We start from the raw sequence: 51130 nt of genomic DNA on the forward strand, positions 1-51130 counted from the left end.
AGGAGAGACTTGAACTCTCACACCTTGCGGCGCCAGAACCTAAATCTGGTGCGTCTACCAATTCCGCCACTTCCGCATAATTACTGAGTAAACTCAATAATCAAAATAATGGCAGGTCTACCTGGATTCGAACCAGGGAATGGCGGCATCAAAAGCCGCTGCCTTACCGCTTGGCGATAGACCTGCAGGCGATAGTCAAAAGACTATTCAATATATGGTGCGGAAAGAGAGACTTGAACTCTCACACCTTGCGGCGCCAGAACCTAAATCTGGTGCGTCTACCAATTCCGCCATTTCCGCATATATTGTTTAGAGTATTTCAAGATGGTGCGGAAGGAGAGACTTGAACTCTCACACCTTGCGGCGCCAGAACCTAAATCTGGTGCGTCTACCAATTCCGCCACTTCCGCATCTTGAACTCTATAAACTATCAGTTAATTGGTAAAAACTAACGGTTATAACTGCTCTTTCATAAAGAAAGAATGGTGGCTACGACGGGATTCGAACCTGTGACCCCATCATTATGAGTGATGTGCTCTAACCAGCTGAGCTACGTAGCCATCTTTTTGAGCGAGACAATATAAACCTTCACGCTCTAAGTGACAACCCTTTTCTTAAAGGAATCTCACTTTGGAATAATGGCAGGTCTACCTGGATTCGAACCAGGGAATGGCGGCATCAAAAGCCGCTGCCTTACCGCTTGGCGATAGACCTGCAGGCGATAGTCATAAAAGACATATCAAATAATGGTGCGGAAGGAGAGACTTGAACTCTCACACCTTGCGGCGCCAGAACCTAAATCTGGTGCGTCTACCAATTCCGCCACTTCCGCATCTTTTCCTAAAGGCTTTTATTAAAAGCACTTAGGAATGGTGGCTACGACGGGATTCGAACCTGTGACCCCATCATTATGAGTGATGTGCTCTAACCAGCTGAGCTACGTAGCCATACCATGTTTTCTTCCTTTCAAAACCATATCAGTCTCGTCGGGAACGGGGCGCATTATGCGGATCTGTGTGAGAACCGTCAACAGTTTTTTTGAATAAATCCCGACAAATGAATCGTTCGGTTTCTTTTTGAGCAAAGAGGCGCGTTAATGATCGAAAAGTGCAAATAATTTGGCATCAGTTTATGGATTTTATTTCTACGGAGTATAAAAAAAGCCAGTGATAGCACTGGCTTTTATATGCACTCTAAGAGAGTAAAATCATCGAGTTACTTAAACGTTGAAGCGGAAATGAACAACATCACCATCTTTAACGATGTATTCTTTACCTTCTAGACGCCATTTTCCTGCTTCTTTCGCGCCATTTTCACCGTTAAATTGAATAAAGTCGTCGTAACCAACGACTTCTGCACGGATGAACCCTTTTTCAAAGTCGGTGTGGATCTTACCCGCTGCTTTTGGTGCCGTTGCTCCAACAGGGATTGTCCATGCGCGAACTTCTTTCACACCAGCCGTAAAGTAAGTGTGAAGTTCCAATAGTTCGTAACCAGCACGAATCACTCGGTTTAACCCCGGCTCTTCGATGCCCATGTCTGCAAGAAACTCTTCACGATCTTCATCTTCTAGCTCTGAAAGCTCAGATTCGATTGCTGCGCAAACAGGAACAACAACGTTGTTTTCTTTTTCTGCAAATTCGCGTACGGCATCTAGATATGGGTTGTTTTCAAAACCATCTTCATTTACGTTCGCGATGTACATAGTTGGTTTTAATGTTAGGAAGTTCAGGTAACCAATCGCTGCCAACTCTTCCTTTGCCAACTCAACTGTACGAGCCATACCACCTTCAGTTAATACTGGAAGCAGTTTTTCTAGTACGGTCAGCTCAAACTTAGCATCTTTGTCGCCGCCTTTTGCTTTCTTAGCGTTACGTTGGATCGCACGCTCACAAGAGTCAAGGTCAGCCATAGCAAGTTCAAGGTTAATCACTTCGATATCTTCGATAGGTGATACTTTACCTGCAACGTGAACAATGTTTTCGTTTTCAAAACAGCGAACAACGTGACCGATAGCATCAGTTTCACGGATGTTTGCCAAGAATTTGTTACCTAAACCTTCACCTTTTGATGCGCCTGCTACTAGGCCTGCGATATCCACGAATTCCATAGTGGTTGGTAAGGTTTTCTGCGGGTTAACGATTTTCGCTAGCGCATCCAGACGAAGATCTGGCACCGGAACCACACCAGTGTTTGGTTCGATTGTACAAAACGGGAAGTTAGCGGCTTCAATACCCGCTTTAGTGAGTGCGTTAAACAGAGTTGATTTACCAACGTTTGGTAGACCAACGATGCCACATTTAAAACCCATGATAGTAACCTTATTCAGCTTTGAACGTGTGTAAGCGGTTTTGTGCTTTGGTTAAGCCGTCTTTTAGCAAGATATCTAAGCAACGGACAGATTCATCGACTGCTGCGTCTAAAAGCTCTTGCTCTTTTGCAGGCGCTTTTCCTAATACAAAACCAGCAACTTTGTCTTTGTGTCCCGGATGGCCAATGCCGATTCGAAGACGGTAGAAATCTTTGTTATTAGCCAGTTTGCTGATGGTGTCGCGTAAGCCATTGTGCCCACCGTGCCCACCGCCTTTTTTAAACTTAGCTACCCCTGGCGGCAAGTCGAGCTCGTCGTGTGCCACCATGATTTCTTCGGGTTTGATTTGATAGAACTTCGCCAGTGCAGCGATCGACTTTCCTGACAAGTTCATAAATGTTGTTGGGATAAGCAAACGGAGGTCTTGACCATTCATCATAATGCGCCCGGTGTAACCGAAAAACTTCGATTCCTCTTTGAGCGTTGTGTTATGAACGCGAGCTAACTCTTCTACTACCCATGCGCCCGCATTGTGGCGTGTTTTTTTATATTCAGGGCCTGGATTGGCTAATCCGACAAGAAGTTTGATTTGTTGACTCAAGGTTGGGATCTCTCTGCAATCTCAAAAAGCGCAGTATGATAGCACAGAAAACTGGCCTGATGACAGGTGATTGGTTTTGCCTCAAATAAAAAGCGCTTCCATCGGGAAGCGCTTTAAAAATTCAGTGTTTATAACAATCGTAAGATTAGTTAAACATTGCTGAGATAGACTCTTCGTTGCTGATGCGGCGAATTGCTTCTGCCAGCATGCGAGATAGGCTAAGTGTGGTGACTTTGCCTGTCGCAGCCATCTCTTTAGAAAGAGAGATAGAGTCAGTGACAATCACTTGGTCAAGAACAGAGCTCTTGATGTTTTGCGCAGCGTTGCCAGAGAAAACAGCGTGTGTCGCATAAGCGAAAACGCGTTTAGCTCCACGCTCTTTTAGCGCTTCAGCCGCTTTACATAGTGTGCCACCTGTATCGATCATGTCATCAACGATAACGCAATCGCGTCCTTCAACATCACCGATGAGGTTCATCACTTCAGAAACGTTAGCGCGTGGGCGACGTTTGTCGACGATAGCGATGTCGATATCACCTAATGCTTTTGCTGTTGCACGAGCGCGTACAACACCACCAAGATCAGGAGAAACAACAACAGGGTTTTCAAGACCACGGTTTTCCATGTCTTCTAGAAGAACAGGCGTACCGAAAATGTTGTCTACAGGAACATCAAAGAAACCTTGAATCTGTTCAGCGTGTAGGTCAATAGTCAGAACGCGGTCAACCCCAACGTTAGAAAGGAAGTCAGCAACAACTTTTGCAGTGATTGGCACACGCGCAGAACGTACACGACGGTCTTGGCGAGCGTAACCAAAGTAAGGGATAACTGCTGTAATACGGCCCGCTGAAGCACGGCGCATTGCATCAATCATTACAACCAATTCCATTAGGTTGTCGTTGGTTGGTGCGCATGTTGATTGGATAATGAAAACATCACTACCACGTACGTTTTCGTTAATTTGAACAGCGACTTCGCCATCAGAAAAACGAGAAACAGTAGCGTCACCAAGGGAGATGTATAGACGATCAGCAATACGTTGGGCTAGTTCAGGTGTTGCGTTACCAGCAAATAGCTTCATATCAGGCACGGTGGAAACCTCAGGGTTGCGTCCAGTTTTAGATAATTGAATTGTGGGCTGAGCGATGCTTAGCCAATGTCTCATGTAGAGGCGAAATATTACGCCCTTTAGCTACAAAAGCAGAGACAGTGTCAGGTAGTTTTTCCAAAACCGAACGAGCGTCGTCTTCACTGGAAAACTCAGCAAACACGCACGATCCAGTCCCGGTCAATCTCGACGGCGCGTATTGTAGCAGCCATGAAAGTTGCTTATCAACCTCTGGGTACAGCATTCGAACAATTTTTTCGCAATCGTTTTCGTGAGGAGTGGAAAGAAGTGTTGCCAGCGCTCGCTTCGGCGTATCTCGTGTTAATTGTGGGTGAGTAAAAATATCTGCCGTTGCGATAGCCACATTTGGACGAACGACTAAATACCATTGTTCTTTAGGTTCGGCTTGACTGAGTTTTTCACCAACACCTTCTGCAAATGCGGCGAAACCTCGGACAAATACTGGGACATCGGCTCCTAAGTGCAGGCCAATCTGAGCAAGTTCGTCATCTGATAGCGCTAACTGCCACAAATAATTGAGCGCAACCAATACGGTTGCCGCATTGGAAGAACCACCGCCAATACCCCCACCCATAGGCAATATTTTATTTAGCTCAATATGAGCCCCAAGTTCACAACTTGCGTATTTTTGCAGCGCAGTCGCGGCTTTCCAAATAAGGTTGTCTTGTAGTGGAACGCCGGGTATTTCAGGGGTGAGTGTAATGTCACCGCTGGAATTCGCGGTGATGATCAATGTGTCACCATGATCGACAAACTGAAATAAGGTTTGAAGTTCATGGTACCCATTTTCACGTTGGCCAGTGATATACAAAAATAAATTGAGTTTTGCGGGAGAAGGCCATTGAGTTGTGCTGGTGATCATTGGGTTAAAGTCCACTTAGATACGATGATGTTAATTTTGGTGCTGGCTTGTTGAAGCTTTAATTTTTGTGGAAGCGGGAGAGGAAGGCCATTAAAAGGCTCATCTCGATAATTAAGGTAATCAAGTTGCCACGTTCGTGATTCAAGCGTTTTGCTTAATGAGGCTAAGGTGTTGTGGGCGTTGGTCGTAAAATGTTCAACATTGCCAGGTTCACCGAGCAACCAATGATTGAGATCTTTAAATGGAATAGCTAAACCAGTTAATTGGTAGATCAACGTATCAGCATCAGCGGCAGTCAGGGTTTGATCATCGTAGGTTTCAACGACGGCACCTTTTGGTGTGACTGATAAATTGAGGACGGTTTGTCCTAAGAATGTAGAAAGGCGCAGCTCACTATTTTGCGGAGAATGTTTCCATTGGAAGTTAAGGGATTGGCGTTGGTCTGGGGAAATATAGCCAATTTTACCAACCGCTTGATAATGAGAAATGCTCGCAAGGCGCTGTTGGTGAGTTTGCCATTCGACGTTGGTGGTGCTGTTTTGTACGGCGGCACAACCCGATAAGAACAAAAGAGTTAAAGTCCAGATTAACGGCAAACGAAATCGTATTTTCATCGTTGGATAACTGCTCAATCAATACCTTTGAATGGCGCTACTATATCATTGATATCACGAAGTCACGAAAACATATCCTCGTTACCCTTTCAATAACCGAGGCCATCAAGTAAAATTCCGCCCTGTTTGCTTTTTATCTGACCCAGAGAATCATCCATACATGTCATTGCTTGCCATTGGTATTAATCACAATACGGCATCGGTAGAACTGCGAGAGAAAGTCGCGTTTGGCCCTGAAAAATTGCCAGTTGCACTGACGCAGCTTGGCGATAACCCAAACGTCAACGGCTGCGTTATCGTCTCTACCTGTAACCGGACCGAAATTTATTGTGATGTAAAACCATCTGGCAAAAGTAAGTTGATTGACTGGATTTCTCAGTTCCATCAAGTGAGTCCTGAAGAATTAAAACCAAGCCTTTATATTCATGAAGAGCAGGCGGCTATTCGCCATCTGATGCGCGTTTCCTGCGGTTTGGATTCTTTGGTGCTGGGTGAGCCTCAAATTTTAGGGCAGGTTAAACAATCCTATTCGGATGCCCGTGAGCACAAAGCCGTTGATACATCAATCGAGAAGCTGTTTCAGAAAACATTTTCTGTCGCTAAGCGTGTTCGCACTGAAACGGACATTGGTGGTAATGCTGTCTCCGTTGCGTACGCAGCATGCACGTTAGCGAAACACATTTTTGAATCTCTGGAAACGTCAACGGTCTTATTAGTTGGCGCTGGTGAAACGATTGAATTAGTTGCGAAGCATTTATCTGCCAATGGATGCCAGAAAATGATTGTAGCCAACCGAACGCGAGAGAGGGCGTTACCACTTGCGGAAGAGTTTGGTGCGGAAGTGATCAGTTTAGAAGAAATTCCCACTCACTTACCGCGTGCAGATATTGTGATCAGCTCAACAGCAAGCCCTTTGCCTATTATTGGTAAAGGCATGGTCGAAACTGCGTTGAAAGCCCGTCGTTGTCAGCCTGTTTTATTAGTTGATATTGCAGTTCCTCGGGACATTGAAGCACAAGTCGGTGAGCTCAATGATGCTTATCTCTACACAGTAGATGATCTGCAATCAATCGTTGATAACAATATCGAGCAACGGAAAGTTGAAGCCATTCAAGCTGAAGCGATCGTCAGTGAAGAAAGTGCCGCATTTATGACATGGATGCGCTCATTGCAAGCGGTTGATAGCATCCGAGAGTTTCGGAAATCGGCCAATGACATTCGCGAAGATCTGTTGAGTAAGAGTCTCCAGTCATTGGCGTCGGGTGCCGATCCAGAAAAAGTGTTATTAGAGCTGAGTAACAAGCTCACCAACAAATTGATCCATGCTCCTACCCGAGCGCTACAAAGTGCAGCGGAGCAAGGAGAGCCAGCTAAACTGGCCGTAATTAGACAGAGTTTGGGTCTTGAAGACTCATAATCAAAATAACCCCTGAGTTTAAGAAAACTATGAAAGCCTCCATTCTTATCAAGCTAGAAACGCTTGTAGAACGTTATGAAGAAGTTCAGCACCTACTTGGTGATCCTGATGTTATTGGTGATCAGGATAAATTCCGTGCATTGTCGAAAGAGTACTCTCAACTAGAGGAAGTGACGAAGTGTTTTCAAGCCTATCAGCAAGCACAAGAAGATCTTGTTGCTGCCGAAGAAATGGCAAAAGAAGACGATGAAGAAATGCGCGAGATGGCTCAGGAAGAAATCAAAGACGCAAAAGAAGCGATTGAGCGTTTAAATGACGAACTGCAAATTCTTTTATTGCCAAAAGATCCAAATGACGACCGCAACTGTTTCTTAGAAATTCGTGCAGGTGCTGGTGGTGATGAAGCAGGCATTTTTGCGGGTGACTTGTTCCGCATGTACAGCAGATTCGCTGAGAAAAAAGGCTGGCGTATTGAAGTTATGTCTTCCAATGAAGCGGAGCATGGCGGCTATAAAGAGATGATTGCTAAGGTCACTGGCGATGGTGCATATGGTGTGCTGAAGTTTGAATCTGGTGGTCACCGCGTACAACGTGTACCAGCGACAGAATCGCAAGGTCGTGTACATACTTCGGCATGTACGGTTGCGGTGATGGCAGAGATCCCAGAAGCTGAAATTCCTGAGATTAAAGCCGCTGATCTGAAAATCGACACCTTCCGTGCATCAGGCGCGGGTGGTCAGCACGTTAACACCACAGACTCAGCTATCCGTATTACTCACTTACCAACAGGTACCGTTGTAGAGTGTCAGGACGAGCGTTCACAGCATAAGAACAAAGCGAAAGCGATGGCAGTACTTGCTGCACGTATTATTCAGGCAGAAGAAGCCAAACGTGCTGCTGAAGTATCAGACACACGTCGTAACCTGCTTGGTTCAGGTGACCGTAGTGACCGTATTCGTACCTATAACTACCCTCAAGGACGTGTTTCGGATCACCGTATTAACCTGACGGTTTACCGCCTAAATGAAGTCATGGAAGGTGACTTGGCTAGCTTGGTGGAACCTGTGATTCAAGAACACCAAGCAGATCAGCTAGCTGCTCTGGCGGAAAACAACTAATTCAATGTCTGCACAATGTCGTGTTGAAAACACATTAAAGCAGGCAATCGCCCAGCTTCAGGAGAGTGGCAGTGAATCGCCTTCTCTTGATGCTGCGGTATTACTTTGCCACACCCTTAAAAAACCACGCTCCTTCCTACTGACTTGGCCTGACAAAGAACTGTCACAACAAGAGTTAAATGCCTTCTCTTTATTGCTAGAACGTCGTCTTTCCGGTGAGCCTGTTGCCTATATTGTTGGGGAGCGCGAGTTTTGGTCATTACCACTTAAGGTATCGCCATCAACGCTGATCCCAAGACCGGATACGGAAAGGTTGGTGGAAATCGCGTTGGATAAAGCGGAAGAGAATGACGGCAATCTCCTTGATTTAGGAACCGGTACGGGTGCTATTGCACTTGCGCTTGCTTCAGAGCTACCTAAGCGACATGTGATAGGGATCGATTTGAAAGTTGAGGCGCAGCAACTCGCAACAGAAAATGCAGCGAACCTTAACCTTACGAATGCCGCTTTTTATGCAGGAAGTTGGTTCGAACCTTTGGAAACAGGTACGAAGTTTGCTTTGATTGTGTCAAATCCTCCTTATATTGATGAGCTCGATCCACACTTGGTGCAAGGCGACGTGCGGTTTGAGCCTCGTAGCGCCTTGGTCGCTGCTGAAAATGGTTTGGCTGATATTCGTCATATCATTGACAAGGCGAGGGAATACCTGTGCGAAAATGGTTGGCTGCTTTTTGAGCATGGATATCAGCAAGGGGAAGCGGTAAGGAAGCTATTTACGGAGTTTGGCTACGGCCAAATTTCTACAGAAAAGGACTATGGTGGAAATGATCGAGTAACATTGGGTCAATGGAACACCAAAAAATAAGAGAGAATGTCGATGTACGAAGGTTTAAAGCACTTTCACCTGTTTACGATTGTATTGAGCGCAACGTTATTATCCGTTCGTTATGCTTTGATGATGGCGAATTCAAAGCTGCAAGAGAATAAGTTTTTAAAAGTCTTTCCTCATATCAATGACACCTGTTTGTTGCTGTCAGGGATCGGCTTGATTCTTATCACTGGATTTATTCCTTTTACTGCGGCAGCGCCGTGGCTGACAGAGAAAATTACCTGTATTTTGGCGTACATTGCGCTAGGTTTATTCGCGCTTAAACTGGGCAAGAACAAATTGCTACGTACATTCTCATTCTTTGGTGCATTAGGTTGGTTAGCCATGGCGGGAAAAGTTGCCGTGACTAAAGTTCCAATGTTCTTAGGTTAAAATTTTCGAGTAATTTGAGGTAGGTCATCAATCATGCTTGAGCTATTTGATGAAGACTTTGATGCAATGGAACTTGCTGAAGGGGCGCTGGTATTAAATAAGGCCATCAACCCAGAGACAGAAGTTCATTGGGCTGAGTTAGAGCTGGCGCGTTTATTGTCAGCAGCAGAGCTTGAATTGGTACATGAACCCAATGAGAAGCAGCGGTTTGAGCGTTTTATTCGTCTCTTCTATACCGAGTGGGGTTTCTCTGGCGATCAAGAAGCGTATTACGATTCGGCCAATGCTTTTATGGATAAAGTACTGCAACGCCGAAAAGGTATTCCCGTCAGCCTTGGTGCACTATTGCTCTATTTTGGTAAGAAACTCGGGTTTCCACTGACCGGTGTGACATTCCCAAGCCAGTTTTTATTGCGCATTGAATGGTATGGTGAGAAACCTCAATATATCAATCCTTTTAATGGCGAATATGTTTCTGAGCATACACTAAGTGCATGGCTTGTTGGACACAGTGGTCCATTTTCTACGCTGAAAGAAGAACATCTAAAAGAAGCGGATAATCCAACGGTTATTGGACGCTGGCTGGCGTTGATCAAAAGCGCGTTGCTGCGCGAAGAGCGTTATACTCTTGCACTACGTTGTACTGATCTGGCGTTAACCTTTGTGCCTGATGACCCGTATGAGATTCGTGATCGAGGGTTTATCTATCAACAATTGGATTGCCATCAAATCGCGATGACAGATTACCAGTACTTTATTGATCAGTGTCCAGATGATCCGGCGGCTGAGCTACTAAAGAATCAAGTTAATGCAATGGGTAACCCGCAAGTTATTTTGCATTAACTCAATAAATAAAGAGAGAAGATGATGGAACAAAAAATCGTTCATGTTGGTGATATTCCAGTAGCTAACGATAAACCTTTTACCTTGTTTGCTGGAATGAACGTTCTGGAATCCCGCGATCTGGCAATGCAGATTTGTGAACACTACGTAAAAGTGACTGAGAAACTGGGTATCCCTTATGTATTTAAGGCGTCGTTTGATAAAGCGAACCGCAGTTCAGTGCATTCATACCGTGGTCCGGGTCTTGAAGAAGGGATGAAGATCTTCCAAGAGCTTAAAGACACATTTGGTGTGAAAATCATCACCGACGTACATACTGAAGCTCAAGCTCAGCCTGTGGCTGATGTGGTTGATGTTATCCAGTTGCCAGCATTCCTAGCCCGTCAAACTGATCTTGTCGAAGCGATGGCAAAAACAGGCGCAGTGATTAACGTCAAGAAACCCCAGTTTATGAGTCCTGGTCAAGTGGGCAATATCGTTGAGAAGTTCGCAGAATGTGGCAACGAGAACGTGATCCTATGTGAACGTGGTTCATGCCATGGCTATGATAATTTGGTTGTGGATATGCTGGGCTTTGGTGTTATGAAGAAAGCCTCAAACGGCAGCCCAATTATTTTTGATGTGACTCACTCTCTACAAATGCGCGATCCGTCTGGTGCGGCTTCAGGTGGCCGTCGTGAGCAAACGGTTGAATTGGCAAAAGCCGGCTTAGCAACAGGTATTGCAGGTCTATTTATTGAAGCGCATCCAAACCCAGAGCAAGCACGCTGTGATGGCCCATCAGCATTGCCACTAGACAAGCTCGAGCCGTTCTTAGCGCAAATGAAAGCGCTAGATGATCTCATTAAAGGTTTTGATCATATCGATATTCGATAGACATATTTAGAAACAAAAAGGCTGCCTAATAGGCAGCCTTTTTTGTGCAAAAATCAATGATATTTTCGATATTTGTTGTAAATGCGACCACTTTATCATCAACCAGTGAATCGGCGTATTTCACAGTAAAACGTTTGCTTGTGATCGTTTCTCTTCTCAGGTGTAAGCTGTGAGCGTTGTTGCAAGTTATTGACAATAATATCGTGATCAAATCGTCATAAATATGAAAACGAACTGTCTGACGTTTTCAGTTAATTTAAACTATATCAAGTTTTATAGGTTCCATGGGCTTAGTTTTCTTTGTGCAAGAAGCAATAGTTATTAATTCTCTGTGTAGAGCCTATATTCAAAAGCAGTGGAAATCCCCAAAAGTTCAAAAGGTATGACAATGAAGCAACGCCTGATCGTAAAAAGCGCAATTAGCGCGGCAATTTTGGCTACTCTAGCGGGTTGTGCAACAGCACCTCAGCATGAGTGGGAAGCTGATACAACCTATAAGCTGACAGTTCTTCACACTAATGACCACCACGGTCGTTTCTGGCAAAACAAATACGGCGAATACGGCATGGCTGCACGTAAGACGCTGATTGATGAACTGCGCGCTGAAATTGCAGCAGAAGGTGGCAGTTCGCTACTGCTTTCTGGTGGTGATATCAACACAGGTGTACCAGAGTCAGACCTTCAAGATGCTGAACCAGATTTTAAAGGCATGAGTAAGATTGGTTACGATGCGATGGCGCTGGGTAACCACGAGTTTGATAACCCGTTAGAAGTTCTATTTAAGCAGAAAGAGTGGGCCAACTTCCCAATGCTTTCAGCAAACATCTACGACAAAGCAACTGGTGAGCGCATGTTCCAAGCGTACCAGATGTTTGACAAGCAAGGCATCAAGATTGCTGTTATTGGTCTAACGACTGAAGATACAGCGAAAATCGGCAACCCAGAGTTTATCGGTGGCATCGATTTCCGCGACCCTAAAGAAGAAGCGAAAAAGCTAATCGCTGAACTTGAGAAAACTGAAAAACCAGACCTAATTTTCGCTGTGACACACATGGGTCACTACGAAGATGGCAACCGTGGTATCAACGCTCCGGGTGACGTAGCATTGGCTCGCTACCTAGACGAAGGTTCTCTAGATATGATCGTTGGTGGTCACTCTCAAGAACCTGTATGTATGGAAGCGCCAAACGTTGTTAAGAAAAACTTTAAGCCTTCTGATGAGTGTAAGCCAGACATGCAAAACGGTACTTACATCGTTCAGGCTCACGAGTGGGGTAAATATGTTGGTCGTGCTGATTACGAGTTCCGTAACGGCGAGCTAACCATGGTAAGCTACGATCTGATCCCAGTTAACCTGAAGAAGAAGGTTAAAATTAACGGTGAGAAGAAGCGCGTTCTGATTGAAGATGAAATCAAACAAGACGCAGCACTACTTGAGTTCTTACGCCCATACCAAGAGCAAGGCCAAGCACAGTTAAACGAGAAAATCTCTGAAACTAACGGCAAGCTTGAAGGTGATCGTAACGTTGTACGTTTCCAACAGACTAACCTAGGCCGTTTAATCGCGACTGCTCACATGGAGCGTGCAAAAGCTGACTTTGCTGTGATGAACTCTGGTGGTGTCCGTGACTCTATTGAAGCGGGTAACGTTACATACAAAGACGTACTGACAGTTCAACCATTTGCAAATATACTGACATACACAGACATGTCTGGTCAGGAAGTGCTTGATTACCTAAACGTTGTAGCAACGAAGCCAGTTGACTCTGGTGCTTACGCGCAATTTGCAGGTATTTCAATGACTGTTGCTGACGGTAAAGTGTCTAATGTCTTCATCAGTGGCAAGCAATTACGCCTAGATGAAACTTACCGTTTCACAGTACCAAGCTACAATGCGGCTGGTGGTGATGGTTATCCGAAACTCACGGATCACCCAGGTCACGTAAACACTGGTTTTGTGGATGCTGAAGTATTGAAAGAATACCTAGAAGCCAATAGCCCAGTTGATGTGAACAAATACGCACCTTCAGGTGAAATCGTATATAAATAAGCATTAAAACGTTTGACTCAATCAGCGTGATATTTTTAACTAAAAGCGCCGCAATTGCGGCGCTTTTTTGTGTTTAGAAACCAATAAAAAGTTTCGTAAAGTTTAACTATATAAATACCAATATAACCATTTGAGTTACGATTCACAGCGCAGGTGGTTATGTTGGTGGGTATAAGGACAACGTCGTATGACCCCAGCAATTAATTTGGCTAAAAAAAAGAAAATTACCCACAAAGTTCACCAATATGAGCACGACCCACGCGCGCAGAGTTATGGCTTAGAAGCAGCACAAGTGTTGGGGCAAGATCCGGCAAAGGTCTTTAAAACGCTGCTATTTTGTTTAAATGGTGAAGCAAAAAATCTCGCAGTAGCCGTCATCCCAGTTGCTGAAAAGCTAAACCTTAAACTTGCTGCTAAAGCGGCAAAAGGAAAGAAAGCAGAAATGGCAGATCCCGATATCGCACAAAAAACAACAGGGTATGTAGTGGGGGGGATCAGTCCGCTAGGTCAGAAGAAAGCCTTGCCGACATTCATTCACCAAAGTGCATTAGAGCAGGGCAGTATATGTGTCAGTGCAGGCAAAAGAGGGTTAGAGATAGAGCTCGCGGCGCAAGATTTAGCGACATTGACGCGGGGACAGTTTGTGGAGCTGTGCTTATAAGCGGTTGAGTTTTTGTATAATGGTTATGATACGAAGGGTTGGCTGATATATGCCAACCCTTTTTCTTTTAGTTCACTATTTTGCTTCTTCTTCCATTTGAGCATTGTCCACAACGTGGTTCTCGCCTAAATCTTTTGGCAAAACTAGGTTTAGAAGAATTGCTACGATACCGCAAAGGCTAACGCCTTGAAGGCTGAATTCGCCAATACCAAATGCCATACCACCGATACCAAATACGAGCGTGATAGCCACAATCACTAAGTTGCGAGATTTATGTAGGTCGACATTGTTCTTAATCAGAGTGTTTAAACCAACGGTGGCGATGGAGCCAAACAGAAGAATCATGATACCGCCCATTACTGGCATTGGGATGGTTTGTAGTACAGCTCCAAGCTTGCCAACTAGAGCAAGTACAATGGCTGTTACCGCAGCCCAAGTCATGATCACAGGGTTAAACGCTTTGGTTAGCATTACGGCACCAGTAACTTCGGAATAAGTGGTGTTTGGTGGCGCGCCTACCATGGAAGCGGCGATAGTCGCGACGCCGTCACCAGTAATGGTGCGATGTAGCCCTGGTTTTTTGATGTAGTTTTTACCAGTCACATTAGAGATGGCTAACATGTCGCCCACGTGCTCGACCGCAGGTGCAATGGCCACAGGAATCATAAATAGAATTGCGTTGATATTGAATTCAGGCATGGTGAAGTTCGGTAAGGCGAACCATGCAGCTTCTTTTACAGGAGTAAAATCCACAATGCCATATCCTAGGCTTAAGCTGTAACCAACGACGATACCGCCCAGAATTGGCGTCAGTTTCAAAAAGCCTTTCGCAAAGACGCTGAGGATTATGGTGGTCAGTAGTGATGCAACCGAAATAACCAGTGATGCGTCAGCATCGATCACTTGAGCGCCATCCACTTTACCTAAAGCCATGCTGACAGCAACAGGCGCTAAGCCGAGACCAATCACCATGATCACAGGACCAACCACAACAGGTGGCAGTAATTTATGAATAATTTCTACCCCACGTACTTTGATCAATGCACCCATCGCGACGTAGACAAAACCCGCTGCCATCAAACCACCCATAGTGGCAGGAATACCCCAAGTCTGAACCCCGTATAGGATAGGTGCGATAAAAGCAAAAGAAGAAGCAAGGAAAATTGGCACGGTACGGCGAGTGACAAATTGGAAAAGAAGGGTTCCGATACCTGCGCCGAATAGAGCAACGCTTGGGTCTAGGCCTGTCAATAACGGCACTAACACGAGGGCCCCAAATGCGACAAAAAGCATTTGTGCGCCTTGGATGGCATTTTTCATATTGTTCTTCCTTTAGGTGGCGGTAAGTAGTAATTACTCTACAAAAATAAAATTCGCGGGATTCTATCACTGTTGCAATCGATTACAATCTGAATCAGATCAAATATTGATGATTAATTAGTAAATTATGATCTTATTCTGAGGGGCAGATAAGACTTTGTAACCGTATTGATTAGTCCTTTAGTTGCTCTGCCTGAAATTGTTGCTTATCATCGGTGTTCGCTGACATGAATGTAGGAAAAGTATGCGTAACTTAGCGTTAATGATTTTGGGGCTTGTTGGATTACCCGCTTATGCACTGACGAATGTCGATCTGTATCGAGCAGAAATTGTATTGGATCAAACTGAAGAGAATGCAGATAGCGAAGCTCGTGTTCAGGGCATGACAGAAGTGTTAGTTCGCGCTTCCGGTGATCAAACTGTCGCGAACAACCCAGTGGTAAAAAAAGCGCTAAAGCAAAGCTCTCAATACCTAGCACAGCTAAGTTATGGGCAGTTGCAAGGTGAGCAAACGATGCGAATGAGCTTTAGTGCACCACATATTCGCTCATTATTAACGCAAGCCCAACTCCCTTTCTGGCCATCCGCTCGAGCAAATATTCTGGTTTGGCTGGTGGAAGAAACGAGCCAAGATCGAAATATTGTTTGGGAACATGCTAATTCCAAAGTACTAAACGATATTATGAGCCAAGCCAAACAACGTGGTTTGCCAATGACGGTCCCTGTTGGTGATTTCGATGATATTACTGGAATCGCTGTATCTGATTTGTGGGGAGGTTTCGCTCAAGCCGTGGGGCAGGCCAGTCAACGCTATCCTGTTGATGCTGTGTTAGTGATCCGCGCGCAGGGAGATAATGTTCGTTGGACTTTATATGATCAAAAACCCGCAACAATAGGCATTACGCGTCAAGCTCCGTTATCAGGCTCAAATAGTGGTTCATCTGCTAGTGAAAAGATGGTGAACCAAATCAGTGATTACTACGCAAAACGTGCTGCGGTTGTGGTGGCGAGTGAGTCTTCTGAAGCTATAAAAGTACGCTTCATTGAACTTGGTGATGCTGTTGACTTCTTCACTCTTGAAAACAAGCTTAAAAAGCTAAGTTCAGTTGCATCGCTTGATATCTTGAAAATCCAAGGCCATGAAGTGACCTTCAACGTGCATTTATTAGCGTCTAAAACGCAGTTTGAACAAGAAGTAGCTCGAATGGGACAAGTGACACCGCTTGAACCGATTGTTGAAACTCCAACGCAACCAGAGTTACCAGTTTCTGAACCCGTGATAGATGGAAATACAACAGAGGGTGTTCAACAAGGCGATGATGTGCGCCAACAAGAAGTATCGATCGCTCCGTTACTACCTGCTGAAACCATTTTGATGTATAAATGGCAGCACATCGAACGCCGTGAGGCTGTGCCTGAGCAAGAGCAAACGGTCTCTGATGAAACGCCGGTGTCAGAACAAATCTCACAATAACAAAAAAGAGCCTTTCGGCTCTTTTTTACTTTTCAAACTTTGCTTTTTCTTGCTTCTCGACTTCGGACAAGCGCTTGAGTTTGAGTCCCAGCTCTTTTCCTCTTGCACGAGCATAGAGAATATTGCCCGCAAATCCAGCGGCTGTGAGTAGCAATTCAACCGCAGCTAACCATCGCTCACCTCCGTCGACATACAGAATCGTTAATGCATGAAGGAAATAGAGCATCAAGATAAAGTTTGCCCAAGCGTGAGTATAAGGTTTGCCTGCCAAAATGCCGGGAAGAGGGAGTAATAAGGGAATAACCCACGCAATGGCGAGTGTCGTACTGCTAATGTGAGGATGTGGTGACAATGACAATTGCCATATCGCGACCCAAGCCAGTAGCGCTAAATTGCCACACAAGGCCAGTAAACGATATAGCTTGGTTCTTGGTTGCATCTCATCCATGGCAATTTATCCTTTTAACTTTGTTGCTGTGGTGGCCAGTCTTTTCCCGAGCTGTTGAGCGAGTTCGATTTCTTCTTGAGTTAATGATCCCGCTTGCTTACTCACTGACGATGCACCATAGGGAGTACCGCCACTTTTTGTGGTGTGTAGTTTTGGTTCTGAGTAGGGAAGCCCCATAACCAACATACCATGATGAAGCAGAGGCAACATCATGGTTTGTTGCGTGGTTTCCTGTCCGCCATGTAAGGTAGAAGAAGAGGTGAAGACACAAGCAGGTTTGTCAATTAAGTCTCCTGCCACCCAAAGCGCACTGGTTTGATCCCAGAAATGCTTTAAAGGGGCGGCCATGTTACCGAACCAGACTGGGCTACCCATCGCCAAACCATCACACTGCTTCAGCTCATTGAGAGACAGAACGGGGTCTTGTGAAGGGCCATCGCGATCACCAATACTGTCGACCGTGCGCAGCAAGGCTTCACAATGAGGGACTGATTCAATCCCTCTTGCGATGTGTCTGGCGAGGCTTCGGGTGCTACCGTGACGGCTATAATACAGCACCACTATTTGACAGGTCATAAAATCTCAAGCACTTGCTCTGGTGGGCGGCCATGTTTGGCTTTGCCATTTGCCACAACAATAGGACGTTCGATGAGTTTTGGGTTGGCTGTCATGGCTGTAAACAGTGCTTCGTCAGTTGCGTCTGCTAATTTGAGTTCCTTATAGAGATCATCTTTTGTGCGCATCATGGCTCGCACACCATCAACCTCAAGTTGGCTATAGAGCGTTTTTAGCTGTTCAACCGTTGGCGGCGTATCAAGATACGTAATGATTTCTGGTTGAATGTTGTTTTCCTCTAGCAGTGCTAATGTTTGACGGCTTTTAGAACAACGAGGGTTGTGATAAATCACGACTGACATAAATTTCTCCTTCATTTTTATGATTATTGCAGTGCCATAAAGCGTTCACGATCAACCATGAGCTGGTCGATACGAGCATCGAAGCGAGCCTGCTTTAAACTTCCTAATTCGGCCAGTTGGCTGGCCTGAGTGTAATATTGGATTGCTTTGTTCCAATTGGCTTTCAAGGCCAATATCTCAGCACGTGCAGCGAGCTCTTCATCACTGTGACCCAGATGTGTTTGTGCTTCTGACAATAGGTGCCAGCCGTTAACATCATCGGGGTGATCATGAGTGTAGCGTTGTAGTGCACGCACGGCATCTTCGTTCTTATCTTGTTTTACCAGTGAGTTTGCAAGATTGATGGCTAAAACCGGATTGTTGGGGTTGGTTTTCAGCGCTTTCTTCAGCATGTTTTCCGCTTTATCTGCTTGATTCTGAGCGATGTAGAGATCCGACATCGCATCGAGATAAAAATTATTGGCAGGATCCTGTTTGAGCAGGGCTTTCAACAGCGGCTCTGCTTTATCGAAATGACGATTATCCAGATGAACAAGGGCACGCCCGTATTGGAATGAAGGGGCAAGCGAAGGTGATGCTTTTTTCTCGGTACGTGCAAACCAGTCTAAGGCCGCATTTTCATTGATCCCTGCATAACGAGCAACAATTCGGGCGCGAGCGAGATGGTAACTAAGTGATGGCGAGACACGTTTCGCGGGATACTCGCGGGCACGTGTTCGGCTATCTGTAATTCGGTCTTCTGGTAACGGGTGAGTCAGCAACATTGGTGGTGGTTTGCTGGCATAGCGGTATTGGTCTGCAAGGCGGCCAAAAAATCGAGGCATTGCGCTCACTTCAAATCCAGCTTTTGCTAAGGTCGCGATACCAAAGCGGTCGGCCTCTTTTTCATTACTGCGAGTGTAGTTGATTTGGCTTTGCATATTACCCGCGGTCGTAGCGGTAATGGCAGCAATCCCAGCTTCAGGTGCGGCGATAGCAAGTAATAATGAACCCGCTAACGCAGCAATGGTTGCTGGAGAACGTCGAGCCTGATCTTCCATTCTTCGCGCAAGATGACGTTGTGTCACGTGTGCAATTTCGTGTGCAACAACCGAGGCAAGCTCACTTTCACTTTGTGCGTGTAAGAACAGCCCGGAATGAAGGGCAACATAGCCACCAAAAAATGCAAATGCGTTAATGTTGCGGTCTCGGATCATGAAGAAGGTGAATGGCGTTTTGACATCATCCGCATTCGCAACTAATCGATGACCTAATGAGTCAATGTACTCATTTAAAACAGGGTCATTAACGATAGGTTTGCTCGCACGCAGCATGCGCATGTAGGCATCACCGTATTGCAGTTCTTGATCGATGGTTAATGTCCCGCTGGCAGCCGTACCAATGTCTGGGAGATCTAATGAATTGGCTTGAGCAATAGGGGCTGAAGCGAGAGCCGTTGCAACACATAGGCAAACAAGCGAACGGGTACGTCTAAACATAGTACAGGGGGTTACTCCATGATTTTATACGCTTTGGACACGGTCAGGCAGAATTGGTTTCACATTCATTGCCATTAATTGAACAGTATTCATAATATTGGTTAATGTCTGTGCATAAACCTGCTTTCATTGGCATCCTTTTCACTGACGCTGCGAAAAAAACACTATACAATGTCAGCTCTATAATATTCATCGGGACGAAGAATGAAACCCAATATTTTAGATTTGCGTGAAGAGCGATGTCCTATGGCTCTTTTGCTTGCCAAACGTCACACAAAATTGCTGGCGTTGGGTGAGGTGATGCAAATCTGGGTGGTGGAGACACATTCGATGAAGGATATTAAACGCTACCTCCGTAAGTATGGCTATACTGTGGCGTGCGAAGCGCAGGATGATTACTACTGTTTGCAAGTGACTAAAGGAACCTTGTTGAATGTTTGAAATGGTGAGTCGTTGGTATAAACGACGTTTTTCTGATCCCCATGCGGTGAGTTTAGTCGCGATATTACTGTTTGGTTTTATCACGATATACTTCTTTGGTAATTTAATTGCCCCTTTGCTGGTTGCGATAGTTCTTGCTTATCTTCTTGAATGGCCAGTAACTCAGTTAAGCCGTATCGGCATTCCCAGAACACTTTCTGTAATACTGGTCATTGTGACTTTTACATCATTGATGATTTTAGCTGTATTTGGCCTAGTTCCTACGATTTGGCAGCAAGTTGGCAACTTAATCAACGATATTCCAAACATGTACACTGGGCTTCAGGCATTTATTGCGGAGATCCCTCAACGTTACCCTGAGCTGGCACATTTTGAAATCGTTGAGTCAGTGGTTACCAATGCGAAAAACCAAGTGATCGTGATGGGTGAAACGGTGGTGAAAGGTTCATTGGCGTCTCTAGTCAGCATTGCGACTTTGGGGGTGTATCTGATCTTAGTTCCATTGTTGGTATTTTTCTTATTAAAAGATAAGCAAGAAATGCTCTCGATGGCGAGCGGAATTCTACCGAGAAACCGAAAGCTCGCGACAAAAGTTTGGATTGAGATGAATGATCAAATCTCAAACTACATCCGCGGTAAAGTCATGGAAATCCTCATTGTCGGTGGTGTGAGTTACGTGACATTTGCCATTTTAGACTTACGCTATTCCGTGTTATTAGCTGTCGCGGTCGGCTTTTCAGTCTTGATCCCTTATATCGGGGCTGCCGCTGTAACCGTGCCTGTTGCTATTGTTGGTTTGTTCCAATGGGGATTGGCGCCGCAGTTTTATTGGTTACTTGTCGCCTACGGCATTATCCAAGCCCTTGATGGCAACGTATTAGTTCCGGTGTTGTTTTCTGAAGCCGTGAATCTACACCCTGTAGCAATTATTGTTGCCGTATTAGTGTTTGGGGGCTTATGGGGTTTTTGGGGCGTTTTCTTCGCGATTCCTTTAGCCACGCTAGTTAAAGCGGTTTGGAATGCACTGCCAAGTACAGAAGAAGAACAACCGTCAGCTGATTCTTAACAACCCTCAATTTGAATGACTAAGGCTTCATCTCCTCTGGAGGTGGAGCCTTTTTTTATCGTTAAAACAAAAGGTTTTACCTAGCGATATTAGCGTGCCTATACATATAATTAATAAAATGTGTTAATAATATTTTTATTACTTATGTAAATAAAAAACTTAAGTAACCATTGGCTGGGGCGATAAAGGGAAATAACGATAAAAAAAGCACCGATTTCAGATTGAGGAAGAGTATGAAGTTTAGCCAAAAAATAGTCGCAGCATCGTCTGCGTTACTGCTTGTCACCGTTAGCTTGCTATCCGTTCAGCAGCTAAGTACCGTAAAATCCGAAGTAGAGGCATTGGTTGACAACAGCCTCACTGAAATGGTGAAGGGGGTGCAAAATACTGTTACGTCAGATATGAACAGTAAAAAATCTCTAGCTCAGTCGATCACTGAAGTTATTGAACTTCACCCACAAGATCATGATTACATCAAGAACGTGTTAGAGAGCCCTGAACTAAAAGGGAGCTTTCTCGCTGTTGGGTTGGGATATGAATCTAACGGTTTTGTACTAGAAAATGATGACGGTTGGGATGTCGGCCCTGATTATGACCCACGTAAACGTCCTTGGTATCAGGATGCAAAAAGCAAAGGTCAACTGGTCGTTACCGCGCCATATATTGATGTCTCGACTAAGAATGTCATTATTTCAATCGGGACACCGGTCAAAGACAATGGGCAGTTTACTGCTGCAATGTTCTACGATATGGAACTGAGTGGCTTAGCGACACTAGTCAATAGCATTAACCTATTGGATGCGGGTTATCTGTTTATTGTCACTGAAGATGGGACAACCATTGCTCACCCTGATGTCAAAAATAATGGTGAGAAGCTAGAAAAATACCTACCGGGCGTCAAAATATCGCAAGGTAGTCAGCGCGTTGAGCTTGATGGGGTTTCTTATCTCATTGATTTCGAATTAGTCCCTTCAGAAGGTTGGTATATCGGGGCGATTGTTGATGAGTCGATTGCGTTTGCTGCTATAGATAAGATGCGTAATAGCTCTATTCTGTATGTCATCATTGGTGCGGTTTTGAGTATTGTTGTTCTGACATTCTTGATTAAGGCATTAATGAAACCGCTAGGTGTGCTTAACGAAGCAATTGAAGATGTGGCTTCTGGCCAAGGTGATTTAACTAAACGTTTAGATACCAACACAGACAAAGAGTTTGCTACCTTAGCCGAAGGTTTTAATACCTTCACACAAACCTTACAACACCAGATTACTCAATCGAAAGCGATCGGGGCTGAAATTCTACGTGGTACAGAAATGACCGTTGTTGGCGCGCAAGAATCTGCAGAAGCGATGCGCAGTCAATTGCATGAGTTAGAGCAATTAGCAACCGCTATGAACGAAATGGCCGTTACAGCGACAGAAGTGGCGAATAACGCACAAGGAGCGGCATCAGCTGCGAAAGAAGCCGATGATGCAACACGTGATGGTTCTGGCATCGTGGGTGAAACAACTGCATCAATTGATGCGTTGGCAGCTCGTATTGATCAAGCGGTTGAAGAAGTGCAAGGGTTAGAGTCTGCTACCGCAAATATTGAGACCATTTTGAAGGTGATTAACGATATTGCCGATCAAACCAACTTGCTTGCACTGAACGCAGCGATAGAGGCAGCTCGAGCAGGGGAGTCAGGGCGTGGTTTTGCTGTTGTGGCTGATGAAGTTCGTACTCTTGCGCAGCGGACACAAGAATCAACCACTGAAATTCGTAGCATGATTGAGCAACTTCAAGCAGGTGCAAGCTCGGTTTCTGCTGCTATGAATGAAAGTAAGAACACTACAGTTGATGCGGTAGACAAAGCTCAAGCCGCGAATGAGGCGCTAAAACGTATCAGTGAGTCAATTCAGGTGATCACGGATATGAATATGCAGATAGCCTCGGCTGCAGAAGAACAAAGTTTAGTCGCCGAAGAGATCAACAGTAATACTGTGAAGATTAAAGATCTGTCGACACAGGTGGCGGATGCGGCTGAAAGCTCAAGCGTTGCAATGCAAGTTCAAACAGAAAATGTGCGTGAACAAGATGCAATTTTGAATAAGTTTATTGTGTAATGATAAATAAAAAGCGCCAGTTACTAACTGGCGCTTTTTTGTAGGAGGTTACCAAGTGTATTTATGCTTGGTTCAGGTAATTTAAAACCACTTCATGATGATCTTTGGTTTTGAACTTGTTGAACACGTGTTCAATCACACCTTCTTCGTTGATCAGGAAGCTGATGCGGTGCAGGCCGTCGTACACCTTACCCATAAACTTCTTCTCGCCCCACACACCGAACTGCTCCGCAACGGCATGGTCTTCATCAGACAGTAGAGTAAAGTTTAAGTTATCGCGCTCAATAAATTTACCTAAGCGTTTTACTGGGTCGATACTGACACCCAATACCACAACATTGTGCGCATCTAATTCAGCTTTCGTGTCACGCAGACCTTGAGCTTGCACAGTACAGCCGGGCGTCATTGCTTTAGGATAGAAGTAAAAAAGAACTTTTTTACCTGCAAAATCTGAAAGAGTGACGGTATTGCCGTCTTGATCAAGGAGTGAAAAAGCAGGTGCTTTTGCACCCGCAGTAAGCGTATTCATTCTTCTTCCTTTATTTTATTGACTGCTTTGAAAAAAGTTTAAAGAACCATGCACACCAAGGGTGTGGCAAAGCTCATCAAATTCTTCTTGAAGTTGGACGAGGTTGATCTCTGAATCGACAAACGCGGTAATTGCAATATGGAATTGGTCTTGTTGAGACTGAACTTTTTGTTTGTCGATGGTTTGAGCGCTGAGCGACGATAAGCCGATGTTTCTGTCAGCAAAAAACTGCGTGAATTTCTCGGTTAAACCGGGTTTGTCGTCAGACTCTACAAACACCTCAAGTGTATAAGCATTGTTGAGTGGTGCATGTTTCGCTGTACGCTTCATCATAGTGATCAAATCGTGTTCCTGCCCGAGCAGAGGCAGTGTTGTTTCAACACGAGTGATCGCGGCATTATTTCCTGAAAGTAGCATGAGCAGTGTGAACTCGTTACCGAATAGAGCAATTCGGCTATCCACAATGTTGCAACCCGATTGAGTTACAAGATGGACTACTTGGTTACATACACCCGGGCGGTCTGAACCTACCGCAGTGAGCACCAGATGCTGAATCATAATATCACTTTGGTCTTTGTTATCATTATTAATGCTAGCTTAGCATAGTTGGTGAAGATAAAAACAATCTATCGTGTCGCTTTCTAGAGTGAAAAACGCTATTTTGGTTAGTTTCCCAACGCATTTCCCATAATCCTCGTCAGCGTCGTGGAAACCTTACTTCAACATGACAAATTTTGATGAAAAAGGCGTAATTTGCCGGATCTCTAACATCTGATAAATATTCACTCAATTAGGTGGTTTAAGCGGGTTTAATAGCTTGTCTTTTTCAATCGCCTTACAGTACCATGCAAAAAGAAACGAAATGAGGGAGAGAGACATGTTTTCAGGAAGTATAGTAGCGTTAATTACACCGTTTAATCACGATGGCGAAGTTGACTACGTAAGCCTTAAGAAATTGGTTGAGTATCATGTCGCTGCGGGTACAGACGGTATTGTTGCCGTTGGTACGACTGGTGAATCATCTACGCTGACTGTAGAAGAGCATGTCAAGGTTGTCTTAAAAACGGTTGAATTTGCCGAAGGTCGTATTCCTGTGATCGCAGGAACTGGTGCAAATGCAACGCATGAGTCGGTCACCTTCAGCCGCTTATTAAACAACTCTGGCATTTCTGGTTGCCTGAGTGTGACACCGTACTATAACAAACCAACCCAAGAAGGTTTGTTCCAGCACTATAAAGCGATTGCAGAAGAGAGCGATGTGCCGCAAATTTTGTACAATGTACCAGGCCGTACAGCGGTAGACTTACAACCAGAGACGGTTGCTCGCCTTGCTGAGATCGACAGCATTGTTGCGCTGAAAGATGCAACTGGCGATCTAGAAAGAATTGCAATTCACCGTGAACTTTGTGGCGAAGATTTTATCTTACTAAGTGGCGATGATTCGACAGGCTTGGAATTTGTAAAACGTGGCGGCCAAGGTGTTATCTCGGTAACGAATAATATTGCGGCAGAAGATATGGCGAAAATGATGCATTTGGCATTGGAAGGCAAGTTTGAAGAAGCAGAAATCATTAATCAGAGATTAATGGCGCTGCACAAGAACTTATTCGTCGAATCAAGCCCAATTCCAGCTAAGTGGGCAGCCCATAAAATGGGATTAATTGCACATGGTGGCCTACGTCTGCCTCTTACTGAATTGTCTGAAGGCGCTCGACCACTTGTCGCTCAAGCGATGACGGAAGCTTGTATCTACTAAATTATATGGATTGCCGAGGCTAAGCTTCGGCATTTAATTGTCCGGGAGTATCAATGAAATATTCACACCAGCTAGTTTTGAGTTCACTAGCTGTTTTTGTTTTAACGGCTTGTTCTGGTGGTGCATCTCAGCGTCGTCAGGCGAAAGATGACTTTGAATACTTAGACACACCATCACTATCTGAGTGGCAGGTTCCTGCTGGCTCTAAGCGCCAGTACTACACCAACTATCAGATCCCTAAAGGGGATTTTGCTGGTGGCATCGGTAAAGAAGTCGATATTCGACCACCGCAGCAAGTTCTGGAGTTGATCCCGGGTGCTCGTGCTGAACACCGAGATGGTGAAGTGACACTTTGGCTGCTACGTGAAGATGAAGCACAAAAAGTGTGGCAAACGGCTGAGAAAATGCTCGCGGAGCAAAACATCGCGATTCGTTCCCAAACTGATAAACGCATTGAAACCGAATGGGTGAGTTGGCAGTCTGAAGACGAAGACATGGAAGTGGGTAGCCGTTATGAAATTACACGTGTTGAAGCGAATAATCGTCACGGGTTCAAAATTTCTCTGATTGACTGGCGTGAAGGCGGTAAGCAAATGCCTGTTTCTGCCACCAATAAAGAACGTTACAACGCACTAATGACGAACTTAGTGACCGCTCGTTACGATCGTGATTTACGCGAAGAAGCGGCGCGTCGAGCACAAGAATTAGTGAAGCAAATTCCAATATCACTGGGTACTGACCGTAGTGGCTTCCCAGTTATTATTGCACGCACACCATACAACGTTTTGTGGCAACGTGCGCCATCGTTGCTGCCAGCAATGGGCTTTACATTGGAAGAGCGCAACCAATCTCAAGGAACCATCAAGGCTAAGTATGCTGAGCCGGATGATGCGTTTTGGCAAGAAGTTGGTCTGAAACCGATTGGTCTTAAGTCAGGCACGTACACATTCTTGCTGGGTGATTTGGGTAACCGAACCTCTATCAACGTGACAGACTCTGCTGGTAAGCCAGTGGAAGAAGCATTACTGAAAGATATGGTGCCAGTGCTATCAGCGGTTGCAGATAAGCAAGCGAAATAATTTCAGCGCTCGATATAAAATCCAACGCCCGATGAACATCATCGGGCGTTTTGCTTTTAATTCGGTTTGAATGGTAGAGCTAGACAGCAAGCTTCCTGTTATTGCTATCGGCCAGAAGCGAGAAAGAAAAAGAGCGCCATGTAGGCGCTCTTTTTGTATCCGTTAAGATCAAGCGGTTTGTTTTTGAAGTTCTTGCTCTTCAACTTCTTCATTGACCACTGCTTGTGGCTCGCACTTGTCGACAAACCAGCCCATATACGACGTTAAGATTGTGACAATGATACAGACAAAGCTTAACCACATGAATGGAGCATAAGAGAGGGTAGCGACCCCTAAAATGCTCGCCATATAAATACCATTATCACTCCATGGCACCATACCGGAAGTCAGTGTGCCACCAAATTCCGCATTACGTGATAGGTTTTTGCGTTTATAGCCTAAACGGTCATAGTTCTTCGCGCAGATTTTCGGGGTAAGAATAAGAGAAACGTACATTGCAGAACCAAAGACATTACCCATGAAGGCTGTTGCAATGGTGCTGGTTGCTAATGAGCCTGAGCTATTGACGCGTTTTTCAAACAGTTTGGCGATAGTTTCTAATACGCCCACTTTATCTAATAAGCCACCAAAACCAAGGCCAAAGACAATTACAGCAACCGAACCGAGCATGGATGACATACCCCCACGGTTAAGGATTGAATCAATAAATGGCACACCAGATTCGATATGGTATGGCGCCCAAGCCGTGTTGAAAGCTTGTAGGAAGTCGACATCTTGGATCATCACTGCCCAGACGATACCAAGCAACGAACCAAAGCTGATCACAGGGAATGATGGCATACGCATAGCCAATAAACCCAGAACGATGAGGACTGGCACAAAAGAGTATGGGGTAATATAGAACTGCTGTTCCATGGCCTTGATGACAGACTGCACCTGAGACATGTCGACATTACCAGCGTAGTGGAAGCCAAATGCGGTAAACATAACGCCAGTGATGATGTAGCTAATGAGTGCGATTGGCAGCATGCCCTTGATGTGTTCCATGACTTCGACATTCGACATGGAAGATGCAAGGATCACCGAATCAGATAAAGGAGACATCTTATCGCCAAAATAACAGCCAGACAGGATTGCCCCTGCGGTCACTGGTGCTGGAACACCTAAGCCTTGTCCAATCCCCATCATTGCGATTCCGGCGGTACCTGCCGCACCCCAAGAGGTACCGGTTGCCAGTGCGGTTAATGAACAAATGATCATAGTGGCAAGCAGGAAGATAGAAGGGTGGATCGCTTTCAAGCCGTAATAAATAATCGTGGGTACAATGCCGCCTGAAATCCATGTTCCAACCAATGCCCCAACAGCTAATAGGATCAGCACAGCTCCTAGGCCATTTGAAATACCATTGAGCGCCGCTTTTTCCAATGCTTTGTACTTGTGGCCTAGGCGAACACCCAGCGCAATGATCACAAACCATCCAATATACAAAGCTAACTGAATCGGCAAGTTAAGTTTTGCGGTAAAAGAAAATGCTAACAGCAGGAAAAATCCTAGCGAAAGGGTTACCTGCAATAAGCTAGGTAAACGAGGAGAGTTCTGCATCATTAAGAGCCTCTGTCTGATTTAAGAGCTAATAAATGGTTAACTCGTTTTTATAATGACGCGTACTTTACAATGAACGGAGTTATATTTCGAATTAATGTCGTATTGATGTGATATAAATCTGTGATGGTTAAATTGTATAGTTATAAATGCTAAAAATGGTTAATTTTAATGATCTGAAATGTTTTGTAATGTGAGATTGTTGTGTTACATCATGTAATCGATATATGAAATCTGAATGCTTTTTGTTCATGTGTGGGAATTGGAGAATGAAAAGGTGCCAAAATTCACTTTCCACAGAAAAATTTAGCCAAGTGAAAGAAAAGTTACGTAAAGAGGCATTTTTTTCTTGAGATTTTTATTCGAAAATTGAACTATTGAGACATCACCTTTTTAGATTTGATTACATGGAGAGTACATGATGAGAGTAGGTTTAGTTGGTTGGCGTGGCATGGTGGGGTCGGTATTAATGCAGCGCATGGTTGAAGAGAAGGATTTTGACCTTATTGAGCCCGTTTTTTACAGTACTTCTCAAGTGGGTATTCCTGCCCCTAACTTAGGTAAAGATGCAGGTATGCTTCAGGACGCTTTTGATATTGAAAGCCTAAAGCAGCTAGACGCTGTTATTACCTGTCAGGGTGGTAGTTACACAGAAAAAGTTTACCCAGCACTACGTCAATCGGGGTGGAAAGGTTACTGGATTGATGCAGCCTCAACATTGCGTATGGCAGAAGATTCAATCATCACTCTGGATCCGGTGAACTTATCACAGATTCAGCAAGGCATTCATGGTGGTACCAATACGTTCGTTGGTGGTAACTGTACAGTTAGCCTTATGCTAATGGGTTTAGGTGGCCTATTTGAGAAAGGGTTAGTGGAGTGGACCAGTGCTATGACGTATCAAGCGGCATCTGGCGCAGGGGCGAAAAACATGCGCGAATTGATTTCACAAATGGGTGTTATCAACGATGCAGTCAGCTCTGAGCTGGCAAACCCAGCAAGCTCTATTTTAGATATTGATAAGAAAGTTGCGGACACCATGCGTAGCGACTCATTCCCTGCGGATCAGTTTGGCGTACCTCTGGCTGGTTCATTGATCCCTTGGATTGACGTTAAACGTGACAACGGCCAAAGCAAGGAAGAGTGGAAAGCGGGTGTTGAAGCAAACAAGATCTTAGGTTTCCAAGATGCACCAGTACCAATCGACGGTACTTGTGTACGGATCGGGGCAATGCGTTGTCACTCTCAGGCTCTAACAATCAAGCTTAAGCAGAATGTGCCAATGGACGAGATTGAAGAGATGATCGCGACACACAATGATTGGGTGAAAGTGATTCCAAACGATCGTGACATAACAGCGCAAGAGCTAACGCCAGCAAAAGTGACAGGTACATTATCGATTCCTGTTGGACGCCTGCGTAAGATGGCAATGGGAGACGATTTCCTGAACGCCTTTACTGTTGGTGATCAGCTGTTATGGGGTGCAGCAGAACCGCTACGTCGTACGCTGCGAATCATCCTTGCTGAAAAATAATAGAGAAACTGAACGAAAAAAGCGCCAATTGGCGCTTTTTTTATGTTTCCAGTTGTGGTGCCGTTAATTGTTTTGGTTTTCTTGGCTGACAACGCGCTTATCGGGATCCGCGAGCTCGCTGCCGCAGTGCTTACAGTGCATGGCATCTGAATCATGGCCGGAGCGATTGCAATTTGGGCACTTCACCAATTGTTTGTGCGCACTCATTTCATTACTGAGTTCAGCCGTGATGATCCCGGTCGGAACCGCGAGAATCGAGTAACCGAGTAACATCGTCAGCGATGCAATTGCTTTACCTAAGTGAGTTTGTGGCACCATATCACCGTAGCCGACGGTTGTGATGGTCACAATGGCCCAATAAATACTTTTTGGAATACTAGTAAAGCCATTGTGTGGGCCTTCAATGACAAAAATCAGTGCCCCAAAAATGGTGACAAGGATGCCCACTGTGCTGAAGAAAATGATGATCTTCCTACGAGCCATTAATAATGAGCGGAGCAAGATGTTTGAATCTTGCAGGTAACGGACGAGTTTAAGTATGCGGAAAATTCGCATGACCCGTAGCAAACGTACAACCCCCATAAACGAAGCGCCGGGGAAGAAAATAGCAAGATAGGTTGGCAAGATAGCTAACAGATCCACCACGCCATAAAAGCTAGTAGCGTAAGATTTCGGTTTTGGTGAACAGTAGAGCCGTAGCAGGTACTCAACTGTAAATAATGCAGTAAATGTGTACTCGATATAGCGTAGCTCTTGTGACCACTCAGTCATCACCGTTGGTAAGGACTCAAGGATGAGCACCAAGAGTGACGTGATAATCGCGATGATCAGCGCGATATCAAATGCACGGCCTGCCGGGGTGTGGGTCCCGAAAATGATAACGTAAAGGTGATGTTTGAGAGAGTGTCGAGGCATGATACTTAATGGCTTCCTGTGGTTAGCCATATCATACCTCTATTTATATAGTCAGGTAAGTTTTAGATAAACCTAGAGTATAGAAGAGCTCTTAGCCGTCGCTAGGCAAGGCCGGGGAACAGATTGCGTAATCCGTTTGCGATAAACTCGATCCCTAGTGCGCCAAGGATCAGGCCCATAATACGCGTAATAACGTTGATACCCGTTTGACCAAGGAAGCGGACAATCAAAGGCGCAGAGCGAAATAAAAGCCACGAACACAAGCAGAAAACAGCAACTGTAATACTGATCCCCACAGTGTCCAGAGCACTAGGGTAGCGGGCTCCGTAAACAATGGTCGAGCTGATAGCCCCCGGACCTGCCATTAAAGGCATTGCGAGTGGCACGACACCAATTTGCTCTCGGCTTACGTATTCTGATTTTTCTTGTTTGTTTTGTTTATCTTCACCCAGCTTACCGCTCATCATCGAAAAGGCGATGCTTAATAGCAATAGGCCACCAGCAACACGGAAAGAATCCAACGAGATGCTGAACATATCCAGCAGCATCTGACCTGCAAATAAAGAAACAATCAAAATAATGGCAACGGCAAAATTTGCGGTCGCCGCTGTTTTGTGCTTTTCCTCTAAGGTCATGTGGCCAGTCAAGGAAACAAAAACGGGCATAATGCCGACTGGGTTAACAGCTGCAACTAAACCAAGAAAAAACTGTAAAAAAATCGCTATCTCAAAAGTTTGCATAGAGACATCTCACACAAGGTCCCGAAGGAGAATAGAACGGAATGAATATCTAACAGTGACGCACGAGGTAAATGAGAGAGTGCAGGCGTGATTCGCGAGACTTCTTGCGTACACCTTAAAGGGTAACTGACAGATATTGTTGAGTAATGTAAGCGAAAAAGCTCCATGGAGCGAATGAAAAAAACTAACGTGTAATCCTTTTCATAACTGAGAAATACTAATTTTTGAACAATAGGTGAAAACAAATAGCACAATTTGTTACATACAATATGGACCTGAAGGCATAGAATTTTGTGCAACTGTTAACATTCGCACATTTTTAATAAAAAACTGTCCGAATGCTAGTGTGTATAACGAGCTCGGATATACTCCTAGTAGCACGTAAAAGCTCGTACACAAGTGCCTTTTTTGTCTAAAAATGAAACTTTTTTACAGGTTGATGTAGTTTTTTTTATTTTTACTACTTCAATTGAAGTTTTTTTGAACATTGCTCGGGTTGAGGGTAAGTTGTTATTTATCAGTGTGTTATGGTTTGTTTTTGATGTTAATTACCACTAACGGGGTAATTAATTTTTCAGAACTGATCTGAGTCAATTTTTTTCACACACTGAAATATTATACTCAGACCTGAAAGCAATTTACTAAGAATGTTGTAAGTTAAGTCACTGAAGAAATGTGAGAACAAGCAGTCAGCAACCTTACTAAAAAGTTTTTAATATTTATTAATTTAGGAGATTCACTATGCCTGTTACTAATTTGGCTGAACTAGATGCAATGGTTGCACGCGTTAAGAAAGCGCAAGAAGAGTTTGCAACTTTCTCTCAAGAGAAAGTAGACGCAATCTTCCGTGCAGCATCTTTAGCAGCTAACCACGCTCGTATCCCGCTAGCACAACAAGCGGTTGAAGAGTCTGGTATGGGTATTGTTGAAGACAAAGTTATCAAAAACCACTTTGCTTCAGAATTCATCTACAACAAATACAAAGATGAAAAAACGTGTGGCATCCTTGAAGAGGATGACAACCTAGGCACGATGACTATCGCAGAACCTGTAGGTATCATCTGTGGTATCGTACCAACAACTAACCCTACTTCTACTGCAATCTTCAAATCTCTAATCTCTTTGAAGACTCGTAACGGTATCATCTTCTCGCCACACCCACGTGCGAAGAACTCTACTAACGACGCAGCGAAACTTGTTCTAGATGCAGCAGTAGCAGCGGGTGCTCCAAAAGACATCATCGGTTGGATCGACCAACCATCTGTAGAGCTTTCTAACGCTCTTATGAAGCACGAAGGCATCGCACTTATCCTTGCAACTGGTGGTCCAGGCATGGTTAAAGCAGCTTACTCTTCTGGTAAGCCAGCAATCGGTGTAGGTGCAGGTAACGTTCCTGTAGTTATCGATGAAACAGCTGACATCAAACGTGCTGTTGCTTCTATCCTAATGTCTAAAACTTTCGATAACGGCGTAGTATGTGCTTCTGAGCAGGCTGCAATCGTAGTTAGCGAAGTATACGACGAAGTAAAAGAGCGTTTCGCTTCTCACAAAGCTCACGTTCTATCTAAAGCTGACGCTGATAAAGTACGTAAAGTACTTCTTATCGACGGTGCGCTAAACGCGAAAATCGTAGGTCAACCTGCTCCAGCAATCGCTGAAATGGCTGGCGTTAAAGTTCCTGCTGACACTAAAGTTCTTGTAGGTGAAGGTCTAGGTAAAGTTTCTTACGATGATGAGTTCGCTCACGAGAAACTATCTCCAACTCTAGGTCTGTTCCGTGCTGACAACTTCGAAGACGCAGTTGCTCAAGCGGTAACAATGGTTGAAATCGGTGGTATCGGTCACACATCTGGTCTTTACACTAACCAAGACGTTAACGCAGACCGCATCCGTTACTTCGGTGACAAGATGAAGACTGCACGTATCCTTGTAAACATCCCAACTACTCACGGTGGTATCGGTGACCTTTACAACTTCAACGTAGCACCTTCTCTAACTCTAGGTTGTGGTTCATGGGGTGGTAACTCTATCTCTGAAAACGTTGGTCCTAAGCACCTTATCAACAAGAAAACTGTAGCTAAGCGAGCTGAAAACATGTTGTGGCACAAACTACCTAAGTCTATCTACTTCCGTCGTGGTAGCCTTCCAATCGCAATGAGCGACCTAGAAGGTAAGAAACGCGCATTCCTAGTAACTGACCGTTTCCTATTTAACAACGGTTACGCTGATGAAGTAGTTAAACTGCTTAAAGAGCAAGGTATCGAAGTTCAAACATTCTTCGACGTAGAAGCGGATCCAACACTATCTGTTGTTGAGAAAGGTGCAGAAGCAATGAAGAGCTTCCAACCTGACGTAATCCTAGCTCTAGGTGGTGGTTCTCCAATGGACGCTGCTAAGATCATGTGGGTAATGTACGAGCACCCAGAAACTCACTTCGAAGAACTAGCAATGCGCTTTATGGACATCCGTAAACGTATCTACAAGTTCCCTAAAATGGGTAAGAAAGCTGAGCTTGTATGTATCACTACAACTTCAGGTACGGGTTCAGAAGTTACGCCATTCGCGGTTGTTACAGACGACAAGACTGGTGCTAAGTACCCACTAGCTGACTACGAAATCACGCCAAACATGGCTATCGTTGATGCTAACCTAGTTATGAACATGCCTAAGTCTCTAACAGCATTCGGTGGTTACGATGCAGTAACTCACGCTCTAGAAGCTTACGTATCTGTTCTTGCTAACGAATACTCAGATGGTCAAGCTCTACAAGCACTTAAGATGCTTAAAGAGTACCTACCTTCAAGCTACGCGAACGGTGCAAACGACCCAATCGCTCGTGAGAAAGTACACAACGCAGCAACTATCGCTGGTGTAGCATTCGCGAACGCATTCCTAGGTGTTTGTCACTCTATGGCGCACAAGATTGGTGCTGAGTTCCACCTACCACACGGTCTGGCGAACGCACTACTAATCTCGAACGTTGTACGTTACAACGCGAACGACAACCCAACTAAACAAACTGCGTTCTCTCAATACGACCGTCCACAAGCACGTCGTCGTTACGCTGAAGTTGCTGACCACCTAGGCCTAAGCCAAGCTGGTGACCGCACTGCTCAGAAGATTGAACGTCTACTAGGTTGGTTGGAAGAACTTAAACTGAACCTAGACATCCCAGCTTCTATCCAAGCTGCAGGTGTTGCTGAAGCAGACTTCACAGCAAAACTAGAAGAGCTAGCAGTTGAAGCGTTCGATGACCAATGTACTGGTGCGAACCCACGCTACCCTCTAATCAGCGAGCTAAAAGAAGTTCTACTAGCGTCTTACTACGGTAAAGCATTCGTTGAAGGTGAAACTTTCGAAGGCACAACTGTAATCAAGAAGAAAGCTGACCAAGAAGCACCAGCGGCTCCTAAAGCTAAGAAAGAAAAAGCTAAAGCTTAAGTAAGCATTTAGTTTTGAGAAAGGTTTTCGCTAGCACGAAACCTTAAATCGGGAAAAGGTTAAAGCCCCAGTCGAAAGACTGGGGCTTTTTTTATCTAATTCAAACTAAGATCCGCTTGTTGATGTGAAGAGCAGATTGAATGCCGTGAGCTGGTATTATTTTGCGCTACAGAGAAGAAAACAGAAAGAGAAGAGGCTGGAGAGTGGATACAAAAAAGCCGATGCATTTGCATCGGCTTTTGCTGGATTGCGAGTTTTATTTCTCTTCGTCTGGTAGCTTAACATTAAGCTCTAGCACTGAAATATCGTCGCCTTTGTGCTCTAAAGAAAGATCAACCATTGCTGGATCAATCGCAACGTATTTGCTAATCACTTTAAGAATGTCTTCTTTCAGTTGTGGCAAATAAGATGGCGCAGGATCATTTTGGCTGCGGCGTTCTGCAACAATGATTTGCAGGCGCTCTTTCGCCATACTGGCTGAGCTTTTTTTGCTTGGGCGGAAAAATTCTAGTAATGACATGCCAACGATCAGCCTCCGAATAGTCGTTTAAAGATTCCTTTCTTCTGCTCGGTTAGGAAGCGGAAGTCTACTTGCTGGCCAAGAAGGCGTTCAACAGTATCGTTGTAAGCCATACCAGCGTCAGTTTGTTCATCAAAAATGACTGGTACACCTTTGTTTGATGCATTCAGTACGGCTTGGCTTTCAGGGATAACACCCAGAAGTGAAATATGAAGAATATCTTCTACATCTTGAACACTTAGCATTTCGCCTTGTGTCACACGTGCTGGGTTATAACGTGTGAGTAGCAAATGTTGCTTCACTGGCTCTCGGCCCTCTTCAGAGCGGCGAGACTTAGAATCCAAAATTCCAAGGATACGGTCAGAGTCACGGACGGAAGATACTTCTGGGTTCGTTGTCACAATGGCCTCATCTGCAAAGTATAGCGCCATTAGCGCACCTTGCTCGATCCCTGCTGGGGAATCACAGATGATAAAGTCAAAGCCCATCTCATCCATTTCATCAAGTACACGTCTAACACCTTCACGTGTTAGCGCGTCTTTGTCGCGAGTTTGTGAAGCTGGCAAAACGAAAAGGTTGTCTGTACGTTTGTCTTTGATAAGGGCTTGGTTTAGCGTTGCCTCACCGTTGATGACATTAACAAAATCGTAAACAACACGGCGTTCACAGCCCATGATCAAATCTAGGTTACGTAGACCGATATCAAAATCGATTACTGCGGTTTTTTTGCCTTTAAGAGCAAGGCCAGATGCAATTGCTGCGCTAGATGTAGTTTTACCTACGCCGCCTTTACCTGACGTGACAACTATAATGCGTGCCATGACGTATATTCCTTATTTTTTAAATCGTGAGCAACTCAAGTTCAAGCGAGTCACTTTTTAAACTCATCATTACTTTTTGATCCCAGAGTGCTGGGTCGAATTGATCGGTTAACCAATAGTGTCCGGCAATTGACATCAACTCAGCGTTGAGTTTCTGACAAATAATGACAGCATCGGTGTTTCCGTTAGCTCCTGCAATGGCTTTGCCACGCAAAGTGCCATAAATGTGAATTGAGCCATCTGCGATGACTTCTGCCCCCTCGCTAACGTGATTGAGGATCACCAAATCGCCGTCTTTCGCGTAAATCTGCTGACCCGAACGTACAGGGGTACGAACCACTTTAGTCGGAACCATCTTTGTCGGCGCTTGAGAAGAAGAGCGACTGGCCGACATGATGGCAAACCCTGCTTCTGTTGCTAGCGATTGTGCGCGTTTATTTTTGCAGCCGGCGATACCAACAGGGATCAGCCCCGCGTCTAAAATGCCCTGTTTTAACTGACCAAAGTCAATCTCGTTTTCAACCTTTGCTATGTTTATTACAACAGGTGCAGATGCAAAAAATGCACGGGCTTGTTTCACTCTTTCATTGAGGAAATGCATCGTTTTTTCGATATCATTGTCAGAAAGGTGTAAAACTGACAAAGTAAAACTACTACCTTTTAAATCTGGGGTACGTGACATCGTTTACTTTGGACCTCGATAACTCGTTGCCATTACTGAAATGGCGTTGCCTGAGACTAGGGGTGTCATGTTATATTCCCTGTTTAGGCACAGCAAGTTATCTTGCGCTCAATTATGCGTTTTGCTGATAATTTTAGCGAAACGTTGACGAAACTGAATTGAATTACCAAAAGGCTTTATATGCTTTGTGCGATATACAAAAGTTCCAAAAAGGAAGGAGCTTATCTTTATATTCAGAAGAAGGACGATTTTTCACAGGTTCCTGACACTCTGATGCAGATGTTTGGCAAACCTATCATGGTGATGATGGTGAACTTGGATGGTCGTCAACTTGCACAGGTTGATATTGAAAAAGTGAAACAATCTTTAAATGAAGATGGCTTTTTCTTGCAATTACCTCCGCCACCGAAGAATCTATTAGAAGAATATAAAGAACAAAAAGCTCGTCAAGCATCTGAGTGATCGGCTGTTAAAGAGCGGAAATTGCACAGGGGAAGCAATTTGAAAAAGTTATTGTCAGTATTATTAGGATTAAGTCTTTCTGCTCCGGGGTTAGCGGCAGAAGTCAGCTTTGAACGCTATGTTGAAGGGCTCAAAGAAGAAGCGCGTGAAAATGGCATCTCTGAAACGATTATCGATCAGGCCTTTCAAAATGTAACGCACAAGCCACGAGCGGTAAAAGCCGATCGCAACCAACCAGAGAAAAAGCTCACTCTGGACGAATATATTCCACGTGCCGTCCCTGATTGGAAAGTGAAACAAGCTAGGCAACTATACAAAGAGCACTATACAGAGCTCAAACGTATCGGTGACGAGTTTGGCGTTCAGCCTCGCTTTATCGTTGCTTTGTGGGGAGTTGAAAGTAACTTCGGTAAGTTCACCGGTAATTACAGTGTGATCGATGCGCTTTCAACCATGGCTTACGACGGGCGTCGGGAAGCATTCTTCCGCAAAGAGACTATGGCTGCATTGAAGATCCTTGATGAAGGCCATATCACACCTGCAAACATGAAAGGTTCATGGGCAGGGGCGATGGGACAATGCCAATTTATGCCGAGCTCGTTTCTATCTTTCGCTGCGGATGGCGATGGTGATGGCAAAAAAGACATTTGGAATACCAAAGCAGATGTTTTTGCCTCAACAGCCAATTATCTTGGTCAATCTGGCTGGGATGACCAATACACTTGGGGACGTCAGGTAAAGCTGCCTGAAGGCTTTGATACCAGTATTCAAGGGCGCGAAGAAAGTAAAGGTAAGTATTTGCAGCAATGGAGCAAGCTGGGCATCACCAAATATGATGGCAGTCCATTGCCTACGCTGGATAAAGATATTAAAGCGTGGTTGATTGCCCCAGATGACGAAAATGGTCGCATTTATCTGGTGTACAACAACTACAATGTATTGATGAAGTGGAACCGCTCTTATTACTTTGCTTTGGCTGTGAGCCATCTCGCTGATCGGATATAGTCTTCACGATATAAGTTTTAACGATAAGGGCTCTATTGAGCCCTTTATTTTTTCGAGGAAATTGTGCTTTCAGAACGCGCTGCTCAGATGGTGGTTTTCACCACCTTAGTCAAACACCAAAGCTTTACCAGCACCGCTAAGTCATTAGGTGTTTCGGTTTCTCATGTGAGTAAACAGTTGGCCCTACTTGAAGCTTCACTTGGCATTAAGTTAGTGCAGCGTACGACCCGTACTTTTACCCTGACAGAGGCGGGTGAACGTTTCAATCGGCATTGTGAAGAAGTGGTGCAGATCGTCTCCAATGCTCAATATGAAATGGAAAACCAGCGTGATGAAATTTCAGGGCTAGTCAAAATTGGTCTTTCTCAATCGTTTGGTACGCTGCATATTATTCCTGCGATTAACGAACTGCGTCAGCAGTATCCTCAGCTTCAAGTCGAAGTTCACTTGTTTGATTACAAAGTGGATATGTTATTAGAAGGGTTGGATGTTTGGATAACCAATAATGAACAACTTCCAGAAGGGTATATTGCACAGCGATTGGCGGACTGCCAGTTTGTTGTTGTCGCCTCACCCGATTATTTACTCAGCCATGATACGCCGCGCCACCCTGATGATCTTAAGCAACATAATTGTCTAATTTATAGAAGTTGGGAGCGTGATTATCATACTTGGGCCTTTTGTCAGAAAGGAGATCAACTTGCCGTTAAAGTTTCTGGTAATTACTCTGTCGATCTGGCGGAAGCCGTGAGAGATGCGGCGATCGCAGGGTGGGGGATTGGTTACCTAGCGACTTACTTACTGGATGATGAATTTCGAAATGGCAAGCTTATTCAATTGTTACCCGAGTGGCGAGCGTGTCAAAAAATGCCTTTTTATGCTGTTTACCCAAGCCGAAAACACATGCCTAAAAAAGTGTCTGCAGTGATCGAGTTCATTCGCGATAAAATTGGTTCTCCATGTCACTGGGATCAAAAACTTGCACCATACATTTCAATGCCTGATTAGTTGTAATATTAACGATTGATTATTTCCTGCCTCATAAACATCTTTTCTCAATGGAAATAGTAAAGTGAAGCAAACGTTTAAATGCATTGATTTCAATTAGTTAGTTTAATGGTGAAACTTTAATCACTAGCAATGCTCACCCTGTTAACATTTGAAAGTTGCAACAATTTGTTGCGTCTATACAATCCGACGCCTTTCCTGTTTCCCCATTTTTCGGATTGTTTTTATGAACTCATTGTTAGGTGTTATCGCGATATTTGTTGTCGCGTGGCTGCTTTCTGCCAATAGAAAGAGCATTAACTATCGAACCGTTTCATTGGCCTTTGCTCTGCAAGTCTCTTTTGCATTGTTGGTGTTATATGTTCCTGCGGGCAAAGAAGCACTTAACAGTGTTACTGGCGCCGTATCGAATATGATCAACTACGGCCAAGAAGGGATCACTTTCTTATTTGGTGGTTTGGCGACAGGTGGCTTTACCTTTGCCATCAACGTACTGGGTATCATCATCTTTTTCTCTGCTCTGATTTCAGGTCTTTACCATATCGGACTGATGCCTAAAGTAATCAACTTGATTGGCGGTGCATTGCAACGTTTATTAGGTACTGGCCGCGCTGAGTCACTTTCGGCAACTGCGAATATCTTTGTCGGTATGATTGAAGCGCCTCTTGTGGTGAAACCTTACCTGAAACACATGAGCGACTCTCAGTTTTTTGCGGTCATGACTTGTGGTTTGGCTTCCGTTGCTGGTGGCACACTCGTTGGTTATGCATCATTAGGTGTGGACTTGAACTACTTGATCGCCGCTGCTTTTATGTCTGCGCCTGCTGGTTTATTAATGGCGAAAATTTTGATGCCAGAAATTGAGCCTACGATTGAGCAGTCATCAATGGAAAATGTCGAGATCCCACGAGCAACCAACGTGGTTGAAGCGATGGCGGATGGTGCGATGTCTGGCCTTCGCATTGCCGTAGCTGTGGGCGCAACCTTACTGGCGTTTGTATCAGTGATTGCATTACTTAACGGCCTGTTAGGCTGGGTGGGAAGCTGGTTTGGTATTCAATTAAGCTTTGAGCTGATCTTAGGTTACTTATTTGCACCAATCGCATGGTTACTCGGTATTCCATGGAATGAGGCCGTCACAGCTGGTTCTCTGATTGGTAATAAAATTGTGGTTAACGAGTTTGTTGCTTTCATTCAACTGATGGACGTTAAATCGCAATTGAGTGCTCACTCTCAAGCGATTGTGACCTTTGCCCTTTGCGGTTTTGCGAACATTTCTACCATGGCGATGTTGATTGGTGGTCTAGGTAGTTTGGTGCCAGAAAAGCGTCCGTTCATCTCCAAATATGGCTTCAAAGCAATTTCAGCAGGTGTACTGGCGAACTTAATGAGTGCTTCAATTGCAGGTGTAATTTTAAGCCTGTAGCACGGTGTCATTCGTTAGAATTAAAAAAGGGTTGATGTTTCGCATCAACCCTTTTGTGTTTTTAAGGAATTACTTTTTGGTGTGGAATTGTTCACACGCCATCATGGTATTTTCAATTAGCGTTGCAACAGTCATTGGGCCGACACCACCAGGGACCGGGGTAATAAAGCTAGCGCGCTCTTTTGCATTGGCATAGTCAACATCACCAACAAGCTTGCCGTTTTCAAGGCGGTTAATGCCCACATCAACCACAATCGCGCCTTCTTTAATCCACTCTCCTGGAATGAAGTTGGGCTTACCAACGGCAACCACAACCACATCTGCTTGGCGCACATGGCCTTCGAGATCTTTAGTAAAGCGATGACATGTCGTGGTCGTGCAACCTGCAAGCAGCAATTCTAATGTCATTGGACGACCGACGATATTGGATGCCCCAACAATCACCGCGTGTTTGCCTCTAAGCTCGATATTGTATCGATCAAGTAAAGTGATGATGCCTTTTGGTGTACATGAACGTAGCTTAGGGATGCGTTGAGCTAAACGACCAACGTTGTATGGATGAAAGCCATCTACGTCTTTTTCAGGGATGATACGTTCAAGTACGTGTGTCGCGTCAATGCCCGCAGGTAGGGGAAGCTGAACCAGAATGCCATCAATTTCACTATCTTGGTTGAGCTCGTCAATCAGTGCCAACAATTCTTCTTCCGAAGTTGATGCAGGAAGATCAAAGGATTTAGAAACAAAGCCAACTTCATCACAAGCACGACGTTTACTACCAACGTAAACTTGAGAAGCCGGATCTTCACCGACTAAGACCACCGCAAGACCCGGTGCACGTAATCCTGCTTCGACGCGCGCTTTTACTCGCGCAGCAACTTCAGATCGAACAGTTTGAGAGATGAGAGTTCCATCAATGTTTTGAGCAGTCATGACTTTCCTTTGAAAAATAGAATAGCGGAATTTATTTGTCGCGCATTGTCGCAAAAAAATCAATGAACATCTATAAGCAAACGTTTGCTTTGAGTGTTTTTTGGACTCCTCAACGCTCCTTGCCCTTTTTTTAGGCATTCAGATCAGAATGTTAGATAAAGCGATTGATTTAACAAATTGAACTCGTATAATTCTGTCCCTGTAGCGCGCCCTTAGCTCAGCTGGATAGAGCACGTCCCTTCTAAGGATGTGGTCATAGGTTCGAATCCTATAGGGCGTGCCATTTATTTCGGGGCGTAGCAGGTTAGTACTTGCTACGCCCTTTTTCGTTTTTGCTATTTTTAGTCAAGTAACTAGTCAAGTAAGCGTGAAGCTTAATGTAATCATCTGTAATGAATACATAAGTTCGCTTTCTTCTCGCGGCTACGTATTTGAGACTAAAAATGCAAATCAGCCCCATTGTGAGGCTGATTGATCTATTTAATTAGAGTTTTTCCTATAAAACACAACCATCTCACTGATTGAATTAAATTGGCTACCAACCTCTTTCCAAACACACTCTTCACAAAGAAGCCCTCGTCCATATCTTGCTGTTTTCTCACCACAGCATAGGCAGATAGGATCATTGGTCTTTATACTGTTTTCTGCAACCTCTGTATCTTCACATGGTTGTTCTATGGTTGACTGAGGCCAACGAAGCATTTCGACAAGTTCTTCCCAGTGCTTTAAAAGGTAGCTAAAAACACCTTCAGAGTTAAGAAGCCTGATAGGACTTTTAGTTGGGTAAAGATCGTTAGCTAACTTATGCGTATTTACTCTCAGGATAATGTCGATATCGTGAGGTACTGCTTCTGGTAATAAATGGGGACTGCTCTCGAAAGGGATATCCATTACTACCGATATGTTAGAGGTTAAGTCTTTAGTGTATGCATCAACTTGAACTCCAGATTTGGTACATTCAACCTCCCATTGCACATCATTAAAATCCCACTCATCTAAATCAAAGTTAACTAGAGTTGGGAGCTGTTGCCTTATAATCAGTGCCAACGCAGTAACGGGGGAGAACTCACACTCAGAACTTGTTGTGTTTTTATCAGTGCGGTGTGCGAAGTGCCATTGATTGATACTTCCTAACCTCGCAGTAACTGGGGTTCCACATGACAAACAATGGCAGTTGCAATCATCGCCACGCTCCACTTGCTCAATCCCCACTATTCGGTTTGAACTGTTGCTGCGAGCGAAAGGCATAAGGACTTGAAATGAAGACATATAAAGACCTCTTATACGGCTTTCTCTAAGTCATCATTAAACTCGGTTAGTCTAATAGATGGCTCTGCGTGAGGTAAGTTAGTAATTGATACCCCCCAAGGGTAAGGGGTTTTGTTGTCTTTTTCGTATTGGTAAATCGTAATGTGAGGAAGGTTCCGTCTGTCGTACGCTTGACCAAATTTGAATGCTACGCTGTTTTGAGAAGCTAATACGAGGTGTATATCGTTATAGCCTTCTTCCATGAGATTTTTAACTTCTTCGATCAAATCATAAGCTAAACGACTTTGCTTTTTACTTGACCAGTGATTATCAAAACGCTTTTCCCTCAGTTTCAAATGTATCTGTGGCATCTTTGGAAAACAGAGGTCAATAGCTTTCTCATCAACAGGGTAAGAGAAAGATACAGCAAGAACGATAGATTCTTTGCTATAAGCATGCTTTATTGTCTTTTCAAACTTCTCATTGTCGTCACTAATAGGATCGAGTTCTTTCCAGCTTGATAGTTGTCGATCCCAGTCGAGCACTTCAATATGAGACTCATCATCCAACAAATATCCTGATAGGAAAGCAAAAGGAACAGGAACTAAACCACCATAAACAATGTGAAAATCTTCAGCAGCAACACTATTTCTTCGCTCTTCTATAGAGTGCTCTAGATTGAGGAATTTCTTAAGTGCTAATTTGGGTTGGCTTACTGTGCCATTAGCAAGACTGTCTCGGATATCTATTACTGTATTGGAAATATTTCGGCCTTTGTATTTTTTCTGAACATGCTCTGATAGTGGGGAGTCAGATGTGTTTACGAGTCCTCTTTGCTCAATAGCGAATACAATTTGTTTAGCCAATTGTCGGTGTTCTATAACTGAGCGGACTATCTCCCAAGCTAGCCCAATTGCCATTAGGAGTATACTGAAATAAAAACCGATAGAAACGAGTAGAGCAGGGACATCAGAACCAGCAACGTCAAGGCTAATGAGTTGGCTAGCTGTTACGTATTGAACATTGAATGCTACGCCTCCCATCAATGTTATCGGGAAGAAATAGGCTCCTGTCCTGAAAATTAACAAGGCAGGAGAGCGCTTTCTGAATAGCCAGTTGATGGTCTGAACAACGATGTAAGTCAAAAGGTTCATTACTTTCCCTTGTTTGCTGGTTGATGGTGAGAGTTGTTGATTTGATCCATATATTGCTCAATAGTTAGTTCACCAGGGTGAACACCACCACCACGCCATTCTCCATCTGATAACCAAAGCTCCCAGTACCACAGCCATTCTTGCGTCCATGGGATGATTGATTCAGCGATTAACATACTAGGAACCCAGTCTTTGGAGCTACCGCTGTTAAACATTAGGCAGGGTTTAGTATTCTCTTTGGAGAAGAACTCATGAGGTGAGCGCTTCCCTCCTGCTAGATCTCTTAGATTCGGGGACAACACCTCGACCTCAGGAATACAACCTAACCCAGCCCATTTAACAAGAACTAGGTATTCTCGGCTAAGTCGAGAAGGTTGTAGTACTTGTCTCCATTCCAGTTTTAGACCTGTTTTACCTTTGAGAATTCTACCTTTGCCACCATGGTAACGTTTTTGTAGCGCGTTAAGCTGCCTTTGAAGGTGATGGCACATCTATACATCACCGTAGAAGTTGTGTTTAGGAACGGGGGTGGCAGTGGCTGCATTGGATACTCCTAAGCCAATAGAAGAAACTACCGCACGATTTTTAGCTCGTCGTTCAGTCAGAGTGTTCGCAAGTTTGGCTTGGATGCCTCTTGTTGCTTGAGAACCAAACATTTCTCTTGAGCGCTCAATGGTTTTATCAAGCCCTTGATCTAATTCAAGTAGTTTTGCTAGGTCTTCAGTAACCTGCGTATACCACGCTTTAAATGCTTGGGGTAACATCGGTTTCTCATGCCATTTATCTGCAAAATTCTCCGTAGGAAGTGCTGGGTTGCGAATAGTGTACTTTACAGTACCGTTAGACTGATATTGATGGGAAATGAAGTTTGGCATTTCTTCAAGTACATCTAACATCAGATCAAATGGGTTTTGGTACTCCTTGTTAGAGTTTGAGCACTTTTCATAAGCTAGACCTGCTAGAGTCGTAATAATTATGCTTATTGGAGCGCAATCGCCATAAACGTTCTGCTTATTTTGTTTCCACATATCTCTATGTCGCTTGAGAAGCTGAACTACAATCTGAAGTACAGTCTTTCGACCCTGACCAGGTAACGGTTCTACTGTCCCCGCATATATATCATTATTAGATCTGTAGTTGCTTTTTCTATTCCAGCGAATCTCTTTACTACACGCGCTTCGGAACCACTTCCTATATCCGTATGGATGAGAAGGACTATTGGCATCCTTGATGTCTGCAACTCTTACTTTGCTCTTATGGTTTGGCGAGTCCATATCTTCAGGCATGCTAGGGGTTATGTCCATGTGGAACCCCTGTCCTTCGATACCTCCATATTGCAGAGTGACACATCTGCGTTTTGGCATATTCTCTATTTTGTCGCCGTATCGTTGAGAGTCTTTCAGCACTCGTATCAAATTGAAGAGTAGCTCGTTAGCTTCATCAGTAGTTGTTGGATAGTGCTGACTTGGTAAGTGGAGCACCAGATCTATATCCATGTCTGAGTCTTCATCAATCGGTTTTACGGATGTGCCAATACCAACACTACCTTGAGCATAAATGTGGCATTCCGCTAGCTCGCCCCCTTGGTTTGCCAAGTAGGATCCGATTGCTCGGTAAGCCGTCTTCAATTGAGACAACTGTGTCTCGGTCAAGTCTAGGTTCGATGTGATATGAGAGATCATCTCGAAACAAAATTCTTTATCGCTTGCACTTAGTTGTCTTAGTGATTTGAAACCTTGATCTTGCACAGCTATCTCCTAGTGGTTTTGGTTGGTTAATAACCTATTATACCGATTGAGATTATTATGATAGATCGAAATGATACGTGTCAATGATCTTTTTGTGTATTTGTTGTGTATTGTAATTACACGTAATAATTTTTTTGCTACGATTTGGCTAGATTGAACAATGGATACGCATCATGGAAAACAGTTCTCAAGCAGACATCACATCAGAGACAACCTCTATTAACGCTCGTTTAGCTTATATTGACTTTAAGTTGTTTTTTACAGGTCGTGTTAGTCGGGCTGATCTTAAAGATGCGTTTGGAATTGCAGAAGCAGCCGCTTCCCGAGTTCTTACTGAATACTCCAAACGTAGGCCAAACAACAAAACTCAAAAAACGAATACGATTATCAGGAAATCCTTCGAACCATTGACAGATATAGATGGTGAATTGGCGCTTGGCATGCTTGCCAATGGATTTAATAGCAACAAGATCTTCGGTGTGACTGAGCTTGCCTATGAAAAGATTGGCAAGTTTCCCAACCAAATGAATACCAATGAAGTCGCTATGATTACTAGGGCGATATCGGGTAAGTATGCGATTTCCTGCAACTATCTTTCTGAAAACAGCTCTAATCATCAAACTAGAACCTTGGTTCCGTTGGCAATTATGTATGATGGAACCAGTTGGATGTTCAGAGCATTTGATCGTTCAGACAAAAAGAATAAATTTAAAAACTTCCATTTTGCTCGTGTTAGGAATGTGGTTGAAGAACATGAATCTAAGGAGTCTAGGCAGCATGATCATGAGGCTTTAGCTCAAGATAAGTTGTGGAACTTAAGGTTACCTTTGATCTTAAAACTCCACCCCTCGTTGTCAGAGGTGGACAAGCAAAAAGTAAGAACTGACTTTGGTATACCTGAAGATAAAGATGAGGTTTATGTTACAGAGAGAGCTGCATTTAGATGGATTGTTGAGAAAAAGTGGTATATCGATGCTCGGTCAAATGAAGAAAAGCGGGAGGATAAGCAAAGTCGTTTTTATAAGTTCGAGCTAAGCAACTTGGAAATGATAAAACAAATGGAACAGGCCTAAACCACACTAATAAATTTGAATCCGATAACTTGAGATTGTTCGGTTAAAAACAACTTTTCGACCTGTTGATTGAATTTATTTTTACTTCAATGGTTTTGGACTGGTTTGAATCTGTAAAAGCGTGATGCTGACTACTTTGTATCGGGGAATAGAGACGGTGGTATTGTTGCTAGATAGAAGTCTCTTGCAGCCGAGGGCTGCAAGAGGAGAGTTGTCGATGTTAGCGTGAGAGGTTTTTATTGGCGATATTGTAAAGACTCAACTCATGGTTATACCGCTTGTTCGACAATAGTATCTGTAAGGTGGAGTTGGCTCTGATATTTTTTTCTTATACCTTGTTTTAGTTGTTCACAGATATCCATTATTTGCTCAAGCATCATATTGATCTTTTTTTGCTCATTCAGAGGCGGGATCGCTAAGGTGACGTTCCAGAGTTTCTCTGAGATAAGTTTACAAGTACCGTGCGAGCTTCTATCTACCAAGTCGGTAAACGTTGTTTTCGTTGCTTTCATAACCGTGAGAAGGTAATGAGGGTCAATATTGCTAAAAACTAAAGCTTTCATATCTTGATTAATCACGACATCTTTATTAGTTAATGCAACAGGGAAAGAGTGCGCAAGAATCATCCCTCGAACAACCATTAGCAAACTGTTTTTAGGGATTAATTTTATAGTAGTTTCTTTGATTGCTTTTTCTGTCACGGTATCGATAGCAGACTCAATGAAATCCACTTTCATATCTTTAGGAGAAACCCAAGGTATTTCACCATCCCAATATTTGCTGTTAGATTTTGATGGTGTGCCTCCACCTAAATCGTAGCCTATTTGTCCCAAGCGACACCACTCCCACCCACTAGGCAGTTCAAACGGCTTTTCATCTTCAGCAATCGGCGGTAGTGCTTTTTGCTTTTTGATTTTCTTCTCTTTGACTAACTGTGCCTTTTCTTCCGCAATTCTTTTCAGTAACTCAGCCGCAGGTTCATCATTTGGAACTTGTGGAACCAACTTACCCATCACCGCCAGTTGTAGAATGGTTTGCTTGAGCTGGTCGATACTCTCTTCAGTGGTGAATAAGGTATCGAAATGCTCGCTGATTCGCGCCCAGTTTTGCATTAACTCGTCAGCATCGGCAGAGTTGGTGAGTGTGTCCAACAGAGTTGTTACCAGTACTTGGTGAGCTTCGATACTGGCTTCGGTTTGTTGCTCTAGCTGGTCGCAGAGCGCCATTAGCTCATCGACTTTGGCGACGATACGGTGTTGCTCTTGCTTTGGGGGTAATGCTATAACTGTGTTAATGATCTTTTCTCTTGAGATGTTTGGCTGTGCTCCGCCAGCTCCCATGCCAATCAATCTAGCTTTATAAGCTTTAAGAAGAGTTAAAAGATATGTGTTACTTAAGCCAGTAAATGGTGTACAAGCACACACTGCTTGGTTTGTAGTAGCTCGAACGGAGAGTATCGCAGTCTTGCCAATTGTTGCTCCATACATTGCTACTAGAACGTCACCAACATTGTTATATCTAACAGAAGTTTCCGACAAAGCCAGTTCGGTGATAGTTTCCTCTGATTCCGAAATATAATCCGCTTTTAACTCTCCAGATTTAAACCAAGGTATCCCTCCATCATAGTAACCACTATTGCTTCTTTTAGGTGTGGAGCCTGAACCCCATTCGCCATATTCATTTAAGCGGATCCACGACCATCCATTTGGTAAGTCAAAAGGCTTTTCTTCATCGCTTATATTAGGGAGTTTCTTTGGCTTTTTAAGCTTCTTTTCTTTTACCAATTGAGCCTTTTCTTGCGCAATACGCTCAAGCAACACTGAAGCAGGCTCATCATTAGGATCTTGAGGAACAAGCTTGCCTCGCACAGCTAACTCTAAGATCAGCTCACGAAGCTTTTTAACGCCATACAGTTCTAACTTCTTACTGCTGCCTCGACCAGAGGTCGATCTGGTTTTCACTGCTGAAGTCCAAACATCAATATGTTCGGTAATTAGGTTCTCTACAGCCATTATTGCTCACCACCTTGCTTTTTATCTTGAATGGTAGAGCTAAGAGCATCACCGAGAATGCCTTTTAGTTGGTCACGCAGTGCTTTAATGTCTTGTTGCTGCTGCTGATAGTTCGCCAGTAACTCTTCAGGGTCATGGCTGACGACTTCGTCCTGATACGGGTTTTTAATATCAAGGTTAAAGTTGCGCTCGATAATATCTTCAATCGACACTTTCCAAGCTTGCTTGGTCTCGATGCGACTAGCGAATCCATCTGCCTCGTTACCCCACCAATCGATCTCTTGTTGGAACTCTTCAAACTTCATTGGTTTGGTTTTGCTGTAGTTCTTCACGCCTTCTGGGTAAGGGTGCTCATAGAACCACACTTCTTTGGTCGGCTGGCCTTTGGTAAAGAACAGTATGTTGGTCTTAATGCCCGTGTATGGGTTGAATACGCCATTAGGTAAGCGAACAATCGTGTGCAGGTTACACTCTTCCGTCAGCATCTTTTTGATTTTTGTTTTTACACCTTCACCAAACAAGGTGCCATCAGGTAACACCACACCAGCGCGACCATCTTTATCCAATACTTCGACAATAAGTTGCAAGAAGAGGTCAGCCGTTTCACGAGTCTGCATTTCGGCTGGGAAGTTCTTTTCAATCCCGTCTTCTTCTGTGCCGCCAAACGGTGGGTTAGTTGCAATCACATTGATATTGCTATCCCAACTTGAAAGGGGCTTGTTAAGCGTGTTGCCGTGCTTAATCTGCACAGGGACTTCGATGCCGTGGAGCATCATATTGGTGATACACAGCAAATGTGGCAGTTGTTTCTTCTCTACACCATGGATTTGCTTTTGCAGCGTTTGGTGGTCGGCTGCGCTTGTCACATAGTTCTCTTTGACGTGATCGAACGAGCAAGCTAGGAATCCGCCCGTACCGCAGGCGGGATCCATAATCTGCTCACCTAGTTTAGGGTCAAGACGATTGACGATAAAACGAGTCACCGCGCGAGGGGTGTAGAACTCACCTGCATTACCTGCACTTTGTAGGTCGCGTAGGATTTGCTCGTAGATATCACCAAACAGGTGACGTTCTTTAGAGTCAGTAAAGTCGATTTCGTTGAGCTTGTTAATCACTTGGCGAAGCAGTGTGCCATTTTTCATGTAGTTGAAGGCATCACTAAAGGCTTCTTTCACTACAAAACCGCGTGGGTTGGTGTCTTTCGGCGCAGTAAGGTTTTTTAACGTCGGGAATAGGTCATCATTGATGAATTCCAGCAGCTCATCACCCGTAATGCCTTGGTTATCTGCCGCCCAGTTACGCCATAGGTACTTGGCTGGGATGGGTTCGCGGTAATCGTCTAACTCGAACTCTAGCTCTTCCTCTTGAGCATCAAACACTTTAAGGAATAAAAGCCACGACATTTGGCCTAGACGCTGCGCGTCACCATCAACACCTGCATCTTTACGCATGATGTCTTGAATTGACTTGATAACTGAACTGATTGACATGGAGTTCTACTACTAACTGACTGAAAAAATTGGGGGAGATTATAGCAGAATTGGATCGAAGAAAATGAACTTATCGCTATGAAACTATGTTTATGATTGTGGTTTAATAATGAATCAGTGATATAAATGAAACAATAAAAAATATAACCAGGTTGTCTAGAAAATGAAGGTTGAGTGTCCCCATTGTCACACTGACAATGTCATTGAATATGCAGAGCATATCTCGTGTGAGAAGTGTGAAAAAAGCTTCAAAGGCTTTAAATTTAGTAAACGGAAACTGGTGTCTGCCAGTACGGCATTGGTCGTGGGCGTGGTTGGTGGTTATAAGGTGAATGGTGCTTTTGATGAAGAGCGTTACCCATTAGAAGTAGAGTATGCCATCGTTGATACCTGCATAAACTCGTCAAAAAATATGGTGTCGGTGAGTTGGTATGAGAGTAAGCGAGAAACGTGTTTATGCGCTCTTTCACAAACGGAAAAGTCTGTGCCGTATTCCGATTACAAATCTGATCAAAACTTGTTTTTGAGTAACTTCAAGCTGAATGCTAGAAGTTGTTCATAATAGATAAATGAGGCAGCTAGACTGCCTCATTTATATCTAATGTGCTTAGCGTTTAGGTGTGTTGCCACGACCTTTGCCTGAAGGCTTGCCAGTTGTGCTTGGGTAGTTTGGATTACCTTTCGGCGCGGTCTTTGGTGCAGAACTTGGTTTTGCCATGATGGTTACTCCCTACTTACCTTGTTTTTGGTTGTGGTCAGCAGCGCGTTGAGCGCGGCCTGTAAAGGAACCTTTTTCGACTTTTCCACCATTATTCTTCGCTTCATGTGATTGAATACGAGCAGCGGCTTCAGGGGTCATTGGTGTTTTGTTTTTAGACATAGTATTTTTTCCTTTTCGTTTATGAATGATTGTCTCCGCTGAGACCATTGCATAGTAACTAGTAGGGTAGGGACAAATGGGGA

48 protein-coding genes and 8 tRNA genes are annotated in these 51130 nt (G+C 44.2%); 23 read left to right on the plus strand and 33 right to left on the minus strand.

From position 1 onward, the window contains the following. Positions 1-109: 109 nt before the first annotated feature. The 12 genes from ACQEXU_RS19460 to lolB all read right to left on the minus strand — a co-directional run bounded on the left by ACQEXU_RS19460 (position 110) and on the right by lolB (position 5517). A tRNA-Gln gene (locus ACQEXU_RS19460) sits at positions 110-184 on the minus strand. A gap of 31 nt (positions 185-215) precedes the next feature. Further along, positions 216-300 (minus strand) — tRNA-Leu (locus tag ACQEXU_RS19465). 25 nt (positions 301-325) lie between these two features. After that, positions 326-410, minus strand: a tRNA-Leu gene (locus ACQEXU_RS19470). Positions 411-483: 73 nt separating this feature from the next. After that, positions 484-560 (minus strand) — tRNA-Met (locus ACQEXU_RS19475). A gap of 79 nt (positions 561-639) precedes the next feature. Then, positions 640-714, minus strand: a tRNA-Gln gene (locus tag ACQEXU_RS19480). A 33-nt stretch (positions 715-747) separates the two neighbouring features. Beyond that, positions 748-832 (minus strand) — tRNA-Leu (locus ACQEXU_RS19485). 38 nt (positions 833-870) lie between these two features. Continuing rightward, positions 871-947: transfer RNA gene (locus ACQEXU_RS19490), tRNA-Met, on the minus strand. Between the two features lie 272 nt (positions 948-1219). Beyond that, entirely contained in the window at positions 1220-2311 is a 1092-nt protein-coding gene (ychF, locus tag ACQEXU_RS19495) for a redox-regulated ATPase YchF (protein WP_427011990.1), read from the minus strand. 10 nt (positions 2312-2321) lie between these two features. After that, positions 2322-2912 carry an aminoacyl-tRNA hydrolase gene (pth, locus tag ACQEXU_RS19500; protein WP_367988467.1) on the minus strand — a complete coding sequence of 197 codons (591 nt, stop codon included), beginning with the start codon at positions 2910-2912 and terminating at the stop codon, positions 2322-2324. A 145-nt stretch (positions 2913-3057) separates the two neighbouring features. Further along, on the minus strand, positions 3058-4002 hold the full coding sequence (locus tag ACQEXU_RS19505; RefSeq protein ID WP_367988468.1) for a ribose-phosphate pyrophosphokinase: 945 nt from the start codon (positions 4000-4002) through the stop codon (positions 3058-3060). A 28-nt stretch (positions 4003-4030) separates the two neighbouring features. Further along, complete coding sequence (gene ispE / locus ACQEXU_RS19510; protein ID WP_427011991.1) at positions 4031-4903, minus strand: 4-(cytidine 5'-diphospho)-2-C-methyl-D-erythritol kinase; 873 nt, start codon at positions 4901-4903, stop codon at positions 4031-4033. Further along, positions 4900-5517: a lipoprotein insertase outer membrane protein LolB gene (gene lolB / locus ACQEXU_RS19515; protein WP_367988470.1), complete on the minus strand. Its 618-nt coding sequence runs from the start codon at positions 5515-5517 to the stop codon at positions 4900-4902. The genes ispE and lolB overlap by 4 nt, the downstream gene beginning before the upstream one ends. A gap of 160 nt (positions 5518-5677) precedes the next feature. Between lolB and hemA the strand changes: the two genes are divergently transcribed. The 8 genes from hemA to ybaK all read left to right on the plus strand — a co-directional run bounded on the left by hemA (position 5678) and on the right by ybaK (position 13743). Further along, complete coding sequence (gene hemA, locus ACQEXU_RS19520) at positions 5678-6934, plus strand: glutamyl-tRNA reductase (RefSeq protein ID WP_367988471.1); 1257 nt, start codon at positions 5678-5680, stop codon at positions 6932-6934. A gap of 29 nt (positions 6935-6963) precedes the next feature. After that, complete coding sequence (gene prfA, locus ACQEXU_RS19525) at positions 6964-8052, plus strand: peptide chain release factor 1 (RefSeq protein WP_367988472.1); 1089 nt, start codon at positions 6964-6966, stop codon at positions 8050-8052. A 4-nt stretch (positions 8053-8056) separates the two neighbouring features. After that, the gene (prmC, locus tag ACQEXU_RS19530; RefSeq protein WP_427011992.1) at positions 8057-8917 is read left to right on the plus strand and encodes a peptide chain release factor N(5)-glutamine methyltransferase; all 861 of its coding nucleotides are present in this window, start codon (positions 8057-8059) and stop codon (positions 8915-8917) included. Between the two features lie 12 nt (positions 8918-8929). Further along, a complete protein-coding gene (locus ACQEXU_RS19535) occupies positions 8930-9313 on the plus strand; it encodes a SirB2 family protein (RefSeq protein WP_427011993.1) in 384 nt (127 codons plus the stop codon). 33 nt (positions 9314-9346) lie between these two features. Continuing rightward, positions 9347-10156 carry a SirB1 family protein gene (locus tag ACQEXU_RS19540; RefSeq protein ID WP_427011994.1) on the plus strand — a complete coding sequence of 270 codons (810 nt, stop codon included), beginning with the start codon at positions 9347-9349 and terminating at the stop codon, positions 10154-10156. A 24-nt stretch (positions 10157-10180) separates the two neighbouring features. Then, on the plus strand, positions 10181-11032 hold the full coding sequence (kdsA, locus tag ACQEXU_RS19545) for a 3-deoxy-8-phosphooctulonate synthase (RefSeq protein WP_367989144.1): 852 nt from the start codon (positions 10181-10183) through the stop codon (positions 11030-11032). A gap of 388 nt (positions 11033-11420) precedes the next feature. Then, entirely contained in the window at positions 11421-13082 is a 1662-nt protein-coding gene (ushA, locus tag ACQEXU_RS19550; protein WP_367988477.1) for a bifunctional UDP-sugar hydrolase/5'-nucleotidase UshA, read from the plus strand. Positions 13083-13269: 187 nt separating this feature from the next. Then, positions 13270-13743, plus strand: a complete 474-nt coding sequence (ybaK, locus tag ACQEXU_RS19555) for a Cys-tRNA(Pro) deacylase (protein ID WP_427011995.1) — start codon at positions 13270-13272, stop codon at positions 13741-13743. A 75-nt stretch (positions 13744-13818) separates the two neighbouring features. On the opposite strand, the gene ACQEXU_RS19560 is transcribed toward ybaK, so the two are convergent. Beyond that, complete coding sequence (locus ACQEXU_RS19560; protein WP_367988479.1) at positions 13819-15063, minus strand: uracil-xanthine permease family protein; 1245 nt, start codon at positions 15061-15063, stop codon at positions 13819-13821. A 244-nt stretch (positions 15064-15307) separates the two neighbouring features. On the opposite strand from ACQEXU_RS19560, the gene ACQEXU_RS19565 reads away from it, so the two are divergent. After that, complete coding sequence (locus ACQEXU_RS19565; protein ID WP_427011996.1) at positions 15308-16537, plus strand: DUF2066 domain-containing protein; 1230 nt, start codon at positions 15308-15310, stop codon at positions 16535-16537. Positions 16538-16562: 25 nt separating this feature from the next. On the opposite strand, the gene ACQEXU_RS19570 is transcribed toward ACQEXU_RS19565, so the two are convergent. From ACQEXU_RS19570 to ACQEXU_RS19585, 4 genes are read right to left on the minus strand one after another with little or no spacing between them, the layout of a single operon-like run. Beyond that, entirely contained in the window at positions 16563-16985 is a 423-nt protein-coding gene (locus tag ACQEXU_RS19570) for a DUF2069 domain-containing protein (RefSeq protein WP_427011997.1), read from the minus strand. A gap of 6 nt (positions 16986-16991) precedes the next feature. After that, positions 16992-17561 (minus strand): NAD(P)H:quinone oxidoreductase, encoded by a 570-nt coding sequence (gene wrbA, locus ACQEXU_RS19575; protein ID WP_367988482.1) that lies wholly within the window; start codon positions 17559-17561, stop codon positions 16992-16994. Further along, a complete protein-coding gene (gene arsC / locus ACQEXU_RS19580; protein WP_427011998.1) occupies positions 17558-17902 on the minus strand; it encodes an arsenate reductase (glutaredoxin) in 345 nt (114 codons plus the stop codon). The genes wrbA and arsC overlap by 4 nt, the downstream gene beginning before the upstream one ends. Positions 17903-17925: 23 nt before the next feature. Next, complete coding sequence (locus ACQEXU_RS19585; protein ID WP_427011999.1) at positions 17926-19380, minus strand: M48 family metalloprotease; 1455 nt, start codon at positions 19378-19380, stop codon at positions 17926-17928. Between the two features lie 204 nt (positions 19381-19584). On the opposite strand from ACQEXU_RS19585, the gene ACQEXU_RS19590 reads away from it, so the two are divergent. The 3 genes from ACQEXU_RS19590 to ACQEXU_RS19600 all read left to right on the plus strand — a co-directional run bounded on the left by ACQEXU_RS19590 (position 19585) and on the right by ACQEXU_RS19600 (position 22992). Next, positions 19585-19821, plus strand: coding sequence for a sulfurtransferase TusA family protein (locus ACQEXU_RS19590; RefSeq protein ID WP_367988485.1), 237 nt, complete (start codon positions 19585-19587; stop codon positions 19819-19821). Beyond that, positions 19814-20887, plus strand: coding sequence for an AI-2E family transporter (locus tag ACQEXU_RS19595; protein ID WP_427012000.1), 1074 nt, complete (start codon positions 19814-19816; stop codon positions 20885-20887). Before ACQEXU_RS19590 ends, ACQEXU_RS19595 begins: the two co-directional genes overlap by 8 nt. Before the next feature lie 233 nt (positions 20888-21120). Next, a complete protein-coding gene (locus ACQEXU_RS19600; RefSeq protein ID WP_427012001.1) occupies positions 21121-22992 on the plus strand; it encodes a methyl-accepting chemotaxis protein in 1872 nt (623 codons plus the stop codon). A gap of 61 nt (positions 22993-23053) precedes the next feature. On the opposite strand, the gene bcp is transcribed toward ACQEXU_RS19600, so the two are convergent. Then, positions 23054-23521 (minus strand): thioredoxin-dependent thiol peroxidase, encoded by a 468-nt coding sequence (gene bcp / locus ACQEXU_RS19605; RefSeq protein ID WP_427012002.1) that lies wholly within the window; start codon positions 23519-23521, stop codon positions 23054-23056. 15 nt (positions 23522-23536) lie between these two features. After that, complete coding sequence (locus tag ACQEXU_RS19610; protein ID WP_367988500.1) at positions 23537-24079, minus strand: glycine cleavage system protein R; 543 nt, start codon at positions 24077-24079, stop codon at positions 23537-23539. Between the two features lie 319 nt (positions 24080-24398). Here ACQEXU_RS19610 and dapA point away from each other — a divergent pair, with 319 nt between their 5' ends. Both dapA and bamC read left to right on the plus strand, forming a co-directional pair. Continuing rightward, a complete protein-coding gene (gene dapA, locus ACQEXU_RS19615) occupies positions 24399-25277 on the plus strand; it encodes a 4-hydroxy-tetrahydrodipicolinate synthase (RefSeq protein ID WP_367988501.1) in 879 nt (292 codons plus the stop codon). 53 nt (positions 25278-25330) lie between these two features. After that, the gene (gene bamC / locus ACQEXU_RS19620; RefSeq protein WP_367988502.1) at positions 25331-26356 is read left to right on the plus strand and encodes an outer membrane protein assembly factor BamC; all 1026 of its coding nucleotides are present in this window, start codon (positions 25331-25333) and stop codon (positions 26354-26356) included. Between the two features lie 168 nt (positions 26357-26524). On the opposite strand, the gene nhaC is transcribed toward bamC, so the two are convergent. Further along, positions 26525-27961, minus strand: a complete 1437-nt coding sequence (gene nhaC / locus ACQEXU_RS19625) for a Na+/H+ antiporter NhaC (protein WP_427012003.1) — start codon at positions 27959-27961, stop codon at positions 26525-26527. 418 nt (positions 27962-28379) lie between these two features. Between nhaC and asd the strand changes: the two genes are divergently transcribed. Beyond that, positions 28380-29492, plus strand: coding sequence for an aspartate-semialdehyde dehydrogenase (gene asd / locus ACQEXU_RS19630; RefSeq protein ID WP_427012008.1), 1113 nt, complete (start codon positions 28380-28382; stop codon positions 29490-29492). A 63-nt stretch (positions 29493-29555) separates the two neighbouring features. Here asd and ACQEXU_RS19635 read toward each other — a convergent pair whose 3' ends face one another. Beyond that, positions 29556-30407: an ion transporter gene (locus tag ACQEXU_RS19635; protein WP_427012009.1), complete on the minus strand. Its 852-nt coding sequence runs from the start codon at positions 30405-30407 to the stop codon at positions 29556-29558. A gap of 101 nt (positions 30408-30508) precedes the next feature. Further along, positions 30509-31147 carry a YchE family NAAT transporter gene (locus tag ACQEXU_RS19640; RefSeq protein ID WP_367988504.1) on the minus strand — a complete coding sequence of 213 codons (639 nt, stop codon included), beginning with the start codon at positions 31145-31147 and terminating at the stop codon, positions 30509-30511. 741 nt (positions 31148-31888) lie between these two features. Between ACQEXU_RS19640 and adhE the strand changes: the two genes are divergently transcribed. Continuing rightward, positions 31889-34588 (plus strand): bifunctional acetaldehyde-CoA/alcohol dehydrogenase, encoded by a 2700-nt coding sequence (gene adhE, locus ACQEXU_RS19645; protein ID WP_367988505.1) that lies wholly within the window; start codon positions 31889-31891, stop codon positions 34586-34588. 256 nt (positions 34589-34844) lie between these two features. On the opposite strand, the gene minE is transcribed toward adhE, so the two are convergent. From minE to minC, 3 genes are read right to left on the minus strand one after another with little or no spacing between them, the layout of a single operon-like run. Then, positions 34845-35108: a cell division topological specificity factor MinE gene (minE, locus tag ACQEXU_RS19650; RefSeq protein ID WP_367988506.1), complete on the minus strand. Its 264-nt coding sequence runs from the start codon at positions 35106-35108 to the stop codon at positions 34845-34847. 8 nt (positions 35109-35116) lie between these two features. Further along, a complete protein-coding gene (minD, locus tag ACQEXU_RS19655; RefSeq protein ID WP_367988507.1) occupies positions 35117-35929 on the minus strand; it encodes a septum site-determining protein MinD in 813 nt (270 codons plus the stop codon). Between the two features lie 19 nt (positions 35930-35948). Beyond that, the gene (gene minC / locus ACQEXU_RS19660; protein WP_427012004.1) at positions 35949-36611 is read right to left on the minus strand and encodes a septum site-determining protein MinC; all 663 of its coding nucleotides are present in this window, start codon (positions 36609-36611) and stop codon (positions 35949-35951) included. Between the two features lie 180 nt (positions 36612-36791). Between minC and ACQEXU_RS19665 the strand changes: the two genes are divergently transcribed. The 4 genes from ACQEXU_RS19665 (at position 36792) to ACQEXU_RS19680 (ending at position 40512) form a co-directional block, all read left to right on the plus strand. Then, complete coding sequence (locus ACQEXU_RS19665) at positions 36792-37073, plus strand: YcgL domain-containing protein (protein ID WP_367988509.1); 282 nt, start codon at positions 36792-36794, stop codon at positions 37071-37073. A gap of 39 nt (positions 37074-37112) precedes the next feature. After that, positions 37113-38078, plus strand: coding sequence for a lytic murein transglycosylase (locus tag ACQEXU_RS19670; RefSeq protein ID WP_367988510.1), 966 nt, complete (start codon positions 37113-37115; stop codon positions 38076-38078). 63 nt (positions 38079-38141) lie between these two features. After that, on the plus strand, positions 38142-39086 hold the full coding sequence (locus ACQEXU_RS19675) for a LysR family transcriptional regulator (protein ID WP_427012005.1): 945 nt from the start codon (positions 38142-38144) through the stop codon (positions 39084-39086). Between the two features lie 226 nt (positions 39087-39312). Beyond that, the gene (locus ACQEXU_RS19680) at positions 39313-40512 is read left to right on the plus strand and encodes a NupC/NupG family nucleoside CNT transporter (protein ID WP_427012006.1); all 1200 of its coding nucleotides are present in this window, start codon (positions 39313-39315) and stop codon (positions 40510-40512) included. A gap of 69 nt (positions 40513-40581) precedes the next feature. Here ACQEXU_RS19680 and folD read toward each other — a convergent pair whose 3' ends face one another. Then, the gene (gene folD, locus ACQEXU_RS19685; protein WP_427012007.1) at positions 40582-41442 is read right to left on the minus strand and encodes a bifunctional methylenetetrahydrofolate dehydrogenase/methenyltetrahydrofolate cyclohydrolase FolD; all 861 of its coding nucleotides are present in this window, start codon (positions 41440-41442) and stop codon (positions 40582-40584) included. A 206-nt stretch (positions 41443-41648) separates the two neighbouring features. Between folD and ACQEXU_RS19690 the strand changes: the two genes are divergently transcribed. After that, positions 41649-41725: transfer RNA gene (locus ACQEXU_RS19690), tRNA-Arg, on the plus strand. Positions 41726-41922: 197 nt separating this feature from the next. Here ACQEXU_RS19690 and ACQEXU_RS19695 read toward each other — a convergent pair. Genes ACQEXU_RS19695 through ACQEXU_RS19710 form a run of 4 tightly spaced genes read right to left on the minus strand, consistent with a single transcriptional unit; the run spans position 41923 to position 45592 of the window. Then, positions 41923-42711: a competence protein CoiA family protein gene (locus ACQEXU_RS19695; RefSeq protein WP_176246118.1), complete on the minus strand. Its 789-nt coding sequence runs from the start codon at positions 42709-42711 to the stop codon at positions 41923-41925. Positions 42712-42722: 11 nt separating this feature from the next. Continuing rightward, positions 42723-43844 carry an SAVED domain-containing protein gene (locus ACQEXU_RS19700; protein WP_276393907.1) on the minus strand — a complete coding sequence of 374 codons (1122 nt, stop codon included), beginning with the start codon at positions 43842-43844 and terminating at the stop codon, positions 42723-42725. Further along, a complete protein-coding gene (locus ACQEXU_RS19705; RefSeq protein ID WP_276393905.1) occupies positions 43844-44335 on the minus strand; it encodes a hypothetical protein in 492 nt (163 codons plus the stop codon). Before ACQEXU_RS19705 ends, ACQEXU_RS19700 begins: the two co-directional genes overlap by 1 nt. After that, positions 44336-45592 (minus strand): nucleotidyltransferase, encoded by a 1257-nt coding sequence (locus ACQEXU_RS19710; protein ID WP_276393904.1) that lies wholly within the window; start codon positions 45590-45592, stop codon positions 44336-44338. A gap of 173 nt (positions 45593-45765) precedes the next feature. On the opposite strand from ACQEXU_RS19710, the gene ACQEXU_RS19715 reads away from it, so the two are divergent. Next, the gene (locus ACQEXU_RS19715) at positions 45766-46665 is read left to right on the plus strand and encodes a WYL domain-containing protein (protein WP_267407674.1); all 900 of its coding nucleotides are present in this window, start codon (positions 45766-45768) and stop codon (positions 46663-46665) included. A gap of 269 nt (positions 46666-46934) precedes the next feature. Here the strand turns inward: ACQEXU_RS19715 and ACQEXU_RS19720 are convergent, their stop codons facing one another. Next, positions 46935-48677 carry a restriction endonuclease subunit S gene (locus tag ACQEXU_RS19720; RefSeq protein WP_267407675.1) on the minus strand — a complete coding sequence of 581 codons (1743 nt, stop codon included), beginning with the start codon at positions 48675-48677 and terminating at the stop codon, positions 46935-46937. Beyond that, positions 48677-50167, minus strand: a complete 1491-nt coding sequence (locus tag ACQEXU_RS19725; protein WP_074544464.1) for an N-6 DNA methylase — start codon at positions 50165-50167, stop codon at positions 48677-48679. Before ACQEXU_RS19725 ends, ACQEXU_RS19720 begins: the two co-directional genes overlap by 1 nt. 163 nt (positions 50168-50330) lie before the next feature. On the opposite strand from ACQEXU_RS19725, the gene ACQEXU_RS19730 reads away from it, so the two are divergent. Further along, positions 50331-50729 (plus strand): hypothetical protein, encoded by a 399-nt coding sequence (locus tag ACQEXU_RS19730; protein ID WP_025506819.1) that lies wholly within the window; start codon positions 50331-50333, stop codon positions 50727-50729. A gap of 168 nt (positions 50730-50897) precedes the next feature. On the opposite strand, the gene ACQEXU_RS19735 is transcribed toward ACQEXU_RS19730, so the two are convergent. Next, on the minus strand, positions 50898-51047 hold the full coding sequence (locus ACQEXU_RS19735) for a hypothetical protein (protein ID WP_005480562.1): 150 nt from the start codon (positions 51045-51047) through the stop codon (positions 50898-50900). Positions 51048-51130: the final 83 nt, after the last annotated feature.

The organism is Vibrio sp. TRT 21S02, from assembly GCF_050113675.1.
Classification (GTDB): Bacteria; Pseudomonadota; Gammaproteobacteria; order Enterobacterales; family Vibrionaceae; genus Vibrio.

Coding starts and splice junctions, on each gene's coding strand:
- ACQEXU_RS19695 (WP_176246118.1), bottom strand. CDS start 42,711: ATGTCTTCATTTCAAGTCCTTATGCCTTTCGCTCGCAGCAACAGTTCA.
- ACQEXU_RS19720 (WP_267407675.1), bottom strand. CDS start 48,677: ATGGCTGTAGAGAACCTAATTACCGAACATATTGATGTTTGGACTTCA.
- asd (WP_427012008.1), top strand. CDS start 28,380: ATGAGAGTAGGTTTAGTTGGTTGGCGTGGCATGGTGGGGTCGGTATTA.
- lolB (WP_367988470.1), bottom strand. CDS start 5,517: ATGAAAATACGATTTCGTTTGCCGTTAATCTGGACTTTAACTCTTTTG.
- nhaC (WP_427012003.1), bottom strand. CDS start 27,961: ATGATGCAGAACTCTCCTCGTTTACCTAGCTTATTGCAGGTAACCCTT.
- ychF (WP_427011990.1), bottom strand. CDS start 2,311: ATGGGTTTTAAATGTGGCATCGTTGGTCTACCAAACGTTGGTAAATCA.
- ACQEXU_RS19725 (WP_074544464.1), bottom strand. CDS start 50,167: ATGTCAATCAGTTCAGTTATCAAGTCAATTCAAGACATCATGCGTAAA.
- ACQEXU_RS19565 (WP_427011996.1), top strand. CDS start 15,308: ATGCGTAACTTAGCGTTAATGATTTTGGGGCTTGTTGGATTACCCGCT.
- ACQEXU_RS19635 (WP_427012009.1), bottom strand. CDS start 30,407: ATGCCTCGACACTCTCTCAAACATCACCTTTACGTTATCATTTTCGGG.
- minD (WP_367988507.1), bottom strand. CDS start 35,929: ATGGCACGCATTATAGTTGTCACGTCAGGTAAAGGCGGCGTAGGTAAA.
- ACQEXU_RS19585 (WP_427011999.1), bottom strand. CDS start 19,380: ATGTTTAGACGTACCCGTTCGCTTGTTTGCCTATGTGTTGCAACGGCT.
- ACQEXU_RS19540 (WP_427011994.1), top strand. CDS start 9,347: ATGCTTGAGCTATTTGATGAAGACTTTGATGCAATGGAACTTGCTGAA.
- adhE (WP_367988505.1), top strand. CDS start 31,889: ATGCCTGTTACTAATTTGGCTGAACTAGATGCAATGGTTGCACGCGTT.
- ACQEXU_RS19715 (WP_267407674.1), top strand. CDS start 45,766: ATGGAAAACAGTTCTCAAGCAGACATCACATCAGAGACAACCTCTATT.
- wrbA (WP_367988482.1), bottom strand. CDS start 17,561: ATGACCTGTCAAATAGTGGTGCTGTATTATAGCCGTCACGGTAGCACC.
- bamC (WP_367988502.1), top strand. CDS start 25,331: ATGAAATATTCACACCAGCTAGTTTTGAGTTCACTAGCTGTTTTTGTT.
- ACQEXU_RS19600 (WP_427012001.1), top strand. CDS start 21,121: ATGAAGTTTAGCCAAAAAATAGTCGCAGCATCGTCTGCGTTACTGCTT.
- ACQEXU_RS19610 (WP_367988500.1), bottom strand. CDS start 24,079: ATGATTCAGCATCTGGTGCTCACTGCGGTAGGTTCAGACCGCCCGGGT.
- ybaK (WP_427011995.1), top strand. CDS start 13,270: ATGACCCCAGCAATTAATTTGGCTAAAAAAAAGAAAATTACCCACAAA.
- ACQEXU_RS19535 (WP_427011993.1), top strand. CDS start 8,930: ATGTACGAAGGTTTAAAGCACTTTCACCTGTTTACGATTGTATTGAGC.
- prfA (WP_367988472.1), top strand. CDS start 6,964: ATGAAAGCCTCCATTCTTATCAAGCTAGAAACGCTTGTAGAACGTTAT.
- minE (WP_367988506.1), bottom strand. CDS start 35,108: ATGTCATTACTAGAATTTTTCCGCCCAAGCAAAAAAAGCTCAGCCAGT.
- hemA (WP_367988471.1), top strand. CDS start 5,678: ATGTCATTGCTTGCCATTGGTATTAATCACAATACGGCATCGGTAGAA.
- ispE (WP_427011991.1), bottom strand. CDS start 4,903: ATGATCACCAGCACAACTCAATGGCCTTCTCCCGCAAAACTCAATTTA.
- prmC (WP_427011992.1), top strand. CDS start 8,057: ATGTCTGCACAATGTCGTGTTGAAAACACATTAAAGCAGGCAATCGCC.
- ACQEXU_RS19730 (WP_025506819.1), top strand. CDS start 50,331: ATGAAGGTTGAGTGTCCCCATTGTCACACTGACAATGTCATTGAATAT.
- ACQEXU_RS19590 (WP_367988485.1), top strand. CDS start 19,585: ATGAAACCCAATATTTTAGATTTGCGTGAAGAGCGATGTCCTATGGCT.
- ACQEXU_RS19700 (WP_276393907.1), bottom strand. CDS start 43,844: ATGAACCTTTTGACTTACATCGTTGTTCAGACCATCAACTGGCTATTC.
- ACQEXU_RS19560 (WP_367988479.1), bottom strand. CDS start 15,063: ATGAAAAATGCCATCCAAGGCGCACAAATGCTTTTTGTCGCATTTGGG.
- ACQEXU_RS19665 (WP_367988509.1), top strand. CDS start 36,792: ATGCTTTGTGCGATATACAAAAGTTCCAAAAAGGAAGGAGCTTATCTT.
- ushA (WP_367988477.1), top strand. CDS start 11,421: ATGAAGCAACGCCTGATCGTAAAAAGCGCAATTAGCGCGGCAATTTTG.
- ACQEXU_RS19735 (WP_005480562.1), bottom strand. CDS start 51,047: ATGTCTAAAAACAAAACACCAATGACCCCTGAAGCCGCTGCTCGTATT.
- ACQEXU_RS19680 (WP_427012006.1), top strand. CDS start 39,313: ATGAACTCATTGTTAGGTGTTATCGCGATATTTGTTGTCGCGTGGCTG.
- ACQEXU_RS19705 (WP_276393905.1), bottom strand. CDS start 44,335: ATGTGCCATCACCTTCAAAGGCAGCTTAACGCGCTACAAAAACGTTAC.
- arsC (WP_427011998.1), bottom strand. CDS start 17,902: ATGTCAGTCGTGATTTATCACAACCCTCGTTGTTCTAAAAGCCGTCAA.
- bcp (WP_427012002.1), bottom strand. CDS start 23,521: ATGAATACGCTTACTGCGGGTGCAAAAGCACCTGCTTTTTCACTCCTT.
- ACQEXU_RS19595 (WP_427012000.1), top strand. CDS start 19,814: ATGTTTGAAATGGTGAGTCGTTGGTATAAACGACGTTTTTCTGATCCC.
- ACQEXU_RS19570 (WP_427011997.1), bottom strand. CDS start 16,985: ATGGATGAGATGCAACCAAGAACCAAGCTATATCGTTTACTGGCCTTG.
- minC (WP_427012004.1), bottom strand. CDS start 36,611: ATGTCACGTACCCCAGATTTAAAAGGTAGTAGTTTTACTTTGTCAGTT.
- folD (WP_427012007.1), bottom strand. CDS start 41,442: ATGACTGCTCAAAACATTGATGGAACTCTCATCTCTCAAACTGTTCGA.
- dapA (WP_367988501.1), top strand. CDS start 24,399: ATGTTTTCAGGAAGTATAGTAGCGTTAATTACACCGTTTAATCACGAT.
- kdsA (WP_367989144.1), top strand. CDS start 10,181: ATGGAACAAAAAATCGTTCATGTTGGTGATATTCCAGTAGCTAACGAT.
- ACQEXU_RS19640 (WP_367988504.1), bottom strand. CDS start 31,147: ATGCAAACTTTTGAGATAGCGATTTTTTTACAGTTTTTTCTTGGTTTA.